Origin of the sequence: Streptomyces sp. NPDC046859 (assembly GCF_040645135.1) — a bacterium.
Taxonomy (GTDB): domain Bacteria; phylum Actinomycetota; class Actinomycetes; order Streptomycetales; family Streptomycetaceae; genus Streptomyces.
Genome location: NZ_JBEYXR010000009.1, coordinates 1 through 54,820, shown reverse-complemented (window position 1 = coordinate 54,820; position 54,820 = coordinate 1). Strand labels below are relative to the sequence as shown.

General features: G+C 72.8%; 57 protein-coding genes, 2 pseudogenes and 1 riboswitch (1 of these 60 cut by a window edge). Of the genes and pseudogenes, 36 read left to right on the top strand and 23 right to left on the bottom strand.

Translation table 11 applies throughout. The features are described from left to right. Nucleotides 1-265: the beginning of an ABC transporter ATP-binding protein gene (locus ABZ899_RS15885; protein WP_361345907.1), read on the bottom strand. The gene continues 1,523 nt to the left of window position 1, outside the view; the window shows 265 of its 1,788 coding nt (coding positions 1-265); the start codon lies at nt 263-265; its stop codon lies beyond the left edge, outside the window. Beyond that, the gene (locus ABZ899_RS15880) at nt 262-2,157 is read right to left on the bottom strand and encodes an ABC transporter ATP-binding protein (RefSeq protein WP_361345906.1); all 1,896 of its coding nucleotides are present in this window, start codon (nt 2,155-2,157) and stop codon (nt 262-264) included. The genes ABZ899_RS15885 and ABZ899_RS15880 overlap by 4 nt, the downstream gene beginning before the upstream one ends. Nucleotides 2,158-2,380: 223 nt before the next feature. Here ABZ899_RS15880 and ABZ899_RS15875 point away from each other — a divergent pair, with 223 nt between their 5' ends. After that, on the top strand, nt 2,381-3,118 hold the full coding sequence (locus ABZ899_RS15875; protein WP_361345904.1) for a hypothetical protein: 738 nt from the start codon (nt 2,381-2,383) through the stop codon (nt 3,116-3,118). Between the two features lie 297 nt (nt 3,119-3,415). Here ABZ899_RS15875 and ABZ899_RS15870 read toward each other — a convergent pair whose 3' ends face one another. Then, entirely contained in the window at nt 3,416-3,865 is a 450-nt protein-coding gene (locus ABZ899_RS15870) for a MarR family transcriptional regulator (protein ID WP_361345903.1), read from the bottom strand. Nucleotides 3,866-3,958: 93 nt separating this feature from the next. Here ABZ899_RS15870 and ABZ899_RS15865 point away from each other — a divergent pair, with 93 nt between their 5' ends. After that, nucleotides 3,959-5,761 carry an ABC transporter ATP-binding protein gene (locus ABZ899_RS15865; RefSeq protein WP_361345901.1) on the top strand — a complete coding sequence of 601 codons (1,803 nt, stop codon included), beginning with the start codon at nt 3,959-3,961 and terminating at the stop codon, nt 5,759-5,761. A 43-nt stretch (nt 5,762-5,804) separates the two neighbouring features. Continuing rightward, complete coding sequence (gene mltG / locus ABZ899_RS15860) at nt 5,805-6,656, top strand: endolytic transglycosylase MltG (protein ID WP_361345899.1); 852 nt, start codon at nt 5,805-5,807, stop codon at nt 6,654-6,656. A 15-nt stretch (nt 6,657-6,671) separates the two neighbouring features. Here mltG and ABZ899_RS15855 read toward each other — a convergent pair whose 3' ends face one another. Then, the gene (locus tag ABZ899_RS15855) at nt 6,672-7,757 is read right to left on the bottom strand and encodes an NAD(P)-binding domain-containing protein (RefSeq protein ID WP_361345898.1); all 1,086 of its coding nucleotides are present in this window, start codon (nt 7,755-7,757) and stop codon (nt 6,672-6,674) included. 89 nt (nt 7,758-7,846) lie between these two features. Here ABZ899_RS15855 and ABZ899_RS15850 point away from each other — a divergent pair, with 89 nt between their 5' ends. After that, nucleotides 7,847-8,269 (top strand): secondary thiamine-phosphate synthase enzyme YjbQ, encoded by a 423-nt coding sequence (locus ABZ899_RS15850; RefSeq protein ID WP_361345896.1) that lies wholly within the window; start codon nt 7,847-7,849, stop codon nt 8,267-8,269. 17 nt (nt 8,270-8,286) lie between these two features. Here the strand turns inward: ABZ899_RS15850 and ABZ899_RS15845 are convergent, their stop codons facing one another. Further along, nucleotides 8,287-8,829 (bottom strand): hypothetical protein, encoded by a 543-nt coding sequence (locus tag ABZ899_RS15845; protein WP_361345894.1) that lies wholly within the window; start codon nt 8,827-8,829, stop codon nt 8,287-8,289. Nucleotides 8,830-9,168: 339 nt separating this feature from the next. On the opposite strand from ABZ899_RS15845, the gene ABZ899_RS15840 reads away from it, so the two are divergent. The 8 genes from ABZ899_RS15840 to tgmB all read left to right on the top strand — a co-directional run bounded on the left by ABZ899_RS15840 (nt 9,169) and on the right by tgmB (nt 16,506). Then, nucleotides 9,169-9,507 (top strand): hypothetical protein, encoded by a 339-nt coding sequence (locus ABZ899_RS15840; RefSeq protein ID WP_361345892.1) that lies wholly within the window; start codon nt 9,169-9,171, stop codon nt 9,505-9,507. Between the two features lie 80 nt (nt 9,508-9,587). Further along, on the top strand, nt 9,588-10,187 hold the full coding sequence (locus tag ABZ899_RS15835; RefSeq protein WP_361345890.1) for a DUF998 domain-containing protein: 600 nt from the start codon (nt 9,588-9,590) through the stop codon (nt 10,185-10,187). A 99-nt stretch (nt 10,188-10,286) separates the two neighbouring features. Continuing rightward, nucleotides 10,287-10,964 carry a hypothetical protein gene (locus ABZ899_RS15830; protein ID WP_361345888.1) on the top strand — a complete coding sequence of 226 codons (678 nt, stop codon included), beginning with the start codon at nt 10,287-10,289 and terminating at the stop codon, nt 10,962-10,964. A gap of 259 nt (nt 10,965-11,223) precedes the next feature. Beyond that, a complete protein-coding gene (locus ABZ899_RS15825; RefSeq protein WP_361345886.1) occupies nt 11,224-11,856 on the top strand; it encodes a sigma-70 family RNA polymerase sigma factor in 633 nt (210 codons plus the stop codon). Between the two features lie 221 nt (nt 11,857-12,077). After that, nucleotides 12,078-13,475 carry an FAD-binding oxidoreductase gene (locus ABZ899_RS15820; protein WP_361345884.1) on the top strand — a complete coding sequence of 466 codons (1,398 nt, stop codon included), beginning with the start codon at nt 12,078-12,080 and terminating at the stop codon, nt 13,473-13,475. Nucleotides 13,476-13,709: 234 nt separating this feature from the next. Continuing rightward, the gene (locus tag ABZ899_RS15815) at nt 13,710-15,188 is read left to right on the top strand and encodes an MFS transporter (protein WP_361345882.1); all 1,479 of its coding nucleotides are present in this window, start codon (nt 13,710-13,712) and stop codon (nt 15,186-15,188) included. A 151-nt stretch (nt 15,189-15,339) separates the two neighbouring features. Next, on the top strand, nt 15,340-15,531 hold the full coding sequence (gene tgmA / locus ABZ899_RS15810) for a putative ATP-grasp-modified RiPP (protein WP_361345880.1): 192 nt from the start codon (nt 15,340-15,342) through the stop codon (nt 15,529-15,531). 15 nt (nt 15,532-15,546) lie between these two features. After that, entirely contained in the window at nt 15,547-16,506 is a 960-nt protein-coding gene (gene tgmB, locus ABZ899_RS15805) for an ATP-grasp ribosomal peptide maturase (RefSeq protein WP_361345878.1), read from the top strand. A 102-nt stretch (nt 16,507-16,608) separates the two neighbouring features. On the opposite strand, the gene ABZ899_RS15800 is transcribed toward tgmB, so the two are convergent. Continuing rightward, nucleotides 16,609-18,450: a C40 family peptidase gene (locus ABZ899_RS15800; RefSeq protein ID WP_361345876.1), complete on the bottom strand. Its 1,842-nt coding sequence runs from the start codon at nt 18,448-18,450 to the stop codon at nt 16,609-16,611. A gap of 8 nt (nt 18,451-18,458) precedes the next feature. Beyond that, nucleotides 18,459-18,629: riboswitch (cyclic di-AMP (ydaO/yuaA leader) on the bottom strand. Between the two features lie 267 nt (nt 18,630-18,896). Between ABZ899_RS15800 and paaA the strand changes: the two genes are divergently transcribed. From paaA to paaE, 5 genes are read left to right on the top strand one after another with little or no spacing between them, the layout of a single operon-like run. Further along, the gene (gene paaA, locus ABZ899_RS15795) at nt 18,897-19,874 is read left to right on the top strand and encodes a 1,2-phenylacetyl-CoA epoxidase subunit PaaA (protein WP_361345875.1); all 978 of its coding nucleotides are present in this window, start codon (nt 18,897-18,899) and stop codon (nt 19,872-19,874) included. Beyond that, nucleotides 19,871-20,164: a 1,2-phenylacetyl-CoA epoxidase subunit PaaB gene (gene paaB, locus ABZ899_RS15790; protein ID WP_361345873.1), complete on the top strand. Its 294-nt coding sequence runs from the start codon at nt 19,871-19,873 to the stop codon at nt 20,162-20,164. Before paaA ends, paaB begins: the two co-directional genes overlap by 4 nt. 10 nt (nt 20,165-20,174) lie before the next feature. Then, complete coding sequence (paaC, locus tag ABZ899_RS15785) at nt 20,175-21,002, top strand: 1,2-phenylacetyl-CoA epoxidase subunit PaaC (protein ID WP_361345871.1); 828 nt, start codon at nt 20,175-20,177, stop codon at nt 21,000-21,002. Beyond that, the gene (paaD, locus tag ABZ899_RS15780) at nt 20,996-21,505 is read left to right on the top strand and encodes a 1,2-phenylacetyl-CoA epoxidase subunit PaaD (RefSeq protein WP_361345869.1); all 510 of its coding nucleotides are present in this window, start codon (nt 20,996-20,998) and stop codon (nt 21,503-21,505) included. Before paaC ends, paaD begins: the two co-directional genes overlap by 7 nt. Next, nucleotides 21,505-22,620: a 1,2-phenylacetyl-CoA epoxidase subunit PaaE gene (gene paaE / locus ABZ899_RS15775; protein WP_361345867.1), complete on the top strand. Its 1,116-nt coding sequence runs from the start codon at nt 21,505-21,507 to the stop codon at nt 22,618-22,620. The genes paaD and paaE overlap by 1 nt, the downstream gene beginning before the upstream one ends. 62 nt (nt 22,621-22,682) lie before the next feature. Here paaE and ABZ899_RS15770 read toward each other — a convergent pair whose 3' ends face one another. Next, a complete protein-coding gene (locus ABZ899_RS15770; RefSeq protein WP_361345865.1) occupies nt 22,683-23,075 on the bottom strand; it encodes a DUF5997 family protein in 393 nt (130 codons plus the stop codon). 58 nt (nt 23,076-23,133) lie between these two features. Between ABZ899_RS15770 and ABZ899_RS15765 the strand changes: the two genes are divergently transcribed. Continuing rightward, entirely contained in the window at nt 23,134-23,922 is a 789-nt protein-coding gene (locus tag ABZ899_RS15765) for a LysR family substrate-binding domain-containing protein (RefSeq protein WP_361345864.1), read from the top strand. A gap of 1 nt (nt 23,923) precedes the next feature. Here ABZ899_RS15765 and ABZ899_RS15760 read toward each other — a convergent pair whose 3' ends face one another. Both ABZ899_RS15760 and ABZ899_RS15755 read right to left on the bottom strand, forming a co-directional pair. Continuing rightward, nucleotides 23,924-24,610 carry an HAD family phosphatase gene (locus tag ABZ899_RS15760; protein WP_361345862.1) on the bottom strand — a complete coding sequence of 229 codons (687 nt, stop codon included), beginning with the start codon at nt 24,608-24,610 and terminating at the stop codon, nt 23,924-23,926. 19 nt (nt 24,611-24,629) lie between these two features. Next, a complete protein-coding gene (locus ABZ899_RS15755; protein ID WP_361345860.1) occupies nt 24,630-25,109 on the bottom strand; it encodes an Lrp/AsnC family transcriptional regulator in 480 nt (159 codons plus the stop codon). A 214-nt stretch (nt 25,110-25,323) separates the two neighbouring features. Between ABZ899_RS15755 and ABZ899_RS15750 the strand changes: the two genes are divergently transcribed. Both ABZ899_RS15750 and ABZ899_RS15745 read left to right on the top strand, forming a co-directional pair. Continuing rightward, nucleotides 25,324-26,817 (top strand): FUSC family protein, encoded by a 1,494-nt coding sequence (locus ABZ899_RS15750; RefSeq protein WP_361345858.1) that lies wholly within the window; start codon nt 25,324-25,326, stop codon nt 26,815-26,817. A gap of 94 nt (nt 26,818-26,911) precedes the next feature. Continuing rightward, nucleotides 26,912-27,964, top strand: a complete 1,053-nt coding sequence (locus ABZ899_RS15745; RefSeq protein WP_361345857.1) for a lactonase family protein — start codon at nt 26,912-26,914, stop codon at nt 27,962-27,964. A gap of 68 nt (nt 27,965-28,032) precedes the next feature. Here the strand turns inward: ABZ899_RS15745 and ABZ899_RS15740 are convergent, their stop codons facing one another. From ABZ899_RS15740 to ABZ899_RS15725, 4 genes are all read right to left on the bottom strand, one after another. After that, complete coding sequence (locus ABZ899_RS15740) at nt 28,033-28,956, bottom strand: hypothetical protein (RefSeq protein ID WP_361345855.1); 924 nt, start codon at nt 28,954-28,956, stop codon at nt 28,033-28,035. A 120-nt stretch (nt 28,957-29,076) separates the two neighbouring features. After that, nucleotides 29,077-30,087, bottom strand: coding sequence for a BadF/BadG/BcrA/BcrD ATPase family protein (locus ABZ899_RS15735; protein WP_361345853.1), 1,011 nt, complete (start codon nt 30,085-30,087; stop codon nt 29,077-29,079). Continuing rightward, complete coding sequence (locus ABZ899_RS15730) at nt 30,084-30,761, bottom strand: uracil-DNA glycosylase (RefSeq protein ID WP_361345851.1); 678 nt, start codon at nt 30,759-30,761, stop codon at nt 30,084-30,086. The genes ABZ899_RS15735 and ABZ899_RS15730 overlap by 4 nt, the downstream gene beginning before the upstream one ends. A gap of 73 nt (nt 30,762-30,834) precedes the next feature. Further along, entirely contained in the window at nt 30,835-31,977 is a 1,143-nt protein-coding gene (locus ABZ899_RS15725; RefSeq protein WP_361345849.1) for an exo-alpha-sialidase, read from the bottom strand. Nucleotides 31,978-32,159: 182 nt separating this feature from the next. Between ABZ899_RS15725 and ABZ899_RS15720 the strand changes: the two genes are divergently transcribed. Continuing rightward, a complete protein-coding gene (locus ABZ899_RS15720; RefSeq protein WP_361345847.1) occupies nt 32,160-32,747 on the top strand; it encodes a hypothetical protein in 588 nt (195 codons plus the stop codon). A gap of 34 nt (nt 32,748-32,781) precedes the next feature. Here ABZ899_RS15720 and ABZ899_RS15715 read toward each other — a convergent pair whose 3' ends face one another. After that, entirely contained in the window at nt 32,782-34,476 is a 1,695-nt protein-coding gene (locus ABZ899_RS15715; protein ID WP_361345845.1) for a DNA alkylation response protein, read from the bottom strand. 74 nt (nt 34,477-34,550) lie between these two features. Here ABZ899_RS15715 and ABZ899_RS15710 point away from each other — a divergent pair, with 74 nt between their 5' ends. Together ABZ899_RS15710 and ABZ899_RS15705 are read left to right on the top strand one after the other, a co-directional pair. After that, the gene (locus ABZ899_RS15710) at nt 34,551-35,363 is read left to right on the top strand and encodes a PaaX family transcriptional regulator C-terminal domain-containing protein (RefSeq protein ID WP_361345844.1); all 813 of its coding nucleotides are present in this window, start codon (nt 34,551-34,553) and stop codon (nt 35,361-35,363) included. 91 nt (nt 35,364-35,454) lie between these two features. After that, nucleotides 35,455-35,586, top strand: a pseudogene (locus tag ABZ899_RS15705) (transcriptional regulator); the annotation flags it as partial. Here the strand turns inward: ABZ899_RS15705 and ABZ899_RS15700 are convergent. After that, nucleotides 35,583-36,926 (bottom strand): FAD-dependent oxidoreductase, encoded by a 1,344-nt coding sequence (locus ABZ899_RS15700; protein WP_361345842.1) that lies wholly within the window; start codon nt 36,924-36,926, stop codon nt 35,583-35,585. The pseudogene ABZ899_RS15705 and the gene ABZ899_RS15700 sit on opposite strands and share 4 nt — an antisense overlap. A 199-nt stretch (nt 36,927-37,125) precedes the next feature. On the opposite strand from ABZ899_RS15700, the gene ABZ899_RS15695 reads away from it, so the two are divergent. Further along, the gene (locus tag ABZ899_RS15695) at nt 37,126-37,581 is read left to right on the top strand and encodes a DUF6214 family protein (RefSeq protein ID WP_361345840.1); all 456 of its coding nucleotides are present in this window, start codon (nt 37,126-37,128) and stop codon (nt 37,579-37,581) included. A gap of 30 nt (nt 37,582-37,611) precedes the next feature. On the opposite strand, the gene ABZ899_RS15690 is transcribed toward ABZ899_RS15695, so the two are convergent. Further along, nucleotides 37,612-38,295: a DUF305 domain-containing protein gene (locus ABZ899_RS15690; RefSeq protein WP_361345838.1), complete on the bottom strand. Its 684-nt coding sequence runs from the start codon at nt 38,293-38,295 to the stop codon at nt 37,612-37,614. Nucleotides 38,296-38,358: 63 nt separating this feature from the next. On the opposite strand from ABZ899_RS15690, the gene ABZ899_RS15685 reads away from it, so the two are divergent. After that, nucleotides 38,359-39,855, top strand: coding sequence for a hypothetical protein (locus ABZ899_RS15685; RefSeq protein ID WP_361345837.1), 1,497 nt, complete (start codon nt 38,359-38,361; stop codon nt 39,853-39,855). On the opposite strand, the gene ABZ899_RS15680 is transcribed toward ABZ899_RS15685, so the two are convergent. The 3 genes from ABZ899_RS15680 to ABZ899_RS15670 form a co-directional block, all read right to left on the bottom strand. Continuing rightward, on the bottom strand, nt 39,843-40,529 hold the full coding sequence (locus tag ABZ899_RS15680) for a helix-turn-helix domain-containing protein (protein WP_361345835.1): 687 nt from the start codon (nt 40,527-40,529) through the stop codon (nt 39,843-39,845). The two genes, ABZ899_RS15685 and ABZ899_RS15680, sit on opposite strands and share 13 nt — an antisense overlap. Nucleotides 40,530-40,689: 160 nt before the next feature. Further along, a complete protein-coding gene (locus ABZ899_RS15675; protein WP_361345833.1) occupies nt 40,690-41,394 on the bottom strand; it encodes a phosphatase PAP2 family protein in 705 nt (234 codons plus the stop codon). A 166-nt stretch (nt 41,395-41,560) separates the two neighbouring features. Continuing rightward, on the bottom strand, nt 41,561-42,109 hold the full coding sequence (locus ABZ899_RS15670) for a DUF5134 domain-containing protein (RefSeq protein ID WP_361345831.1): 549 nt from the start codon (nt 42,107-42,109) through the stop codon (nt 41,561-41,563). A gap of 144 nt (nt 42,110-42,253) precedes the next feature. On the opposite strand from ABZ899_RS15670, the gene ABZ899_RS15665 reads away from it, so the two are divergent. Together ABZ899_RS15665 and ABZ899_RS15660 are read left to right on the top strand one after the other, a co-directional pair. Continuing rightward, complete coding sequence (locus ABZ899_RS15665) at nt 42,254-43,678, top strand: FUSC family protein (protein ID WP_361345829.1); 1,425 nt, start codon at nt 42,254-42,256, stop codon at nt 43,676-43,678. After that, the gene (locus ABZ899_RS15660) at nt 43,675-44,211 is read left to right on the top strand and encodes a MarR family transcriptional regulator (protein WP_361345827.1); all 537 of its coding nucleotides are present in this window, start codon (nt 43,675-43,677) and stop codon (nt 44,209-44,211) included. The genes ABZ899_RS15665 and ABZ899_RS15660 overlap by 4 nt, the downstream gene beginning before the upstream one ends. 9 nt (nt 44,212-44,220) lie before the next feature. Here the strand turns inward: ABZ899_RS15660 and ABZ899_RS15655 are convergent, their stop codons facing one another. Then, the gene (locus ABZ899_RS15655; RefSeq protein ID WP_361345825.1) at nt 44,221-44,613 is read right to left on the bottom strand and encodes a VOC family protein; all 393 of its coding nucleotides are present in this window, start codon (nt 44,611-44,613) and stop codon (nt 44,221-44,223) included. A gap of 71 nt (nt 44,614-44,684) precedes the next feature. Here ABZ899_RS15655 and ABZ899_RS15650 point away from each other — a divergent pair, with 71 nt between their 5' ends. Further along, complete coding sequence (locus ABZ899_RS15650) at nt 44,685-45,272, top strand: GNAT family N-acetyltransferase (protein ID WP_361345823.1); 588 nt, start codon at nt 44,685-44,687, stop codon at nt 45,270-45,272. Here the strand turns inward: ABZ899_RS15650 and ABZ899_RS15645 are convergent. Then, on the bottom strand, nt 45,262-45,945 hold the full coding sequence (locus ABZ899_RS15645) for a glycerophosphodiester phosphodiesterase family protein (protein WP_361345821.1): 684 nt from the start codon (nt 45,943-45,945) through the stop codon (nt 45,262-45,264). The genes ABZ899_RS15650 and ABZ899_RS15645 overlap by 11 nt on opposite strands. Nucleotides 45,946-46,334: 389 nt before the next feature. On the opposite strand from ABZ899_RS15645, the gene ABZ899_RS15640 reads away from it, so the two are divergent. The 4 genes and pseudogenes from ABZ899_RS15640 (at nt 46,335) to ABZ899_RS15625 (ending at nt 50,084) form a co-directional block, all read left to right on the top strand. Next, nucleotides 46,335-47,732 (top strand): DUF6421 family protein, encoded by a 1,398-nt coding sequence (locus ABZ899_RS15640; RefSeq protein WP_361345819.1) that lies wholly within the window; start codon nt 46,335-46,337, stop codon nt 47,730-47,732. A gap of 50 nt (nt 47,733-47,782) precedes the next feature. Continuing rightward, nucleotides 47,783-48,532 (top strand): SDR family oxidoreductase, encoded by a 750-nt coding sequence (locus ABZ899_RS15635; protein ID WP_361345818.1) that lies wholly within the window; start codon nt 47,783-47,785, stop codon nt 48,530-48,532. After that, nucleotides 48,529-49,599 carry a low specificity L-threonine aldolase gene (locus tag ABZ899_RS15630; protein WP_361345816.1) on the top strand — a complete coding sequence of 357 codons (1,071 nt, stop codon included), beginning with the start codon at nt 48,529-48,531 and terminating at the stop codon, nt 49,597-49,599. Before ABZ899_RS15635 ends, ABZ899_RS15630 begins: the two co-directional genes overlap by 4 nt. Nucleotides 49,600-49,682: 83 nt before the next feature. Continuing rightward, nucleotides 49,683-50,084, top strand: a pseudogene (locus ABZ899_RS15625) (hypothetical protein). A 14-nt stretch (nt 50,085-50,098) separates the two neighbouring features. On the opposite strand, the gene ABZ899_RS15620 reads toward ABZ899_RS15625, so the two are convergent. After that, nucleotides 50,099-50,833, bottom strand: coding sequence for a lysophospholipid acyltransferase family protein (locus ABZ899_RS15620; RefSeq protein WP_361345814.1), 735 nt, complete (start codon nt 50,831-50,833; stop codon nt 50,099-50,101). Nucleotides 50,834-51,019: 186 nt separating this feature from the next. Then, nucleotides 51,020-51,436: a DUF4395 domain-containing protein gene (locus ABZ899_RS15615; protein WP_361345813.1), complete on the bottom strand. Its 417-nt coding sequence runs from the start codon at nt 51,434-51,436 to the stop codon at nt 51,020-51,022. A gap of 76 nt (nt 51,437-51,512) precedes the next feature. Here ABZ899_RS15615 and ABZ899_RS15610 point away from each other — a divergent pair, with 76 nt between their 5' ends. From ABZ899_RS15610 to ABZ899_RS15595, 4 genes are all read left to right on the top strand, one after another. Then, on the top strand, nt 51,513-51,926 hold the full coding sequence (locus ABZ899_RS15610) for a thioredoxin family protein (protein ID WP_361345811.1): 414 nt from the start codon (nt 51,513-51,515) through the stop codon (nt 51,924-51,926). A 209-nt stretch (nt 51,927-52,135) separates the two neighbouring features. After that, nucleotides 52,136-52,645, top strand: a complete 510-nt coding sequence (locus tag ABZ899_RS15605) for a flavin reductase family protein (protein WP_361345809.1) — start codon at nt 52,136-52,138, stop codon at nt 52,643-52,645. A gap of 242 nt (nt 52,646-52,887) precedes the next feature. Continuing rightward, entirely contained in the window at nt 52,888-53,676 is a 789-nt protein-coding gene (locus tag ABZ899_RS15600; protein WP_361345808.1) for an electron transfer flavoprotein subunit beta/FixA family protein, read from the top strand. A 51-nt stretch (nt 53,677-53,727) separates the two neighbouring features. Then, nucleotides 53,728-54,690, top strand: a complete 963-nt coding sequence (locus ABZ899_RS15595; RefSeq protein WP_361345806.1) for an electron transfer flavoprotein subunit alpha/FixB family protein — start codon at nt 53,728-53,730, stop codon at nt 54,688-54,690. The last annotated feature ends 130 nt before the right edge of the window (nt 54,691-54,820 follow it).

Below are 54,820 nucleotides of genomic sequence, written 5' to 3'. Positions count from 1 at the left end.
ACAGCCCGACGGTGAGCTCCAGACGGAGATCGCGCGCGGCGACCCCGTCGGACACCCGCTCCACCAGTCCGCCCAGCAGCCAGGGCCCCGTCATGGAGGCGACCACCGCGACCGTGTTCACGAGGACGAGGAGCAGGAACGCGCGGCGGTGCCGGCGGAACAACTCGGCCACGTAGGCGCGCACGGTCGCCGGGGCGCCTACCGGCAGCGTGTTCGCGGTCGTCGGGGCCGCCGGGTCGTAGGCCGGGGGCGCAACGCCGATCATGCCGACTCCTCGATCTCTTCCAGTTCCTTCATGACGTCTTCCTTCATGACGCCGTCCAGAGCGGACCGGGCACGCGCGCCCGCCGGAATGCCGGGCACGCCCGGAACCGGCGACTGCCGGCCCTCGCTCGGGCCCTCCTCCCGGCTCTCGTCCCGGTCCTCGTCGGGTTCGCGGGTCACCACGGCTCGGTACCGGGGCTCGGTGTGCAGCAGTTCCCGGTGGACGCCGACGGCGACGACCTCGCCCTCGTGGAGGAGGACCACCCGGTCGGCGCGGTCCAGGAGGAGGGGCGAGGAGGTGAACACCACCGTGGTGCGCCCCGCCCGCAGCTCCCGCACACCCTGCGCGATCCGCGCCTCGGTGTGGGAGTCCACGGCCGAGGTCGGCTCGTCCAGGACGAGGACCTCCGGGTCCGTGACCAGCGACCGGGCGAGAGCGAGCCGCTGGCGCTGGCCGCCGGACAGGGACCGCCCCCGTTCGGTGATCCGGGCGTCCATCGGGTCCGCGGCGCCGACGGACCCCTGGACCAGCGCGGCCAGGACGTCCTGGCACTGGGCGGCGGCCAGCGCCGGTTCGGGACCGACGTCCCCCGACCGGGGCACGTCGAGGAGGTCGCGCAGCGTGCCGGAGAGCAGCACCGGGTCCTTGTCCTGCACCAGGACGGCCGTACGGGCGGTGCCGAGCGGCACCTCGTCCAGCGGCACACCGCCCAGCAGGACCGACTCGCCCTTCTCCGAGGGGTGTCCGCCGAGCCGTTCGGCCAGTCGTCCGGCGGCGTCCGGGTCGCCGCACACGACGGCCGTGAACCGGCCGGCCGGGGCGAGCAGTCCGGTCGCCGGGTCGTACAGGTCACCGGACGGCAGTTCGGTCCCGGCCCGTGTGCCACCGGTGTCGGTGGCCCGTTCCAGCGCCAGCACCTTCGCGGCCCGCCTGGCCGAGGGCCGGGAGAAGGAGTACGCCATCGCGATCTCCTCGAAGTGCCGCAGCGGGTAGGTGAGGATCATGACCGAGCTGTAGACGGCGACGAGTTCGCCGACGGAGACGCGGCCCTCACCGGCGAGACGGACGCCGTACCAGACCACGGTGATCAGCAGCAGGCCCGGCAGCAGGACCTGGATGGCGGAGATCAGGGACCACATGCGGGCGCTGCGCACCGCCGCGTGGCGCACCTCCTGGGAGGCCGCGCGGTAGCGGTCGAGGAAGAGCTCCTCGCCGCCGATGCCCCGCAGGACGCGCAGCCCGGCGACGGTGTCGGAGGCCAGTTCCGTGGCGCGGCCCGCCTTCTCGCGCTGGACGTCGGCCCGCCGGGTCGCGCGAGGGAGCAGCGGCAGGACGGCGAGCGCCAGCACGGGCAGGCCCACCGCGACGACCACGCCCAGCGCGGGCTGGTAGACGACGAGACCGACGCAGACCACGACGATGGTGACCGCCGCCGCCGTGAAGCGCGACAGGGCCTCGACGAACCAGCCGATCTTCTCGACGTCCCCGGTCGAGACGGCCACGACCTCGCCGGCAGCGACCCGCCGCGTCAGCGCCGAGCCCAGATGGGCGGCCTTGCGGGCCAGCACCTGCTGGACGCGGGCGGCCGCGGTGATCCAGTTGGTGACCGCGGTGCGGTGCAGGAAGGTGTCGCCGAGCGCGCTCCCCGCGCAGCACAGGGCCAGCAGCCCGCCGGCCAGCGCGAGCCGGCTTCCGGACCGGTCGACGACGGCCTGCACGGCCACGCCCACGCAGAACGGCAGCGCGGACACCGACAGGAAGTGGAGCAGTCCCCAGGCGAGGGCCTTGAACTGGCCGTCCAGCTGGTTCCTGAAGAGCCACCACAGGAAGCGGGGACCGGAGCGGGCGTCGGGCACTCCCGGGTCGGGATACGGAAGGTCTTGAATCTGCATGACGTCCCAGTGGCTCGTGACAGGGAAGGGGGAGGGGAGAGGAGGGGTGCCGGCGCGGGGAGGTCGACGCTCTGGGTTGTTTCCCTCTCGACCAGCGACCACGCACGGCGGCAGCAAACCGTGACAGGTTGACGTCGTGGCGTGGTCGCGCGCAAACGGTTTTCCGCGGCGCCGCACGGATCCGGTCCGGGCCGCATCCCGCCCGCGGTGCGACGATGGAGCGATGCGCACCAGCGGTACTCGACGGGCGGTGGCCGCGACGGCGGCCGCCGTGCTCCTCCTGATGGTCCTCACCGCGTGCGACGGCGCGCGGTCCAGCGCGGGCGCGGAAGCCGGCAGGGCGACCCGCACCCCCTCGGCCGGGGCGGCGGAGGCGACGCGCATCCCCGGAGTCGGCGACCGCTGGCACGCGCGTATTCCCGCGACGTCCGAACAGGTCGTGGCGGTCTACGGGGACGGCAGGGACTCACCCGACGCCACGGTCGTGTTCTACGGGAAGCGCGGCTCCACCTGGGAACGGGTGCACAGTTGGCCCGCGCACAACGGCAAGCGGGGCTGGACCACCGACCACCACGAGGGCGACAACCGCAGCCCGGTGGGTGTCTTCACGCTGAGCGACGCGGGCGGCGTACGGGCGGACCCGGGGGCCAAGCTGCCGTACACACGTTCGCCGGGGTTCGCGGCGCCGCGCTCGTGGGCCGAGTCGTACTGGCACGACTTCGACTACGTCATCGCCATCGACTACAACCGGGTCAAGGGCACGTCCCCCAACGACCCCACCCGTCCCGAGGGCAGGCGCAAGGGTGGGAGCATCTGGCTGCACATGGATCACGGCAGTGGTACGTCCGCCTGCGTCAGTCTGTCCGAATCGGCGATGCGGTTCCTGCTCCGTACGCTCGACCCGGCTCGGCATCCTGTGGTGGTGATGGGGGACAGGGCCGACCTGGGGCGCTCGCACTGACGCGGGAGGCCGCCTCGCGGCAGGGGACCAACTCGGCGTAGAGCCCGGCCATGACGAGACGGATGGTCATGGCGATGCTCACCGCAGCGACCCCGCCGGCGGGCACGCTCCGCGGCGCGAGCCCGGCTCCCGAGGCCCAAGTCGCCGAGCCGCCCGCCGAGTTCGGCGCGCCGGGCACGACCCGATCACCGCCGCGCCCCCGGTCGAGCGGCCGGCCGTTCCTGCACCGTCACGCTCGTGAAGGCGCGGTTCCGCGAGTTCACCCCCGCCCCACGCGACCCGCTCCTCGGGTCCTTCTCAGCACCCGTGGCCGGTGCCCCCGTCCACCAGGGTGTCCAGGAGGACGCCCAGGACCGACCGTTGCTCCTCCGTCAGCGGCGCGAGGATCTCCTCAGCCGCCGACCGGCGCGCCCGGTGCAGCTCGCGCAGGGCGCTGAGCCCGTCGTCGGTGAGCTCGATCCGGATGACCCGCCGGTTCGTCGGATCCGGGACCCGTCGTACCTTCCCGTTCGACTCCAGACCGTCGACCAGGGTCGTGACGGCGCGCGGCACCACCTCCAGCCGTTCGGCGAGGTCGGCCATCCGCGGGGGCGCGTCGTAGTGCGCGAGCGTGCGCAGCAGACGGGACTGCGCCGGAGTGATCCCGACGCCGCACTCCATCAGGTGCCGTTTCTGGATCCGGTGCACCCGGCGGGTGAGGCGCAGCAGCTGCTCGGCGAGCGGGCCGTCGGCATCGGGCATGGTCATACGGGAACAATATCAGGACGACATTCATTGTGAACATAGGTAACAATGAGCTAAGCTCCGTCAGTCTCCGCCCGCCCACCTCCGTAGGAGCCCATGCACCCCGACCGCGAACCCGCCTGGACGCCTCCCGCCGCCGCATCCGAGCAGCCGCGGCAGGTCCGCCGCATCCTGCGGCTCTTCCGCCCCTACCGAGGCCGCCTCGCGGTCGTCGGCGTGCTCGTCGGCGCCTCGTCCCTGGTCGGCGTCGCCACGCCGTTCCTGCTCAAGGAGATCCTCGACGTAGCGATCCCGCAGGGCCGCACCGGCCTGCTCAGCCTGCTGGCGCTCGGCATGATCCTCAGCGCCGTCCTCACCAGCGTCTTCGGCGTGCTGCAGACCCTGATCTCCACCACGGTCGGCCAGCGCGTCATGCACGACCTGCGCACCGCCGTCTACGGCCGGCTCCAGCGCATGTCGCTCGCCTTCTTCACCCGCACCCGCACCGGCGAGGTCCAGTCCCGCATCGCCAACGACATCGGCGGCATGCAGGCCACCGTCACCTCCACCGCGACCTCCCTGGTCTCCAACCTGACCAGCGTGGTCGCCACGATCGTCGCGATGATCGCGCTCGACTGGCGGCTCACCGTGGTGTCGCTGCTCCTGCTGCCCGTCTTCGTCTGGATCAGCCGCCGGGTCGGCAACGAACGCAAGAAGATCACCACCCAGCGGCAGAAGCAGATGGCCGCGATGGCGGCCACGGTCACCGAGTCGCTCTCCGTCAGCGGCATCCTGCTCGGCCGCACCATGGGCCGGTCCGACTCGCTGACCAAGGCGTTCTCCGACGAATCCGAGCAACTGGTCGACCTGGAGGTGCGCTCCAGCATGGCCGGCCGCTGGCGCATGGCGGTCATCACCATCGTCATGGCCGCCATGCCGGCCTTCATCTACTGGACCGCCGGCCTCGCGCTCCAGTTCGGCGGCCCGCAGGTCTCCATCGGCACGATCGTCGCCTTCGTCTCGCTCCAGCAGGGCCTGTTCCGGCCCGCCGTCAGCCTGCTGTCCACCGGTGTGCAGATCCAGACCTCGCTCGCGCTGTTCCAGCGCATCTTCGAGTACCTGGACCTCCCCATCGACATCACCGAACGCGAGGACGCCGTCCACCTGGACCGTGTCAAGGGAGAGGTCCGCTTCGAGGACGTCGAGTTCCGCTACGACGGCAAGGGCGGCCCGATCCTCGACGGCGTCGACATCACCGTCCCGGCCGGCAGCAGCCTCGCGGTCGTCGGCCCCACCGGAGCCGGCAAGTCGACCCTGGGCCACCTCGTGCCACGTCTGTACGACGTGACGGGCGGCCGCGTCACCCTCGACGGAGTCGACGTGCGCGACCTCGACTTCGACACCCTCGCCCGGGCCGTGGGCGTCGTCTCGCAGGAGACGTACCTCTTCCACGCCTCGGTCGCCGACAACCTGCGCTTCGCCAAGCCGGACGCCACCGACGAGGAACTGCACGCGGCGGCGAAGGCGGCCCAGATCCACGACCACATCGCGGCGCTGCCCGACGGCTACGACACCGTCGTCGGCGAACGCGGCCACCGTTTCTCCGGCGGCGAGAAGCAGCGCCTCGCCATCGCCCGCACCATCCTGCGGGACCCGCCGGTGCTGATCCTCGACGAGGCGACCAGCGCCCTGGACACCCGCACCGAGCACGCCGTCCAGCAGGCCATCGACGCCCTGTCCGCCAACCGCACCACCGTCACCATCGCCCACCGGCTGTCGACCATTCGGGGCGCCGACCAGATCGTGGTCCTCGACACGGGGCACGTCGCCGAACGCGGCACCCACGAGGAGCTGTTGGCGCGCGACGGCCGCTATGCCGCATTGGTCCGCAGGGACGCACAACTGGAGCCGACGGGGTGACGATATGCCGCTTTTGTGAGGTTGTGCGGGTTACCGTTCCCGCATGTACCTGAACACCCCGCCACGGAACACCATCCGACTCACGCGCCGGGGCCGTGTCGCCCTCATCGCCGCAGGCGCCGTCGTGGCCGGCACCGCCGTGGCGGTGCCCCTGCTGATCACGGGCGAGGAGGAACCGGCGCTGCCCACCTCCCTCGTGATCCCGGAGGGCTGGCGCGCCGGCCAGGTCTACGCGGCGGTCGACAAGGCCCTCGCCCTGCCTCCCGGCAGCACCAAGAAGTCCCTCGGCAAGGCGAACCTCAAACTGCCGAACGAGGCCGACGGCAACCCCGAGGGCTATCTCTTCCCGGCGACGTATCCGCTGGAGCGCGACGGCACCCGGGTCACCCCGGAGGCACTGCTGGCCGACATGGTCGCCAAGGCCGACCAGAAGTTCAGCGGCGCCCCGATCGCCGCCGGGGCCCAGCGCAACGCCATGAACGTCTACCAGGCGGTGACGATCGCGAGCCTCGTCCAGGCCGAGGCCGCCACCAAGGCGGACATGGCCAAGGTGGCCCGGGTCGTCTTCAACCGGCTGGCGCGCGGCATGCCGCTCCAGATGGACTCCACGGTCAACTACGCCCTGAACCGTTCCTCCGGCGCCCCGAGCGAGGCGGACACCCGGATCGAGAGCCCCTACAACTCGTACCAGCGCATGGGGCTGCCGCCCACGCCGATCGCCAGCCCAGGGGCCGACGCCATGCGCGCCGCCGTGTCCCCGGCCGCCGGCGACTGGCTGTACTTCGTCACCGTCAAGCCCGGCGACACGCGCTTCACGGCCGACTACGCCGAACACCAGCGCAATGTGGCCGAGGCCAACGCGCTGCGCAAGGCCCGCCCTTCAGCGGCCCGGTGACCGGCCGCGCGGCGGTCATGCCGCGACCCGCTCCTCGGACAACAGCCGCCTGATGTCCCGGACCGCCGCACGGCCCGCGCGGTTGGCGCCGATGGTGCTGGCGGACGGCCCGTAGCCGACGAGATGGACCCGGGGGTCGGCGACCGCGCGCGTCCCCTCCACCCGTATGCCGCCGCCGGGCTCACGCAGCCGCAGCGGCGCCAGATGGTCGATGGCGGCCCGGAAACCGGTCGCCCACAGGATGACGTCGGCGGCGACGTGCCGCCCGTCCTTCCACTCCACGCCGTCCGGGGTGATCCGGTCGAACATCGGCTGCCGGTCCAGGACACCGTCGGCGATCCCCTGCCGCACCTGCTCGTTCAGCGGCAGCCCCGTCACGGAGACCACGCTCCTGGGCGGCAGCCCCTGCCGGACCCGCTCCTCGACGAGCGCGACGGCCGCCCGGCCCAGATCCTCGGTGAAGGGCCCCTCACGGAACACCGGAGGACGCCGGGTCACCCAGGTCGTGGCCGCCGCGTACGGCGCGAGCTCCAGCAGGTGCTGGGTCCCCGACGCGCCGCCCCCGACCACTACGACCCGCAGCCCCGCGAAGGCTTCGGGCCCCGGGTACTGCGCGGTGTGCAACTGCCGTCCTCTGAAGGTCTCCTGACCGGGATAGCGCGGCCAGAACGGACGGTCCCAGGTGCCCGTCGCGTTGATCAGCGCCCGCGTGGCCCAGGTCCCGGCCGAGCTCTCCACGAGCAGCCGGCCGTCCGGGCCCTCACGCACGGCCCGCACCTCCAGCGGGCGCCGGACCCGCAGGTCGAACGTCCGCTCGTAGTCCGCGAAGTACTCCGTGATCACCTCGGACGACGGCCGCTCGGGGTCGGCGCCGGTCAGTTCCATGCCGGGCAGCGCATGCATCCCGTGCACCTTGCCGTACGTCAGCGAGGGCCAGCGGAACTGCCAGGCGCCGCCCGGGCCGGGGGAGTGGTCGAGCACCACGAAGTCACGCCCGGGCCCGAACCCCGTGCGCCGCAGGTGGTACGCGCTCGACAGGCCCGCTTGGCCCGCGCCGATGACCACCACGTCGACTGTCCCGACCGCCTTGATGCTGTTCACATCCCGACCAACGGCCCGGCGGGCCCGGATCTTCCCGCGCCCGCCGGGGCGCGGGCCCCGCCGCGGTGCGATGAGCGAGGATGGACGGCATGTCAGACGCCTTCACCACCCGAGTCCTGAACGTCGCCTCCGGCTCCTCGGAGCGGGTCGTGGACATCACCCGCGACTGCGAGTCCTTCCTGCGGGAGGCGGCCGGGAGCCGCGACGGCCTGCTGAACGTCTTCGTGCCGCACGCGACGGCCGGCATCGCGATCATCGAGACCGGCTCCGGCAGCGACGAAGACCTCCTCACCACCCTCCACACCCTCCTGCCCGCCGACGACCGCTGGCAGCACCGGCACGGCAGTCCCGGCCACGGCCGCGACCACGTCCTCCCGGCGATCGTGCCGCCCCATGCGACGCTGCCGGTCGTGGGCGGACGCCTCGAACTCGGCACCTGGCAGTCGGTCTGCCTGGTGGACACCAACCGCGACAACCCCGACCGGCAGGTACGCCTGAGCTTCCTGGGCTGAGCCGTTCGCGGAACGGTTCAGCGGTACCCGTGTCCGACCGCGCAGGGGCCGGCCGGCCTTCCGGTGCCGGCCGGCCACTGTTCCCGCGCGGCCGGAGCGCCACGGCCCTGGAGCCGGGACAGCTCGCCCGCGCAGCGTTCCAGGGCCACCTCCATGACCTCCGGGATGTTCAGCGTGCCGGTGCCGTCCGGCGGGATCAGCCAGCGCAGGGCACCCCAGCGGCAGTGCGGGGCGGGAGCGGCGATCCACGTGCCCGCCCCGAGCAGGCGCACGCCGGTGCCGACCCACACGGTCCGCGGTTCCGGCGGCAGCAGGAAGCCCACCCGGCGGCGCCGGGTGTCCAGCAGACAGGGGCCGCGGTCGAGCAGCGGCAACTCGTCCAGCAGGTCCGCCACGCGCAGCCCGAGCTCATCCGGCACGATCAGCACGTCCCAGAAGCGCCCGGCCGCGAGGAGGGTGACGCCGGTGGTGCCGTTCTGCCACTCGTGCTTGCACGCGCCGGGGTCCTCCGACGCCGCGGCCAGCCACTCCATCGATCTCGTCCACTCCGTCAGTGCCATGAAAGAAGCCTCCCGATGTGACCGGTGAAGGCCTCAGTGGACCGGGTGTCGGGTGCCGCGGCCAGATGGCGGAGCGCAATTCCCCGTATGGGGTGAGCGCCCGCGCGCCAAACAGGCAGAGGGTGGGACGCGCGCCCCGGACCGGGCCGTGCGCGCCCGGCCCCGCACCTTCATGGCTCGATCCCTGTGCGCCATTCGGGCGACGGTCTCACCCGACCGGGTGGTGGCGGTGCCCTTGCGCGTACCACCGGCGCACACCGAGGCGTTTGCTCTGGCATGGACAACAGAGACACGGCGCGGCGTGTCCTGGGCAACGATTCCGCGCCTTTGTCATACGTCGTGCCGCCCACTGGCGCTCCCGGTGGCCGCCCCTCGATCTACGCCGCCCTGGTCGCGGAGTGGCGGGCCAATGGCCGCGCGGTCCCCCAGCGTCTGGACACGCGGCGGGATTCCGCCGCCACCGGCCTCGGGACCGCCGTCACCTCCTGGGCGGCCGGGAGGTGGCGCGGCCCGGCCGGCGCCCCCGAACCGGGCCGGGGGGCCGAACGGTCCTTCGCGACCGTCGAACCGATCCCCGCCGTGATCGTCCCACGAGGGCTTCCCGGCCCGGTGAATCTATGGGAGTGGGACGGTGCCGAGGGGCACGTCAGCGTGGTCCCTCCCGCCAAGGACGACTGAGCCGCCCCCGCGCACACCGGCGGTCGGCCCTCCGCGTGTACGTCGGGAATCAGATGAACAGGTCGCTTTACGGTTATTTAATGCGACTTGTGCCTAGGTGGGCTCTGCTGTCGTCGGGATCCGCGCCAGTCGTGCTGATCGGCGGCTGGCTGATCGCGGCGCACCTCGAAGGGTCCGCGTACGACCCGGTCACCCAGACCATCAGCGTCCTGGCGGCCTACGGTGCCCGCGGGTTCTGGGTGATGACCTCGGCGTTCGCCGCTCTCGGTGTCTGTCATCTCTGTACCGCCCTGGGACTGCGCCCCGCGGCCCTCCCCGGCCGGCTCGCCCTCGGCGCCGGCGGCATCACGGCGGTCGTGGTGGCGATGCTGCCACCGCCGAGCAGCGGTGGCTCCCTCCGTCATGGAACGGTCACCGGGGTGGCGTTCGCCCTCCTCGCGGTCTGGCCGGTGCTGGCCGCCGACCGGAGGACGGCGGCCCCCTGGGGACTGCGCCCCGCCCCTTCGTTCACGGCGACCGCCGTGATGCTGGGCAGCGCCGCCTGGTTCATGATCGAGATGGAGCTCGACGGGGCCGCCGGAGTGGCCGAACGCCTGGTGACGGCCATGCAGTCCGTGTGGCCGTTCGTGGTCGTCGCCTCGTGCCTCTCGCATCGGCGACGCCGTCCCGTCCCCCTGTGATGTGTCCCGTCTCACCCGTCGTGGCGTGAGTGCGGGGAGGGGGCGTCCCGCGTACCCATCCTTGACGAGTGGGCCCCGGATGCGAGGATGAGGGCCGTCATGACTGCTGGGTGGGGCGTACGCGCGATACGGGCCGCGGTGTTCGCGTCCGTCTGCGTGCTGCTCGCCGCCCTCGGGCACACCCTGATGTCCGGTGCCGCCGTGCCGTGGTGGACGCTCGTCGCCGGCGCGCTGGCGACCTGTCTCGCGGGCTGGTGTCTCGCCGGCCGGGAACGGGGACTGCCGCTCGTCGTGTCGGTCGTGGTCGTCGCCCAGGGCGGGTTGCACGCGGTGTTCGAGCTGGCGGGGCGTGACCGCGTGGGCGGGGACCACATGGTCGGGGATCACATGGTTGGGCACCACATGCCCCCGGACCACATGTCGCTGGACCACATGACCCGGGACGAGATGGGTGCAGCCCACACAGGTATGCACCCCATGTCCATGGCCCACGACATGGGCGGTAACGCGTCGCTCGGCATGTTCGCCGCCCACACCCTCGCCGCCGTACTGTGCGGCCTGTGGCTGGGGCACGGCGAGCGTGCCGCCTTCCGCATCCTGCGGGCCGTCGCCGGCCGGCTGGCCGCACCGCTGCGGCTGGTCCTCTTCCTGCCCGCCCCGCCGGTCCGTCCACGCCCCCGCCCGCGCCGGGCTCGCTCCGACCGGGCGCCGCGGCTGCTGCCGCTCGTCCACTCCATCACCTCTCGGGGACCTCCCGCGGGGCCCGCTGTCGTCTGAGACAGCCGGCTCCCCGAGGCGTCCCATGCGATCGCCATGGATCGCGGTCCGCGCCTCGGGCCCACGGCCGTACCTCCGTACGGCCGTGTCCCGCATCCCCGGACACCTCCGGTGCCGTGCCGTGCCGTGCGTCTGCCCTGCACCTGCCGTACCCGTATGTCTGACACGCGTCCCAGGACGTGGCGTACCCGTCCGCAGGCGAACACCGCCGACGCGTGCCTCGCCGTGCCGGAGTCCGGACAACCCGAGAAGGACTCAGGTGATCACTCCTGCCCTGCCCGCCGTCCGCGAGCCCCAGGACGAGCCGACGACCAGATGGGCGCTGGCGGCCCGTGGCGGTGACCCGGACGCAGCCGACCGTTTCTTCCGTTCCCTGCACCGGGACGTCGTGCGGTACGTGGCCCACCTCTCGGCCGACCCGCAGGCCGCCGACGACCTGGCACAGGACACGTTCCTGCGGGCGCTCGGCAGCCTGCACCGGTTCGAGGGCCGCTCGTCGGCGCGTACCTGGCTGCTGGCCATCGCACGGCGTGCGGTGATCGACAGCCACCGGTACGCGGCCGCCCGGCCGCGCCTGTGCGACACCGACGACTGGACGCGCGCCGCCGAACGCGCCCAGCCCGCCGGCCTGCCCGGCTTCGACGAAGGGGTCGCGCTGCTGGACCTGCTGGACACGCTCCCCGCGGAGCGGCGTGAGGCGTTCGTGCTGACCCAGCTGGCCGGACTGCCCTACGCGGAGGCCGCCGAATGGAGCGACTGCCCCGTGGGGACGGTCCGTTCCCGCGTCGCTCGCGCCCGCGCCACGCTCACCGCTCTACTCGCAGAAGCAGAAGCAGAAGCAGAAGCAGAAGCCACAGCAGAATCAGAGGCCATACCCGAAACGGCTGCCTGAAGACGGCCCCGCCCCACCGAGCCGGTCCGGTCCGGTCCTCGATCGACGTGCCGTCGTCCGGGGACCGGAGAACACTGGAAAACGGCAGGGCGGTGCGTCCTGCCGACAGCTGCACGAGGTGCGAACGGATCAGCGCACGGTGCGCCCCTGCTCATGCCCGGACGCCGGACGCCGGGTGCCGCCATCCGTCACTCACCGACTTCGAGCGAAGGGGTCCGGCCATGGGCGCCATCAGCGCAACGGCACTCGAGGAACTGCGCGAGGGAATGCGGGGACCCGTCGTCACCCCCGAGGACGCGGGGTACGACGGGACCCGCAGCATCTACAACGCCATGATCGACCGGCGGCCGGCCGCGTTCGCGCAGTGCGTGGATGTCGCCGACGTACGCACGACGATCGGCTTCGCGAGGGACACCGGGGTGGAACTCGCGGTGCGCGGCGGTGGGCACAGCGGACCCGGGCTGTGCCTGGTGGACGACGCGCTCGTCCTCGACCTGTCGACCATGCGCGGGATCCGTGTCGACCCCGGGTCGATGACCGCCCAGGTGTCCGGCGGAGCGCAGATAGGGGACCTCGACCACGCGGCCCACACGTTCGGCCTGGGCGTGCCCGCCGGCATCATCTCGATGACCGGCGTGGGCGGCCTCACGCTGGGCGGCGGGCACGGGCACCTGACCCGCAAGTACGGCCTGACGATCGACAGTCTGACGTCCGCCGACGTCGTGCTCGCCGACGGCACCTTCGTCACCGCGTCCGAGGAGGAGCACCCCGACCTGTTCTGGGCGCTGCGCGGCGGCGGCGGGAACTTCGGTGTGGTGACGTCGTTCACCTTCCGCCTTCACCCGGTGGGCACCGTCGGAGTCGGAGTGACGGTGTGGCCGGTCGACCGGACGCCCGAAGTGCTGCGCTGGTACCGGGACTTCCTGCCCGCCGCACCGCCGGACCTGACCGGGTTCTTCACCCTGTTCAGCATCCCGCCCGGCCCCCCGTTCCCCGAGACGATCCACGGTGAGAAGATGTGCGGCGTCGTCTGGTGCTACACCGGCGATCCGGAGGGCGACCGCCTGGAGCGGATGCTGGCCGCCGTGAACGACCCCGCTCCGCCCGCCTTCCACTTCAGCGCCCCCATGCCCTACCCGGCCCTCCAGGGCATGTTCGACGAGCTGATCCCGAAGGGCTACCAGTGGTACTGGCGTGGCGACTTCTTCGACACGATCAGCGACTCCGCCGTCGACGTGCACCACAAGTACGGGGAGAACCTCCCCACCCCGCTGTCTCTGATGCATCTGTATCCGGTGGATGCCGCCGCCCACCAACTCGGGCCCGACGACACGGCCTGGGCCTACCGGGACGCCGTGTGGTCCGCGGTGATCGCGGGCGTCGACCCCGACCCCGCCAACGCCGGGGCCATCCGCGAGTGGGCGGTCGCGTACCAGAGCGATCTGCACCCGTTCTCGATGGGCGGCTCGTACATCAACTTCATCGGCGAGGGTGAGGACACGGACCGCGTCCGGACGACCTACCGCGAGCACTACGACCGGCTCACCGACGTCAAGCGCGCCTACGACCCGGACAACTTCTTCCACGCCAACCAGAACATCCCCCCGGCGGCCGCCTGATCACGCCCCGATCGCCACCCGCGCCGAGCCGAACGGACTGATCCGCCCGGCCCGTGATCGACTGGAGGGCCGTACGGCACCGGCGTACGGTCGAGTGGTGGCGGGCAGCCTGTCCGATTCCGACCCGGCCCCCGAACCCCCGCCCCCGGCGATGCGATGAGCTATTCGGAGCCGACACCCCGAGCACGGACCACCCCGCAGGACACGCAGCGGAGCAAGGGCCGCGGCAACGCCATGGCACTGCTCGTGATCGCCTCCTGTCAGCTGATGGTGGTGCTCGACATCACCATCGTGAACATAGCCCTCCCGGACATCCAGCGGTCGCTCGACTTCTCGACGACGAGCCTGTCCTGGGTGGTCAACGCCTACACGCTCACCTTCGGCGGACTCCTCCTCCTCGGCGGCAGGATGGGCGACATCCTGGGCCGGCGGCGGGTGTTCGTCTTCGGTGTGCTGCTCTTCGTCCTGGCCTCGCTGCTCGGCGGGCTCTCCCAGAACGAGTGGCAACTCCTCGGCGCCCGCGCGCTCCAGGGCGTCGGCGGTGCCATCGCCTCCCCGACCTCGCTGGCGCTGATCAGCACGACCTTCCCCGAAGGGCCGCAACGCAACCGGGCATTCGGTGTCTTCGCGGCGGTCTCGGCGGGCGGCGGCGCGATCGGGCTGCTCGCCGGCGGCATGCTCGTGGAGTGGCTCAACTGGCGCTGGGTGCTGTTCGTCAACGTGCCCATCGGTCTGCTCATCGTGCTCGCCACGCCCCGCTGGATCCGGGAGTCCGAGCGGCACGCCGGGCACTTCGACATCCTGGGTGCGGCGACCTCCACCATCGGCATGGTGCTTCTCGTCTACGGCTTCATCCGCGCCGCACAGGACGGCTGGCGGGACGCGTTGACCCTCGGCGCGTTCGGGGCGGCCGTCGTCTTCCTGCTGCTGTTCGTCCTGGTCGAGCAGCGCTCCAGACAGCCGATCACCCCCCTGCACATGTTCGCCGACCGCAACCGCGCGGGCACCTACGGCATCATGCTGAGCCTCGCCGCCGCGATCTTCGGGATGTTCTTCTTCCTGACGCTGTTCGTGCAGAACGTGCTCGGCTTCAGCCCGCTCCAGGCCGGGTTGGCCTTCCTCCCGGTGAGCGCCGTCATCGCGGTCGGCGCCGGGATCGCCTCCCGGCTTCTGCCCAGGTACGGTCCCAAACCGTTCATGGTGACGGGGGCGATCCTCGCTGCCGCCGGGCTGGCCTGGCTGACCCTGACCGACGTCCATTCGACCTATCTGGGCAGCGTCCTCGGGCCCATGCTCGTCTTCAGCCTCGGTATGGGCATGGAGTTCGTCTCCCTCACGCTGATGGCGCTGTCCGACGTGACGCCCGAGGAGACCGGTGCCGCCTCCGGGCTTCTCAACGCCACCCAGCAGGTGGGCGGCTCGCTGGGCCTGTCCATCCTGGTCACCATGTACGGAACGGCCAGCAACAACGAGGCCGACAAACAGATCCCGGCTTTCCTGGCCCAGGCCACCCCGCTGGAACGGCTGCGCTTCGAACGCACCGGACAGCTCCCGGCACCGTTCGCCGGCGAGATCCTGACCGCGGGTGTCTCCGCCGCCTTCATCACGGCCGCGATCTTCACCGCGATCGCCGCGGTCATCGCCCTGCTCGTCATCCAGGTGCGCCCCTCGGACCTCGAACGCCTCCGGGGCGGTGGCGTGCCCGCGGCATAGACCGTCACGCGGAGTGCCCTCGACAGAGCCTGCGCACCACCCCGACCGGTGTGACGACGTTCACCCCCATGTGGCAGCACGTAGTGAATGCATTACACAACAGGCGCGTAAGGGACGGTAGTGCAGGCATCACGCGACCGCGGAGGTTTCGATGCGACCTTTCACCCTGAACTACGCCCTCCCCAGAGGCGCGGACCAAACGGTGACGCCGTATCACTTCGACCCGGCCCGGCAGTTGAACATGCTGCCCGACGGGCGACCGGCCGTCAGTGACCCGGATCTCCTGCTCGCCGCCGGCACGACGACGTCGACGGCCGGTTCCGCCACCCACTTCGACGACTGACGAACCGGCCGGCGCATGACGGTACTGATCCTCACGTCCGAGGAGGACGTGACCGCCGACATGGTGGTGAACGAACTGCACGCGACGGGGACGCCCGTGCTGCGGCTGGACCCCGCCGACCTGCCCGGCAAGGCCGTGCTGTCCGCGGACTACGCCCACGGTGACTTCGACGGGCATCTGTCGGTCAACGGGCACGTGCTGTCGATGGGAGGACTGCGCTCCATCTGGGTGCGCAGGCCCGGAGAACCGGCCGCCCACGCGCCGGACCCCTCGCCCTGGCTGACCGCCGAGACCCGGCAGGCGCTGTACGGCATGCTGCACTCGGCCGCCGCCCGATGGATGAACCATCCCCGCAACGCGGACCAGGCCCGCCTCAAGCCCTGGCAGCTGAGGCTCGGCCACCTCAGCGGATTCGCCGTGCCGCCCACGGTGTTCACGACGGCCCCGCGGCTGGCGCGCGCGTTCGTCGAGCAGCACAAGGAGGTCGTGGTGAAGTCCGCCTCCGGACCGCCGCCCGGTGAGCCGCCCCTGGCCCTGCCCACCACCTTGGTCGGCCCCGACGCGGACTTCTCCGCCGTCGCGGCCGGGCCGGCCCTGCTCCAGCGGTACGTCCCCAAGGAGGCGGACATCCGGCTGACCTGCGTCGGCACCAGACTGTTCGCCGCGCGCAAGACGGCCGAACCCGACCAGATCGACGGACGGTACGGCGACACCGGACACCCCTGGGAGCCGGTCCCGGTGCCGGACCGCATCGGCAAGGCGGTGCACGAGTACGTCACTCTTGCCGGACTGGCGTACGCCGCCTTCGACTTCGCGGAGGACAAAGACGGCATCTGGTGGTTCCTGGAGTGCAACCAGGGAGGCCAGTTCGGCTTCGTCGAGCTGGAGACCGGGCAGCCGATCGCGGCCGCGGTCGCCGACTGGCTCGCCCTGCAGCGCCGGCCCGACCGGCGCGGCCCGGAAGGCCGCCACTGACCCCCCGGACGACCGCCGAAGGCGTCCCGGACGGACCCGCCCCGCTCCGCCCCACCCGGCGGTGGCGGGGCGGTCGTCGTACGGCGCCGGGGTGACGTCGTCTCAGGCGGGCCGGATCGCGCTGTGGATCGCGGCCTCTCCGGCGTACTCGATGGACTCCTCGCGGATGACGGTGCCGGGGCCCGGGGCGTGGATCATCATGCCGTTCCCGGAGTAGATGCCGACATGGCCGGCGTGGTACAGGACCAGGTCGCCGGGCTCCAGCTGGGTCAGGGCGACGCCCTGCCCGGCGGTGGCCTGCTCCTGGGCGGTGCGGGGGAGCGCGATACCGGCGGCCTTCCAGGCGGCCTGGGTGAGCCCGGGCCCGTCGAAGGTGTTCGGTCCCGTCGTCCCCCAGACACAAGGCTTGCCGACCTGGGCCCGGGCGAACTCCAGCGCCCTCAGCGCCCGAGTGTCCTGCGGAACCGCCACGGGGGCGGGAGCCGGAGCGGCGGCCTGGAAGCTCCCGGTCAGCGGGGCCGCCGGGAAGCCGCCGGTCTGGGTGACGGCCGGGAAGCCGCCGGTCTGGTCGATCGCGGGGAAGTTCCCGGTCTGGTCGACGGCGGGGAAGCTCCCGGTCTGGGCCGCTGCCGGAAAGCCGCCGGTCTGGTCGATCGCGGGGAAGTTCCCGGTCTGGTCGACCGCGGGAAAACTGCCGGTCTGGGCCGCTGCCGGAAAGCCGCCGGTCTGGGTCGCCGCCGGGAAGCCGCCGGTCTGGGTGACGGCCGGGAAGCCGCCGGTCTGGTCGATCGCGGGGAAGTTCCCGGTTCGGTCGACCGCAGGGAAGCTCCCGGTCTGGGCCACGCCGGGAAAACTCCCGGTCTGGGTGACGGCGGGAAAGCCGCCGGTCTGGTCGACCGCGGGGTAGCTCCCGGTCTGGGCCACGGCGGGAAAACTCCCGGTCGGGTCGACCATGGGGAAGCTTCCGGTCCGGCCGGCCCCGGCGAACCCGGCGTCCGGGGCGGCGAACACCTGCGGGGCACTCGCCGTCCCCATGGCCGGCGTCGACTGGTGACCAGGGGCGGCAGGGAACAAGGTGTCCACCGGCGGCGCGGGCAGAGCCGTCGTCCCCGGAGGGACCGTCGTCAGATCGGCGGGGCTCTGCGCCTCCAGGGCGTCCCACCGGGTCTGCGCCGCGGGCGGGAACGATGCCGGGGCAGCCGGCGGGGCCTCCAGGGCCGGGGTGGTACGGCCTGCGCGCGCGGACAACAGTTCGCGCGCCTGTGCCAGCTTGCGCAGGCTGCGTTCCTTGCTCGCGCGCAGCACGGACCGCTGCGCCGCTTCCGGATCCGCGGTGGCCGGGGCGGGCAGCGCCGGGGCCGCCCCGGATTCGAGGGCCGGCGTGGTCGCCGCGGGCAGCGCCGCGACCGGACCCGCGGTGAGTTCTCCCATGACTGCCGAGCGGGCGGTTCCGGCCGTCAACTCGGCGACCGGTGCGGACGATCCGGCGGGCAGCTCCAAAGCGGTGCGGCCGGATATCTCCCGTGCGCCGTCGCCGGCCGACGGGCGTGCGGACCGGGCCGGGGCGGACCGCTCCGGCATCCGGTCCCTCGGCAGCACGGCCGGAACCGTCGGGCCCAGCTTGGACCGGGCGACGTCGAACCACTGCCGGGCCACCTCGTCGAGCGGGGCCGAGCCCCGGCCGCCGTCACCGTCACGCCCCGAGGTCGCCGGGCCGCCCGCGCGCTTGCGCGGTCCCGTCGACGAGGCGCGGGTGGCGTTGAAGGTCCCGGTGTCGGTCTCGGCCCGGTCGTAGAGCGAGCTGACCCGCCGGCTGACCTCCTCGCGGCTCGGTCCCTCGTCCGCCTGGGCGGCACCGGCCGACTGGCCGAGCAGGGCCACCGAGGTGAGGGCTGCTGCCGAGGCGAGCGCGGAGTTGCGCATACCGGTGCGTTCCGGCGCCATGGGCGACGTGCTCCTTCCGTACTCCGCCTACCGAGTTAGCTGACGGGTTCGGGCGTTCGCGTCGGAAGGTGTGCCCTACGACCCGGCCCGTCACGGCCTCGGGTCGATTCACCCCATGGTTCGGTTGGGTCCCCGGTTCCGCGGCCCCGCAGGGCACGCCGATTCGGCGGAGGCCGCTCGTCCCGACGGGGTCCGCCGGAGTTCAACGCGCGTCCTGAGCCGATAACTTAGCCAACTTGTGTGCCTGCAGTGAAGGTTGACGTGCGAAATGTCCGATACGTTTCTGTGACCTTCGACGCCGGTGGCTGCGATCGGGTCGGTTCGCGTCACGGCGCGCCCGCGTGGTCACGCAGGGTAGTGACGCCGTTGGTCTCAAGGGTCTTGCTCCACTCGGCGAAACACGTCACACTGGCACCGAACGAATGGTCGGTTGGGAAGCGGGAGCGATGACGACCTCACACTCCACCGAGGCGCCCCCACAAGGGCCGCTTGAGGAGCACTTCGACGCGACGATCGCGCGCGACCAGCGCGTCGAGCCGCGGGACTGGATGCCGGACGGCTACCGCAACACGCTGATCCGGCAGATCGCGCAGCACGCCCACTCGGAGATCATCGGCATGCAGCCGGAGGGTGAGTGGATCACCAAGGCGCCCTCGCTGCGCCGCAAGGCGATCCTCTTCGCGAAGGTGCAGGACGAGGCCGGTCACGGCCTGTACCTGTACTCGGCCGCCGAGACCCTGGGCGCCGACCGCGCCGACCTGACCGACCGGCTCATCGAGGGCCGCCAGAAGTACTCCTCGATCTTCAACTACCCCACGACGAGCTTCGCCGACGTCGGCGTCATCGGCTGGTTCGTGGACGGCGCCGCGATCTGCAACCAGGTGCCGCTGTGCCGCAGCTCCTACGGCCCGTACGCGCGCGCGATGGTGCGGATCTGCAAGGAGGAGTCGTTCCACCAGCGGCAGGGCTACGAGCTGCTGATGACGATGATGCGCGGCACCGAGGCCCAGCGGGAGATGGTCCAGGACGCTGTGAACCGCTGGTGGTGGCCCTCCCTGATGATGTTCGGGCCGCCCGACGACTCCTCGCCCAACTCCGCCCGCTCGATGGCCTGGAAGATCAAACGGCACAGCAACGACGAGCTGCGCCAGCGGTTCGTCGACATGACGGTCCCGCAGGCCGAGAAGCTCGGCGTCACCCTGCCCGACCCGGAGCTGCGCTGGAACGCCGAGCGCGGCCACCACGACTTCGGCACGCCCGACTGGGACGAGCTGATGCGGGTCATCAAGGGTGACGGCCCGTGCAACGCACTGCGGGTGGAACGACGCAGGAGCGCCCACGAAGAGGGCGCCTGGGTGCGGGAGGCGGCCACTGCCCACGCGGCCAAGCAGGCCGCCCGCGCGGAGAAGGGAGCGGTGGCATGAGCACCGGAAAGCAGGACTGGCCGCTGTACGAGGTGTTCGTCCGGGGCAAGCGCGGACTGAACCACGTCCACGTCGGCTCGCTGCACGCCGCCGACGACCGGATGGCGCTGACCCACGCCCGCGACCTGTACACCCGGCGGAACGAGGGCGTCAGCATCTGGGTCGTGCGCTCCGAGCACATCGCCGCCTCCACCCGCGACGAGAAGGACCCGTTCTTCGCGCCCAGCGCCGACAAGGTCTACCGCCACCCCACCTTCTACGACATCCCCGACGACGTCCCCCACATCTGAAGGAGAGGGCATGAGTGACGACCACGTCTACCTGACCCTCGCCGAGGGACACGAGGACGACACCCGCTGGGCCTACGGCACCGGCTTCGAGGACCCGCTGCACGGCGTGGACACCACCATCCCGGACGACGTCGACGCCGCCGCGCTCGCCGCGCTGTGCGTCGCGCTGGGCGACGACGCGCTCGTCTCGGCGCAGCGCCTGGGGGAGTGGGTCACCCGCGCCCCCGAGCTGGAGGAGGAGGTCGCGCTCGCCAACATCGGCCTCGACCTGCTCGGGCAGGCCCGGCTGCTCTACTCCCGCGCCGGCCAGACCGACGGCACCGGACGCGGCGAGGACGCGTACGCGTACTTCCGCGACGCCGCCGGCTTCCGCAACGTCCGCCTCGCCGAACTCCCCAACGGCGACTTCGCGTTCACGATCGTACGGCTGCTGGTGCTGTCCAGCTGGCGGCTCGCGCACTTCGAGCGGCTGGCGTCCCACCCCGACCCGGTGCTCGCGGCGATCGCCGCGAAGGGCGCCAAGGAGCTGCGCTACCACCGGCAGTACGCCGCCGAGTGGGCGGTCCGCCTGGGCGACGGCACCGACGAGTCCCACCGCCGTATGCGCCGTGCGCAGGAACAGGTGGCGCCCTACCTGGGCGAGCTGTTCACCGCGTTCGACGTACGGCAGGAGGTCGTCGCGGACCTGAAGCAGGTCACCGACGCGGCCGGACTGCCCATGCCCATGTACCGCCCCCTGCCCGGCTGCGGACGCGAGGGCGAGCACACCGAGCATCTCGCCCCGCTGCTCGCCGAGTTGCAGGGAGTCGCCCGCGCACATCCGGAGGCGACATGGTGACGACCCTGCTCGACGCCCGGCGCGCCCGGCACATCGCCGCCCAGGTACCGGACCCCGAGCTGCCCATGCTCACCCTCGCCGACCTGGGCGTCCTGCGGGACGTCGAGATGACCGAGGACGGCACGGTCGTGGCGAGCCTGACCCCCACCTACTCCGGCTGCCCGGCGATGGCCGAGATGCGGGCCGACGTCGCGGCGCGCCTGCGCGCGGCGGGATACCCGCGCGTGGAGATCCGCACCGTGCTTCATCCGCCGTGGAGCAGCGACTGGATCACCCCGGCCGGCCGCGCCAAGCTCGCCGAGCACGGCATCGCCCCACCCGGCCCCGCGCCGCGCGGCGGCCCCGTCGCGCTCGTGCTGTCACCGACCCAGCACGCCGTGGCCTGCCCCCGCTGCGGCTCGGCGGACACCGAGGAGACCTCCCGGTTCGCCGCCACGTCCTGCAAGGCACTGTGGCGCTGCCGCGCCTGCGCAGAGCCGTTCGAGTACGTCAAGGAGATCTGATGGAAGGCCTGAGGGAAGCACAGACGGCCGCCGCGCCCCGCCCGCGCGTCCGCCGCCGTCCGGCCTTCCACCGGCTGCGGGTCGCCGCCGTGCAGCCGCTGTGCTCGGACGCGGTCGCCGTCGGCTTCGACATCCCGGACGAGCTGGCCGAGGAGTTCGCGTTCGCCCCCGGGCAGTCGCTGACGCTACGGCGCGAGATCGAGGGGCGCGACGAGCGGCGGTCGTACTCGATCTGCTCGCCGGTCGGCGCGCGGCCGCGCATCGGCGTCCGGGTCGTGCCCGGCGGGCTGTTCTCGTCCTGGCTGGTCCACGACGTGCGACCCGGCGACGTCGTGGAGGTGATGGCCCCCACCGGCGCCTTCACCCCCGACCTCGGCACCCCCGGCCACCACGTGCTGATCGCGGCGGGCTCCGGCATCACCCCGATGGTGTCCATCGCCGAGTCCGTCCTCACCGCCGACGACCGCTCGACGGTCACCCTCTTCTACGGCAACCGCCGCACCGACACGGTGATGTTCGCCGACGAGCTCGCCGACCTGAAGGACCTGTACCCGGCACGCTTCCAGCTCGCCCATGTGCTCTCCCGCGAGCCCCGCGAGGCCGAGGTCCTGTCCGGCCGCATCGACGCCGAACGGCTCGCCACGCTCGTCGAGGCGCTGGTCGAGGCGAAGAGCGCCGACCACTGGTGGCTGTGCGGGCCGCACGGCATGGTGCGCGACGCGCAGCGCGTACTGGCCGGACTCGGCGTCCCGGACGAGCGGGTCCACCAGGAGCTCTTCTACGCCGACGACGAGCCGGTACGCGAGACGCGGCACGTGGAGAGCGGGCCGGAAGGGCCCGTCAGCCAGGTCACCATCACCCTCGACGGGCGCTCCACCACGGCGGCGCTGCCGCGGGACCGGACTCTGCTCGACGGCGCCCAGCTCACCCGCCCCGACCTGCCGTTCGCCTGCAAGGGCGGCGTCTGCGGCACCTGCCGGGCGCTGGTCACCGACGGCAAGGCGGACATGCGGCGCAACTTCGCGCTGGAGACGGCCGAGGTCGACGCCGGGTACGTGCTGACCTGCCAGTCGTACCCGGTCTCCGAGTCGCTGACCGTGGACTACGACAGCTGACATCCGCCGACGCGCTCCGGTGACCGCTCCCGCGCGGTCACCGGAGCGCGCTCACGCGGGGATCAGGCGTCCTTCGCCGCCCGCTCGGCGTCCCGCTGGCGCAGCCGGGCCGCCTCCTTGCGGACCTCGGCCTGGGTCGCCCGCTCCTTGACCAGCCACTCGGGCTGCTCCTGCTTCAGGGCCTCGATCTGCTCGGTGGTCAGGGCTTCGGTGACGCCCCCGCGGGCGAGCCCCGCGATGGACACGCCGAGCTTCTGCGCGACGACCGGGCGCGGATGCGGGCCGTCGCGCCGCAGGTCACGCAGCCACTGCGGCGGGTCGGCCTGGAGCGCGTTCAGCTCCGCGCGCGTGACCACGCCCTCCCGGAACTCGGCGGGGGTGGCTTCGAGGTACACACCCAGCTTCTTCGCCGCGGTCGCGGGCTTCATGGACTGAGTGGTGTGGTGCGACGTCATGGGGTCCAGGGTAGCCACCGGGTGAACCTCCCCCGACCACGGCCGGTAACCTGGCCAGGTGACAGGCTCGGCGGCACCCTCCTCGTTCCGGCTCGCGTACGTCCCGGGAGTGACACCCGCGAAATGGGTGCGGATCTGGAACGAACGCTTCCCCGACGTCCCCCTCACCCTGCACGCGGCGACCGCCGCCGAGGCGCCCGAGCTGCTGCGGGACGGCGGCGCCGACGCCGGTTTCGTACGGCTCCCGGTCGACCGGGAGTTCTTCAGCGCGATCCCGCTCTACACCGAGGCCACCGTGGTCGTCGTCCCCAAGGACCACGTCATCTCCGCCGTCGACGAGGTGACCATGGAGGACCTGGCCGACGAGGTGGTCTTCCACCCCCTGGACGACGTCCTCGGCTGGGAGCGGCCGCCCGGCCGGCCTGGCTTCGAACGGCCCGCGACCACCGCCGACGCCGTGGAACTGGTGGCGGCCAACGTCGGTCTCCTCGTCGTCCCCCAGTCGCTCGCCCGTCTGCACCACCGCAAGGACCTCACCTACCGCACCCTGGCCGACGCCCCGCAGTCGAGCGTCGCCCTGTCCTGGCCGCAGGAGGCGACCACCGACCTGGTCGAGGACTTCATCGGCGTGGTGCGCGGCCGCACGGTCAACAGCACCCGGGGGCGTACGACCTCGCAGGCCCCGGCGGCCGAGGAGCAGCCCCGGCGCAAGCGCCCCGAGTCCGGTGGCGGCGCCGCACGCGGCCGGTCCGGCAGCGGCGGCGGCCGTCGCGGCACCCAGGGCGGGGCCAAGGGCGCCAAGGGCGGCGGCGCCCACCGAGGCGGCAAGCCGCGGCGCCGGTCCTGAATCAGGCCGCCCCGCGCAGCCACGCGTAGGCCGAGCGGGCCGTGAACTCCTCCTGACCGCCGCGCACGAGCAGCGCCGCCGTCGCGAACTGCGGCGTGTCGGCCTCGGCGGCCACATAGGGCACGGCAATACACCGCATCCCGGCGGCATGGGCGGCCGCCACACCCGGTGCCGCGTCCTCCAGGACCACGCAGGCGGCCGGATCAGCGCCCAGGCGACGGGCCGCCTCCAGGAAGACGTCCGGGGCGGGTTTGCCCCGGGCCACCTCGTCGGCCGAGACGACGGTGCGCAGCCGGGCGTCCAGACCGGTGCCGGACAGGATCGCGGTGATGGCCTCGCGGGACGACCCCGAGGCGACCGCCATCGGGACGCCGTCGGCCGCCAGCAGTTCCACGAGCGCGCGCATCTCGGGGTAGACGCGGACGCCGGTGGCGGCCAGGTCCAGGTAGTGGCGGTTCTTGGCGGCGAGCAGGTCGCGGGCGCCGGCCCGCAGGCCGTAGGCGTCCTTCCAGAGCGTCACGGTCTCCAGGGTGCTGATGCCGACGTACTTCTCGTGATCCGCCCAGGTGAAGCCGGTCACGCCGTGCTCGGCGAGGAGCCGCCGGCCCGCCTCGAAGTAGAGGGGCTCGCTGTCCACGAGTGTTCCGTCGAGATCGAAGATGACCGAAGTGCCGCCGAGGTCGCTCATGGCCCCAGGATGTCAAAGGTCATCCGCGTGCCGACGCCCGCCCGACCGACTCCAGCAGCGGCAGCAGCCGGTGCGGGACGCGTTCGCGCAGCGCCACCTCCGTCCGGGTGCGGACCACACCGGGCAGACTGATCAGCTTCTGGATCACGTCCTCCAGATGCGCGTTGTCACGGGCCACGACCCGGGTCAGCAGATCGCCGCCGCCCGTGATCGAGAACGCCTCCACGATCTCCGGTACGGCGGCCAGCTCGGCGCCCACGTCGTCGAGGTGCCCCTGGGTGACCTCGACGTGCACGAACGCCAGCACCGGGTGACCCAGCGCGGCGGGCGACAGCGTCGGGCCCGTGCCGGTGATCACCCCGTCCCGCTCCAGCCGGTCGAGGCGGGCCTGGAGCGTGCCCCGCGCGACCCCGAGGATGCGGGCGTACTCCCGCACGCTGGTGCGCGGCTGCTCCAGCAGCAGCCGCAGGATGCGGGTGTCGAGCTCGTCCACGGGCATGGGCGCCGGCCTTTCTCGCCGTCTGGTCCATTGGTCCGCCGGCGGACGTGCCAGGACCGAAACATCTGTACCAATGGCCCAGCGTAAAGGAGCTCACTTGAGCCAGCCAGCCCGGTGATGCTGCAATGGGACGGTCGATGGCGCTGCGGGTTCCCGCGGCGCCTTTTGCATGCCAGGGCCACAGGGGCCACCACGGCCCACAAGGGGGTACACATTGCTGAAGAGGGTGTTCGTCGCGCCGGACCCGGGGCGGGTGCGGCTGCGCTTCGCCGCCCGGGGCGTCCTGGGCATCGGGCTCGCGGTCCTCGTCTGCGGGCTCGCCGGGCACACCCTCGTCGGCATGGCCACCGGCGGCATCGCCGCGCTGCTCGCCCTGTTCACGGTCGCCGACGCGACCGTGCGCGGGCAGGCCGTCACCACCGCGCTGCTGCCACTGGCCGGTCTGCCCGTCCTCGCGGCGGCGGCCGAGCTGCACGACCAGCCTCTCGCCCGCGACCTCACCTTCCTCGCGGTCGTCGGCGCCGGCGTCTACGCCCGCCGCTGGGGGCCGCGCGGCCACAGCCTGGGCGTGTTCGCCTTCATGACCTACTTCGTGGCGCAGTTCCTGCACGCGACCCCGGGACGGCTGCCCGAGCTGTACGCCGCCGTCCTGCTGTCCGTGCTGAGCGCGGCCGCCGTGCGCTTCGGGATGTGGTGCTACGAACGCCGGATGCCCCCGGCCGCCGTCCCGGCACCGCCGGGCGGCCGCGGACTCGCCCGGGTGACCACCCGCCAGGCCGTCCAGGCCACCGCCGGGGCCGGCTTCGCCCTGGTCGTGGGGCAGCTGGTGTCCGGAGAGCGCTGGTACTGGGCCGTCGGCGCCACCTGGTGGGTCTTCGTCAACACCACCTCGCGCGGCGAGACACTGGTCCGGGGCTTCCGCCGGGTCCTCGGCACCTTCCTCGGCATCGGCCTCGGGCTCGTCGTCGCCGTCCCGCTGGAGGGCGCGCACCTGCCCACGGCCGCCCTCCTCGCCGTCTGCGTCTTCGGCATCTTCTACTCGGCCGCCGTCTCCTACACGTGGATGATGCTCTGCGTCACCGTGCTCGCCGAACTCCTCTACGGCCTCCTCGGCGTCCTCGAGCCCGCCCTGCTGGCGGTGCGGCTCGCCGAGACGGCCGTCGGCGCCGTCGGCGCGGTCCTCGCGGTGCTCCTCGTCCTGCCCGTCACCACCCACGCCATCACGGACGCCTGGATCCAGCGGGCCCTGCGCTGTGTGCACACGGCCACCGCCGAGGCCGCGGCCCGCCTCGCCGGGGACGACAGCGCCGACCCGGCCCAGCGGGTCGCCGAGCTGGAACAGCTCCTCGCCCGCGTACGGCTCTCGGTCGCCCCGCTCGTGCACCCGCTGAACCCCCTGCCGGCCCGCAAGCGGCGCGCCCGCCACGTCCTGGACCTGCTGGACGACTGCGCCCGCGAGGTGCGCGGCCTGGCCGCGGTCGCCGCCGACCCCGAGGCCTCGCACGACGCACGCCTCGCCGCCGCCTGCTGGCGCGTCGAGGCCGCCGTGGAGGCCCTGACCGGCGGCACGGACGTCACCGCCCCGGCCGACCGGCCGGCGGCGGCCGACCCCGCCCTGGCGCACCTGCACGGCCTGGAGCGCGCCCTGGCGGAACTCGCGCACCCCCTGCGGACCGCCTCCGTGCGGCGGCTCGTGACGGCGGAGTAGCGGCTCCCCTCACCGCCGCACCCGCGCGTCGGCCGGTGCGGAGTGATCCACTGCTACCGTCGGCCGGACGGCACCCGACCGGAAGGGGACAGCGGTGGCAGACGCCGGCAAGCGGGGGAGACGGGCCTACATCGGGTCGTTCACGGCCGCCGGGGGCGCGGGTATCAGCATGGCGGCCGTGGCCGCCGACAGCGGTGCGCTGACCGTGCTGAACGGCGTACGGGACGTGCCCGACCCCTCGTACCTGGCGCTCGCACCCGGCGGGGACACCCTCTACGCGGTCAGCGAGACGGCCGAGGGCGCCGTGGCCGCCTACCGGGTGACCGGCGACGCTCCCGAACGGATCGGCACCCCGGTGGGCCTGGACGCCAGCGGCCCCACCTACCTGGCACTGCACGACGGGCACGTCCTGACCGCCAACTACGGCTCCGGCAGTGTCACCGCCGTCCCCGTCCGCTCCGACGGCTCCCTGGCGGAGGGCCCGCTCGCCGTGCTGCGGCACACCGGCTCCGGCCCCTACACGCCCCGCCAGCAGGGCCCGCACGCGCACCAGATCCAGCCGGACCCGAGCGGCCGCTGGATCGTCAGCGTCGACCTCGGCACCGACTCGGTGCGGGTGTGCACCCTCTCCGACGGCGATCTCGCCCTGCACCGCGAGATCGCCCTGCGGCCCGGCTCCGGCCCCCGCCACCTGGCCTTCCACCCGCTGCGTCCGTACGCGTACGTCGTCAACGAGCTGCGGCCGACCGTCACGGTCTGCCACTGGGACGGCGACGACGGCACCCTGAAGCCGCTGACGGAGCACCCGGTGCTGGTGGACGCCCCGTCCGGCGACGCGTATCCGTCGGGGATCGCCGTCTCGCCCGACGGCCGCTACGTCTGGGTCGCCACCCGGGGCGAGGACGTGCTGTCGGCCTTCGCCGTGGAAGGCGAGGAGCTGCGGCTGGTCGGCACCGTCCCGTGCGCCGGGCACTGGCCGCGTGCGCTCACCGAGGCCGACGGCGTCCTGTACGTCGCGAACGAGCGGTCCGGGGACGTGGCCTGGTTCTCCGTGGACCCGGACTCCGGGCTCCCGCGCCACGCGGGGTCCGTCGCGGTGCCCGCCGCCTCCTGCGTGGTCGTCGGCGAGGCTCCCGGCCGGGTGTGAGCGAACGCCGAAGGGCCCGCCCCCGATGCGGGGGCCGGGCCCTTCGGCGTCACGGCCTCGGTGGGCGGTCAGCGCACCGGGGTGCCCTGCGCCTGCTGCGGGGCGATGCCCAGCGCCGTCGTGTACTGCGACAGGGCCAGCTTGCCGATCGCCGGGTAGGGGCCGAGCGCCTCGGCGGCGGAGCAGCCCACTTCCCGCGCGGCCTCCTCGATCAGGGCCGCGTCGATCTCCGGGCCGATCAGGTACGGGGCCAGGGCCAGCTGCTGCGAACCGGAGGACCGCAGCTGCTCGGAGACCGCCGCGATCGAGCCCTCCTGGTCCAGGGCCGCCGCCATCACCGGCACGGCGAGGCGCGCGGCGAGCAGCATGCCGGTGATACCGGCCGCCTGCACGGCCTCCTCACCGCCGACCGAGGCCAGGATGATGCCGTCCGCGGCCGTGGCCACGGTGAACAGGCGCGCCCGGTCGGCACGGGCCAGACCGGCCTCCGACAGGCGCACGTGCAGGGCCTCCGCGAGCAGCGGGTGCGGGCCGAGCACATCGGTCAGGTCGGCCGCGACACGGCTGTCCATCACGGCCTGGCGGATCACCCGCAGCAGCGCGCTGTCCGGGCCGGCGAGCAGCGGCACGACCACGGCGACGGGGCCCTCGGGCGCCTTGGCCTCCACGCCCGCGGCGAGGGCCTGCTCGTAGCGGGCGGTGCGCTCCTCGGCGGCCTGGGTGAGCACGGACTGGAGCGTGGGGAACTCCCCGTCGTCACCGTCGACGTACCCGATGCGGGCGTCGAGGCCGGGAAGCTCGGAGCGGGCGATGCTCACGACCTCCTCGGCGAGGCCGCGGGTGGCGGCACTCGGTGTGCCGGGCACCGCGAGGACGAGCGCGGGCGCGCCTTCGGGAGCCGCCAGGGGCTCGGGTCGGCGGTGCCGCCCGGGCTGGCGGGGTCGCGGCATTCGTACTGGCAGGCCGGACGCGGGTCCAGTGGGGGAGCTCATGGCGCCGCATGTTACTGGTTTCCTGGGCTCCCCTGTTCGGGGAGGGTGCAGGTGAGCGGTATCCGTCCGCTTTTGTCGGATTGAGTGACGTGGAGAGGGGCACCGGGCGACGCCGGAAGATCACTCTTCGTCGCGCTCTGTCACGGCCGCCCCCTGGGTCACGGTGAGCATCGCCCCGTCACCGGGCAGCGTGAGCCGGCCTTCCACCAGGTCGGTCGCGAGACACACGGACCCGTGCAACGGGTCCCCGGCGGCCGGTACGCGCCGCGCGTGCGGCAGCCGCCGCGCCAACTCCTCGTCCAGCGGCGTGAGCAGCGGGGCTCCCAGGTTCAACAGGCCACCGGTGAGCGTGAGCCGGGGGGCGCCGGACGCCGGGCAGACGGCCGCCGCAGCGTCCGCGGCATGGCGGGCGGCGGCCTTCAGCACCTCCACGGCCGCCGGGTCGCCGTCGGCCGCGCAGGCCGCCACCAGGGGGGCGAAGGAGGCCAGGACGGCCGCCCGGTCCGGACGCGGATACAGGGCGCCCGGCAACTCCCGCACCGGTCCGAACTCCTCCTCGGCGGACGCCAGCAGCGCGGCGGAACCGCCGGAGCGCCCGTCGTGCGCACGCAGCGCCGCCTCCAGCCCGGCCCGCCCGATCCAGGCGCCGCTCCCGCAGTCGCCGAGCAGATGCCCCCAGCCGTCGGCGCGGTGCCAGGCCGTCAGATCGGTGCCGACGGCGATCAGACCCGTTCCGGCGGCGACGACGGCTCCGGGCCGGGAGCCGAGGGCGCCCACATAGGCGGTGACCGCGTCGGCGGCCAGGGCGACCCGCCGGATGCCGAACTCCCGCTCCAGCGCGGCGGGCAGATCGGCACGCAGGGCGTCCCCCAGGGATGCGAGCCCGGCCGCCCCGACGGCGGCGGCGCCGAGCCGGCCGACACCGGCCTCGGCGGTCGACGCCCGCACCATGGGCACCAGCTGACCCATGAGATGGTCCGGGTCGAGCCCGCGGTCCCCGGTCCGCAGGGGCTCGCGCGACTCCCGCCGGGCGAGCACACCGCGTCCGGCCTCGCCGACGACGACCCGCAGCCCGGAACCGCCGGAGTCGACCGCCAGGAACCCGGCCGGACCGCCCCCGGCGCCGGTCACGGCAGGCGCCAGTCCACCGGCTGGCCGCCCTGCCGGATCAGCAGGTCGTTGGCCCGGCTGAAGGGGCGCGAGCCGAAGAAGCCGCGGTCGGCCGACATCGGCGACGGGTGGGCCGACTCCACCGACGGCAAAGTCCCCAGCAACGGACGGCAGTTACGGGCGTCGCGGCCCCACAGGATGGACACCAGAGGCTTGCCGCGCGCGGCGAGCGCGCGGATCGCCTGCTCGGTGACCTCCTCCCAGCCCTTGCCGCGGTGGGCCCCCGGCTTGCGGGGGGCCGTGGTGAGCGCCCTGTTGAGCAGCAGCACGCCCTGTTCGGTCCACGGCGTCAGATCACCGTTGGCCGGCTGCGGCAGCCCCAGGTCGGAACTCAGCTCGCGGTAGATGTTGATGAGGCTGCCGGGCAGCGGGCGCACCTCGGGGGCCACGGAGAAGGACAGACCGACCGCGTGCCCCGGGGTCGGATAGGGGTCCTGTCCGACGATCAGGACGCGCACCTCGTCGAACGGCTGCTGGAAGGCCCGCAGGACGTTCGGCCCGGCCGGCAGATAGGTCCGTCCCGCCGCGATCTCCGCGCGCAGGAAGTCCCCCATCGCGGCGATCCGGTCGGCGACTGGTTCGAGGGCCTTCGCCCAGCCCGGTTCGACGATTTCATGCAAGGGTCGTGGAGCCACGGGCGTCACCCTACTGCCGTACGGGCGGCGCCGATCAACCGGTGGCCCGAGGTGACCGGTAGGCCTCGCGGGCTCATCCGATCACCGCCGCCCTGACACAGAGCACGTCCGGCAGGTGCGACGCCAGCTGGCGCCAGGTGTCGCCGTCGTCGGCCGAGGCGAACACCTCGCCGTTGCGGTTGCCGAAGTACACGCCCGCCGGGTCCGCGTCGTCGGTGCACAGCGCGTCCCGCAGCACCGTGCCGTAGTGGTCCTCCTGCGGCAGCCCGGCCGTCAGCGCCTCCCACGTGCCGCCGGAGTCCGCCGTACGGAAGACGCGGCAGCGGCGGTCCGCCGGGACCCGGTCGGAGTCGGCCTGGATCGGGTACACGTACGCCGTCCCGCCGCGCCGGGGGTGGGCCGCGGCCGCGAAGCCGAACGTGGAGGGCAGGCCCTCGCCGATGTCCGTCCAGTGCCCGCCCGCGTCGTCGCTGCGGTACAGGCCCCAGTGGTTCTGCAGGTACAGGCAGTCGGCGTCCTCGGCGTCCTGCGCGACCTTGTGGACGCACTGGCCGAACTCCGGGTTCGGGTCGGGCAGGAACACCGCGGAGACACCGGAGTTGGACGGGGTCCAGCTCGCGCCGCCGTCGGTGGTGCGGAAGACGCCCGCCGTGGAGACGGCGACCGTCACGGTCTTCGGGTCGCGCCGGTCCGTGACCACCGTGTGCAGGCCCTCGCCCCCGCCGCCGGGCACCCACTTCGAGCGGGTCGGGTGCTCCCACAGCGGCCGGACGAGGTCGAAGGTCTCGCCCCGGTCCTCCGAGCGGTACAGCGCGGCCGGCTCGGTGCCCGCGTACACCACGTCCGGCTCCGCCGCGGCCGGATGCAGCTGCCACACCCGCTCCAGCGAGGCCCCCGTGTCCTTGGGGAACTTCACCGCCGGCCGGGCCGGCTCGGTCCAGGTGCGGCCCAGGTCGTCCGAGTGGAACACGGACGGACCCCAGTGCGAGCTGTCACCGCCCACGAGCAGCCGGGTGCGCTCGCCCCGGGTGTCGACGGCGACCGAGTACACGGCCTGCGCGTTGAAGTACGGACTCTCGTCGAACTCCCAGGTCCCTCCTCTCCTCCGGCCGATGAACAGGCCCTTGCGTGTGCCCACTGCGAGCAGTACCTCGGTCATGCCGATCACCTCCGCGACGCCTTTGTCCCAGACACCCGCCAGTGTGCACCCCACCACTGACAGTCACTCCCGTGGAGGGCGACACCGCAGGTCGGGGCGGCGATGACGGGCATGCGTGACGCGTCCCACGCCGCGTCCGGCGCGGGGCGTGAGCATCCGCGCGCCGGGACCCGTATGGGTGTGAGCGGCCCGGCACGTCCGTGCCGCGCGTCCGTGCGCTCGTGAGGAGGAAGCCGCCGATGGCGTTCCGTGGTCGCAGGGTGTGGCTGTGGCGGTGGCGGCGCAATCCGCTCAAGCGCCGGGCCGACGCCGTCGAGTCCTGGGTCCTGCTCGCCGTGTGGGCGGGCATGGTCCTCGCGGGCGTCGTCACGGCACTGACGACCACGGGCGGTGTGGAACGGGGCCTGGCCCGTGAACAGGCCGAGTGGCGACCGGTCGTGGCCCTGCTCGGTGCGGACGCGCCGGGCAGGGCCCGTCCGCACTCCGGCACGGCCGGCGGGGAGCGGGTCTGGGCCGAGGTCCGCTGGAGCGCGCGGGACGGCTCCCCGCGGACCGGTCAGGTCCGCGTCCGCCCCGGCAGCCCGGCCGGCACCCCGGTCACCGTGTGGACGGACCCGGAGGGCCGTCTGGTCGGCCGCCCGGCCACCCCTGCCGAGGCCCATACGCGGGCCACGCTGGTGGGCGGCGTCGCCGGTCTGTGCGCCGCCGCCGTCCCGTTCGTCGCGGGCCGCGCCCTGCGCGCCCGCCTGGAGAGCCGCCGTATCGAGTGGTGGGGTCAGGAGTGGGCCCGCTGCGGCCCGTCCTGGGGCGGGCGCGCCACCTGGTGAGGGCGGGCCCACCACCTGGGGCGGAGCGCGGCCCTCAGACGCCGTCGGGCAGGGCCCGCGCCAGGATCGCGTCGACGTCCGCGCCGTCGGGAAGCGTCCCGAACGCGTGCCCCCAGTCGCCGCCGAGCCGGGTCGCGCAGAACGCGTCGGCGACCGCCGCCGGGGCGTGCCGGACCAGCAGGGCGGCCTGGAGGGTCAGGGCCATCCGCTCGACCAGGCGCCGCGCCCCGGCCTCGGACCCCTCGGCCAGCTGGGCCTTGAGACGGGTGACGGCGGCGTCCAGCCGGGCGTCCGCACCGCGCGCCAGGGCCAGTTCACCGAAGAGCGCGTCGACGGTCGCCGGCTCACGGCTCAACGCCCGCAGCACGTCGAGGGCGTTGACGTTCCCGGACCCCTCCCAGATCGACAGCAGCGGCGCCTCGCGGTAGTGGCGGGGCATGCCCGACTCCTCGACGTAACCGTTGCCGCCCAGGCACTCCAGGGCCTCCGCGGTGAACGCCGGTCCCCTTTTGGTCACCCAGTACTTGCCGGCGGCGGTGGCGATCCGGCGGAACGCCGACTCGGTGCCGTCGCGGTCGTCGCCGCGCACCGACCGGTCGGCGGCCCCCGCGAGCCGCAGGGTCAGCGTCGTCGCGGCCTCCGACTCCAGCGCGAGGTCGGCCAGGACGTTGCGCATCAACGGCTGGTCGATCAGCCGGGCCCCGAACGCGCTGCGGTGGCGCACGTGGTGGCCCGCCTCGACGAGCGTCCTGCGCATCAGCGTCGCCGAGGACATCACACAGTCCAGCCGGGTGCAGTTGACCATCTCGATGATGGTCTTGACGCCCCGCCCCTCGGGTCCGACGAGCCAGGCCACCGTCCCGTCGAACTCCGGCTCGGAGGAGGCGTTGGATCGGTTGCCGAGCTTGTCCTTCAGCCGCTGGATACGGAAGGTGTTGCGGGTGCCGTCCGGCAGGACCCGCGGCACCAGGAAGCAGGACAGACCGCCGGGGGCCTGCGCGAGCACCAGGAAGACGTCGCACATCGGGGCCGACGTGAACCACTTGTGGCCGCGCAGCGTGTACACGCCGGGCTCGGCGGACGGCCACGCCGTCGTCGTGTTGGTCCGGACGTCGGAGCCGCCCTGCTTCTCCGTCATCCCCATGCCGGCGAGCAGTCCCCGCTTCTCCGTCGGCACCCGCAGTCCGGGGTCGTACTCCCGGCTGGTCAGCAGCGGCTCGTAGACCTTGGCCAGCTCCGGCTGGCGGCGCAGCACGGGGACGGCCGCGTACGTCATCGACGTCGGGCAGCCGTGCCCGGCCTCGGTCTGCCCCCACACGAGACCGCCCGCGGTCCGGGCGACGTGCGCGCCGGGCCGGTCGTCCGCCCAGGGGGCCGCGGCCAGTCCCTCACCGACGGCGACCCGCATCAGGTGGTGCCAGCTCGGATGGAACTCCACCTCGTCGATCCGGTGGCCGTACCGGTCGTGGGTGCGCAGCTCGGGCTCATGGCGGTTGGCCAGCTCGCCCCACTCCTGGGCCTCGACGCTCCCGGCCCGCAGGCCGAGCCGCCGGACGTCCTCCTCGGCCCAGCCGGCGCCCTCGCGCCGCAGCCCCTCCAGCAGGGCGGTGTCCAGCGACGCGTCGTACGGGGCCAGGGGAGGGGGCTGGTTGGCGACGTCGTGGGTGGCGTACGGCCCGGACCGGTCCTGCGGATCCACGGGCTGCTCCTGCGCGGGTGTCGAGACCATGCCGCCAGTGTTGCAGCATTCCTACGACCGCAGCAATACTGTAATACGTCGCTCGGCACGTAAGGTACCTGGCCATGGGCAAGAACGCGGCGCGGCGGGGTGAGGACGTGGCACTGCGCCCGCTGTCCGCCCGGTCGGTCGTCCTGAGCCTCCTGCTGGGCCTGCACCCCCCGGAGCTGCCCGTGCGGGAACTGGTGCGCGCCGTGGAGCCGTTCGGGATCGCGGGCACCACGCTGCGGGCGGCGCTCAGCCGCATGGTGGCCGCGGGCGACCTGCGCCGGGCGGACGCCGTCTACGCCCTCAGCGACCGGCTCCTCGAACGGCAGCGCCGGCAGGACGACGCCGTCCACCCGGAGACCCGGACCTGGGCCGGCGACTGGGAGATGGTCGTGGTCACGGCCACCGGCCGCGACCCGGCCGACCGCGCGGAGCTGCGCGCCGAGCTGACCCGGCTCCGCCTCGCCGAACTGCGGGAGGGCGTCTGGCTGCGCCCGGCCAATCTGCGCCGGCCCCTGCCCGACGCCCTCGACGACGTCGCCCAGCGCTACCGGTCCCGGCCCGAGGCCGCCGCCCGCGACCTGGCCGCCCGCCTCTGGGACCTGGACGCCTGGGCCGCGACCGGCCACGCCCTGCTCGGCCACGTCGCCCGCGCCGGCGACCCGTCCGCGCGCTTCACCGCCTTCGCGGCGGTCGTACGGCATCTGCTGGCCGACCCGGTGCTGCCCCCCGGCCTCCTCCCGGACGGCTGGCCGGGGGCGGACCTGCGCGCCGCGTACGCGCGGTACCGCCGGGAACTGGCCGGCGAGGTACGCGCGCGTGGCGACGGGCACCTGCGCGAGGCGGCACGCGCGCGTACCGGGCAGGACGCGGACAGCGGCGCGGAGTAGGCCGGGCGCCGTGAAGCGGCCGACGGCCCGCCCCGCCCGGCGTGGGTCGGACCGACAGGTGGTACTGGTCGGGCACGCGCACCGTGCCGCCCACCGGGGTACGGCCAAGATGAACGGCCTGCGCGCGGACGACCTGGACGGCCTCTTCCCCGGTCTGCTCGGCGCCCTCCTGGACGTGGCAGGCCGCCAGGCCACGCGATTCGGGGAGGGCGACATCCCCTAGGGGGTGCCGCGCTGTGCCGCGTCCATGAGCGACTGCCAGTCGGGCAGCTTGACCGTGTCCCGGCCGAGCGACGCGCCCAGCTCCGCCTCCGCCCGCTCGATCGCGCGCCAGCCCTCCCATCGCACCGGGTCGATCCCGGCCGCCCGCAGGGCCGTGACCGGCTCGTCCGGCACCGGCCCGCCTTCCAGTGCGGCGGCGTCCGCCAGCAGCGAGGCGACCGTCTCCTTCGCGCACGGCCGGTTGGTGCCGATGACACCCGTCGGCCCGCGCTTGATCCACCCGGCCACGTACTCGCCCGGCACCACCGCCCCGTCGCGCAGCACCCGGCCGGCGCGATGCGGCACCGTGCCGGTCGCCGGGTCGAACGGCAGCCCCTCCAGTGGCACTCCGCGATAGCCCACCGACCGCAGCACCAACTGGGCCGCCACGTCCTCGAACCGGCCGGTGTCCCGCACACCGCCCTCGCCGTCGGGCGCCGTCCGCTCGAAGCGCACCGCGCCCACCCGGCCCTCACGGGCGAGGAGTTCGACCGGGCGCAGGAAGAAGCGCAGCCGGACGCGGTGGCGGGCGGCCCGTGCCGGGGCCCCGGCCCAGTCGCGCAGCACCTCCACATTGCGGCGCTGCGACGCGGGCAGGGCACCGGGGTCGGCGCACGCCGGGTCCATCGCCAGCTCCCGCGGGTCCACGGTGACCGCGGTGTCCGGCAGCGTGCCCAGTTCGCGCAGCTCCTTGGTGGTGAAGCGGGCCTGCGACGGGCCGCGCCGGCCCACCATGCTGATCTCGGACACGCGGCTCGCGGCGAGCGCGGTGAGCGCGGCGTGAGGGATGTCGGTAGGGCTCAGCTCGGCCGCGCCGCGCGCCAGCATGCGGGTCACGTCGACCGCGACATTGCCGACGCCGATGACCACCGCCGAGCGCGCCCCGGTCAGGAACCCGTCGACGGCGGCGTCGGGATGCGCGCTGTACCAGGACACGAACTCGGTCGCCGACCAGCTGCCCGGGAGATCCTCGCCCGCGATCCCGAGGCGGCGGTCGGTGGCGGCGCCCACGCAGTACACCACCGCGTGGTACAGCTCGCGCAGCCGTGCGACCGGCACACCGTCCGGGCCGACCGGGACCCCGCCGAGGAACCGCACCCGCTCGTGCTCCAGCACCGTACGCAGGGTGTTCTGCAGGGACTTGATCTTCTCGTGGTCCGGGGCCACCCCGTACCGCACCAGACCGTACGGGCACGGCAACCGGTCCAGGACGTCGACGAGCGCGCCGGGGTGCTGCTGGACGAGGCCCTGAGCGGTGTAGCACCCGCTGGGGCCGGAACCGACGACGGCGATCCTGAGCACGGCGGAACTCCTCGGTCATGGAAGGTCGGGAGTCGCTCTCGACTCCAGCATCGCACCGCCGCCACTCCGCTGACAGGGTGCTGTCCCGCGCACGGGAAGCGTGTTCGTTCGTTATGGAATGTGATCATGAGGTTACGTTGCGTGTGTGCTGGAAGCATCCTTTCTTAATCTTTCCGATCGTTGTGCGACAGACGGCACCGTGTCCGTGTGGCCCGCGTGGGAAGTGCGGGACGGCTCGGCAGCCACGTCGTGGCTGGGTGTCCGGTTGGAGTTCGGTGACGGCGCACACGTGGACGCGGTCGCCGTGGTCGGCGACGGCGGCGTCTACCTGGAGGACGTCCGGGCCGTACCGGCGCTCTCGCTGGACGACCTCGCGGCCCTCGCCGACTGGATCGAGGATCCGCTGTCCGAGGCGTGCGGCGTCACCGGCCGGGGCGCCGACGGCTCCGCGGCGAGCAGGGCGCGCCCGGCCTGGCCGCTCGGCGTCGAGGGGCAGTGGCTGGTCGCCCGGGAGTACCGCAGCGCCCGGGAACGGGGCGCCGACCCCGTTCTCGCGGTGATGGGTGCGACCGGGCACAGCCGGCGCCGGTCGCTGCGGCTCATCGGGCAGGCGCGCGACGCCGGGTTCCTGCCGCCGCGCCGGGCGCGCCGCTGACGTCCGTCGGCGGACCCGCGTCCGGCTGCGTCAGAGCAGGTCCCGCATCCGGGAGATCTCGGTCGTCTGCTGGGCGACGACGTCGTCCGCCATCTCCTCGACCTGGATGTTGTTGCCCTGCGCCTTCACGTCGGTGGCCATGGTGATCGCCCCGTCGTGATGGGTGATCATCAGCGTGAGGAACAGCTCGTCGAACGTCTTCCCGCGCGCGGCACGCAACGTGGCGAGCTGGGCCTCGGTCGCCATGCCGGGCATCGGCGTGTGCGCGTGCCCGTGGCCCTCGCCCCGCGTGCTCTTGCCGTGGGTCTTCAGCCAGCCCTTCATCGCGTCGATCTCGGGGCCCTGCGCGGCGGCGATCCGCGCGGCGAGCTTCTTCACCTTCGCCGACTCGCCGCGCTCGGGCACGAGTTCGGTCATCACCAGTGCCTGCTCATGGTGCTGGATCATCATGCGGGCGTAGTCGACGTCGGCGGAGTTGGGGGAGTCGTCCTCGGAGCGCTGCCGAGCGGCCTCCTCGGCGGACAGCACCTTGTTGGGTTCACCCGGCCCTCCAGGCACGATCACCGAAGGCCCGCTCCGCGCGGGCGACTTGGCGTCGGTGCCGGAGTCGCAGCCGCCGAGCGTGAGCACGAGGGCGGCCGCGGCCAGGGCGACGCCCGCCCGGCGCCGTGAACTCGGCGTCACATGTGCCTGGTCCCCTTTTGATATGGGCATGCCTGAGACGATACTCGGGCGTGCGTGAACCGTTCCAGTGCGAACGGCACAAGGGAGGAAACAGTGATCCTGTTCGGAAATCCCCGAACCCGCCGCAGACACCTGGGAGTCGTGGCCGTCGCCGCCGGACTCCTGGGCGCGCTGCTCACCGCGCAGCCGGCGACCGCGATCCCCGACCCCGGGGACGGCCCCGCCCAGGAGCAGAAGGTCTCGGAGAGCACCCGGGCCGAGGTGCGCGAGGCGCTGAAGGACGGCGCGATACCCGGCCAGAACGAGATCGTCCACTCCGCGAACATCCGGCACCTGGCGTCCGTCCCGAAGGAGACGCTCCAGGGCCTCAACTCCGATCTCGCCTTCCAGGGCAAGTACGCCTTCGCGGGCAACTACGACGGCTTCCGTATCTTCGACATCAGCGACCCGAGGGCCCCGAAGACCGTCGCGCAGGTCCTGTGCCCCGGCTCGCAGAACGACATCTCCGTCTCCGGCGACCTGCTCTTCCTGTCCACCGACTCCTCGCGCAGCGACAGCAGTTGCAACAGCACCACCCAGCCCGCCACCGAGAAGTCCTCGTGGGAGGGCATGAAGGTCTTCGACATCAGCGACAAGCGCAACCCGAAGTACGTCGCCGCCGTCGAGACCGCCTGCGGCTCGCACACCCACACCCTGGTGCCCGAGCGCAAGAACGTCTACATCTACGTCTCCTCGTACTCGCCCGACGCCTCCTACCCGGACTGCCGGCCGCCGCACGACGGCATCTCCGTGATCAAGGTGCCGCGCTACGCACCCCAGAAGGCGGCCGTCATCGACTTCCCGGTGCTCTTCCCCGGTGAGGGCCCGGACGGCGGCGGCAACCCCGGCACGCCCGGCCGCGTCAGCAAGACCACGGGCTGCCACGACCTCACGGTCCTGCCGTCCGAGGACCTGGCCGCGGGCGCCTGCATGGGCGACGGCATCCTGCTGTCGATCAAGGACCCGGAGCGCCCCAAGGTCATCGACCAGGTCCGGGACGACGTGAACTTCGCGTTCTGGCACTCGGCGACCTTCAACCAGAAGGCGAACAAGGTCGTCTTCACCGACGAGCTCGGCGGTGGCGGAGCGGCCACCTGCAACGCGGAGATCGGCCCGAACCGCGGGGCCGACGGCATCTACGACATCGTTGGCAAGGGTGACAAGCGCAAGCTGGTCTTCCGCAGCTACTTCAAGATCCCCCGGCACCAGGCCGGCACCGAGAACTGCGTGGCGCACAACGGGTCCCTGATCCCCGTGAAGGGCAAGGACCTCATGGTCCAGGCCTGGTACCAGGGCGGCGTCTCGGTCTGGGACTTCACCGACTCCAGGAGCCCGAAGGAGATCGCCTACTTCGACCGTGGCCCCCTGACCACGGACACCCTGCAGATCGCGGGCTCGTGGTCGGCGTACTACTACAACGGCTACATCTACTCCAACGAGATCGCGCGCGGCCTCGACGTCCTGAAGATCGACGACCGCCGCACGGACCCGGCCCGCCGGATCCACCTGCGTGAGCTCAACGTCCAGACCCAGCCCGACTACTTCGACTGACCCTCCGGACGGCCGGGCTCGCGCCCGGTCGCGAAGAACCGCGACAGATCCTGGTCGCACGTCCCGCCGGAAGCGGCTCCCGCGTCCGGCGGGACACCCATCTCCCAGTCCAGCCGGTAGCGCTTGAACAACTCCGCCCGCAGCACCGGCACCTGCATCGGGACCCCGGGCACCAGGGCCGCGAACACCGCGCCCATCAGCAGGGCGCGCAGCATCGGATAGTCCGCGTCGACGTCCCGCGAGCCGTACCGCTCACAGGTCTCCCGCAGCAGCTCGGCCAGCCGCCGCTGCTCCGGGCACTGCACGAAGCCCTCCGCCTGCAGGATGCCCGCCATGTGCTGGCGCATCAGCACCGGCCGGTCCCGGGCCAGGCCCAGGACGGCGTCGATGGCGCGGGCCAGCCGCTCCCGGCCGTCCTCGGTGCGGGGCTCGCGCTCCAGCGCCTCCTCCAGCGTCCGGTGCATCAGCCGGTGCACGGCCGACTGCACCAACTGGCGTTTGCCCGGGAAGTAGTACGACACCAGTCCGCGCGCCGATCCGGCCCGGTCCGCGATGTCGCCCAGGGTGGTCGCGTCGAACCCGTGCTCACCGACGAGCTCCACCGCCGCCTGCAGCAGCCGCTCCCGGGAACGCCGCCGCAACTCTTCATTGACCGAGGCGCTGCGCGGGGACATCCTGTAACTCCTGCGTTGACTGGCTGCCAGCCAACTATACTCGGCACTCCCGCCCGGCACCGCTGTGCCCGGCTGGGGCTTGTCGTCCGCCCTGGGCGACGCGGGGGATCGTCCAGGGCGGGCCCGGCAGGGCCGCGTACGGCGTCCACGTGCCCCTGGGTCAGGAAAGCGCCCCGTCGGCCGCGTCCGCCCGGTCTCGTGGCCGGCGCAGGTCCACCCCCACCGCCAGTGCCACCACCAGGGCGCCCAGCAGCCAGCCCCCCACCACGTCCGACGCCCAGTGGACGCCCAGCCATATCCGGGTCAGGCCGACGCCGGTCACGGACACGACCGCCCCGGCGACCGCCGTGCGCCACAGCGGGCCGTCGGTGCCGTGCCGGTGCAGCAGCCACAGCAGGAGACCGCACACGACCGTCGCGGTCATCGCGTGCCCGGACGGGTAGGCGGCGTAGTGGGCGGAGTCCACGGGGTCGGGCCAGGTGGGGCGGGGCCGGTCGACGGCGGCCTTGAGTGCCTGCTGGACCAGTGTGGCCAGCGCACAGGTGACCACCAGCCACATGGCCGTCCAACGGGCAGCCCGGCGCCACACCAGCCAGATCGCGGCCACGAAGGTCACGAACCGCATGGTCCACGGGTCCCACACCCAGTCCGTGAGGATGCGGAAGACATGCGTCAGTCCGGGCTCGTCGACCGCCCAGCGGTGCGTGGTGTCCGCGACGGACCCGTCGACTGCCATGAGCGGGTGCCAACGGAGCGCGACCAGGGCGAGCAGCAGCGCCGAGGCGAGGGCGAGCGAGCCCGCCCAGCCGGGCACCGCACGCTCGGCCCTCGGGCCGGGCGGTGATTCGACGGACGGGATGGGCATGCGGGAATCCTCGCCGACTCGCGGGGCGGACTCCAGCATCCGGGGTGGCGTCCACGGCACGCGCCGCGGGCGATCCCGGCCGCCCCCAGGATGAACACCGTGGTCCACCGCATACCCAGGCGGGCACGGCGTATCCCTGCGTCCCGGCCGGGCGTCGGGTGGGCGGTCAGAGGGTCAGCAGCATCGCCAGCATGGCGATCCCCATGGTCAGCCGGCAGGCCCGCGCGAGTTCGGGGCGGTCGCCCCAGCCGACGCCCGGCCCGCCCGCGGTGACCGGCACCAGCCGGACACCGGACAGCAGCACATAGCCCGTGAAGTAGGCGATCAGCACTCCCGTCAGCAGCGGGACGCCCGCGTCGCCGTGCCCGCCGTGCCCACCCGGCCCTCCCGGCGCGGCGGCCATCACCAGGGACATGTAGACCATGGCCACGGCACCCACCAGGTGGTGCAGATGGTGTCCGCCGGCCCGCGCCGACCACAGGGCGTGCAGGGCCGCGGCACCGAACACGGCCGCGTAGACGGGCCAGGCCCAGCCGGGCGGCGTGAAGACCGCGGCGGGCACCGCCATCGCGGCCATCCCGAACCCCATCAGCGCCTCGCCTCCCGCGGCCCGGCGCTGTTCCTCGACATGGCTGCGCATCCGCAGCAGGCAGTAGGCGCCGGTCGTCGCACACAGCGCGACCAGCAGCCAGCCGGGCGAAGCCGGTCCGTGCACGCGCACCTCCCCGCTCGACGGTCCGGACAGTGCGTCGATGCCCGGGCGGGACGGGGGCCACGCGGGCGCAGAGGTGTACACGGGGAGCGTTCGGCGGAGCACCCGTATTTGATTTACAGATAAAATACTCGCTAAAGTGACGAAGTGAGTAGTCGAATTCCGCTTTCGGTCGCCGGAGTGCTGCGCCTCGGCCGGCCCCCCGAGATCTGGTTCAAGCCCGCCCTGAGCGTGGTGGCCGCCGTCGCCCCGCCCAACCTCACCCTGGTGGCGCTGGACCGGCTCGACCTGGCGATGTACACGATGGCCGGATCCCTGTGCGCGCTCTACGCCCACAACCGCCCCTACGCCGCCCGGGCCCGTGCCCTGGCGTGGGTGCTGCTCGGCATGCTCGCCGGCCTCGCCGCCGCCCTGGTCGCGTCCTCGCTGACCGGCAGCGCCGTCATGCTCGTCACCGTCGGCGCGGCACTGGCCGCCGTCCAGAAGGTGCTGTGCGACGCGACCAGGATCGGCCCGCCCGGCCACGTCATCCTCACCTTCGTCAGCTCCGCCGCCCTGTTCGTACCGCAGACCCTCGGCGAGATCCCCGGGCACCTCGCCCTGGGGGCCGCGGCCGGCGCCTGGTCATGGCTGGTCGGCATGGCACCCGGACTCCTGCGCCCGCACGGTCCGGAACGCCGGGCCACCGCGGCGGCGCTCCGCGCGGCCGCCACGTACGCGGAGTCCCGTGACGACCACCACCGGGCGCATGCCGGCACCGCCCTGACCGACGCCCGGCGCGCCCTGGCCGGCGCGGGCCGCGCCACCGACGCCCGGCGCGCCCTGAGCCGGCTCGTGGACCGCGCCGGGATCGCCCTCGCGGCGCCCGGGGACGCCGACCCGGACCTGCTGCGCGACTGGGCCCGCCAGGTGCGCGGCACCCGGCCCGTGCCGCTGGTCGACGACCGGACGCTCCTCCGGAGCGAACCCGTCGTGCGGGACCGGTTGTGGGCCCGTGTCCGCCCGCTCGGCCGGATCGCCGCACGCACCGCCCTGGGCTGCGCGTTCGCCGGGTACGCCTCCCTCGCCCTGGGGGTCGGCCGCCCGTACTGGGCGCTGGTCACCGCCGCCTCGCTCTACCAGGCCAGCCTCACGCTCACCTGGGGCCGGGGGGTGCAGCGCGTCGTCGGCAACCTCCTCGGGGTCCTCCTCTTCGCCGCCCTCGTCCCCCTCGCGCACACCGGCGGCCTCGCCCTCGTCCTGTGCTGCGTCGCCCTCAACCTCGGCGCCGAGGCCCTCATCGGCCGCAACTACTGGCTCGGCAGCGTCTGCGTGACGCCGATGGCCCTGCTCATCACCGAGTTCGCCGGCCTCCAGGACCCGGCCCGCCTGATCGGCGAGCGGGTGCTCGACACCCTCGTCGGCGCGCTCGTCGGACTCCTCGCCGCCGTGGCCGTCCCGGACCGCGCCAGCGAGCGGGTCGTGCGGAACGCGCGCGGGACACCCCGTACGCTCGCCGGGGCGGGGCACCGCGAGGACGCGCACCACGACCAGCGCACACACAGCGACACGACGGAGGGCGAACGGCCATGACGGCGACGAACGGCGGGCCGACCGGGACGCGACAGGACACGGTGGCCGCCGTGGTCCGCCAGTGGCGGACCGTGCACCCCGGCCTCGACACCGCCCCCATGGAGATCATCGGCCGGATCAACCGCTGTTCCGCCCTGCTCCAGCAGGCGGAGGACGCGCCGCTGCGCCGGGCCGGCCTGAGCCGGGCCGAGTTCGACCTGCTGGGCGCGCTGCGGCGCACCGGCCACGAGCTCACCCCCAGCGAGCTCGCCCGCGAGACCTTCTCCTCCGGGGCCGCCGTCACCAAGCGCCTCAAGGCGCTCAGCGAACGCGGACTCGTCGAGCGGCGCGGCGACACCCGCGACCGCCGCGTCGCGCACGTCCGCCTCACCGACGCCGGCCGGGACCTCGTCGACGGCATCCTGCCCGAACAGCTCGCATACGAGACGGCCGTCCTGGCCGACCTCGACGCCGACGGCCAGGAGGAACTGGCCTCCCTGCTGGGCGACCTGCTCACCCGCCTGGAGGGCCGCCTCGGCAGCCTGCGGGCCTGACCGGAGGCCCTAGATGCCGGGGCGGTACCGCAGTGGATGCTCCGCCGGTACCTCGACCAGCACGATCGGCGTGCCGTCCGGGTCGGCGAGCCACATCTCGATCAGGCCCCAGGGCTCCTGCCGGGGCGGCCGGACGATCTCGACGCCCTTCGCCACCAGCTCCTCGTGCGCGGCCGCCACGTCGTCGACCTGCATCCACAACCGCACGGCCGGTGAAGGCGGTGCCTCGGAGCGGCCGGAGACCTCCAGGAAGCCCCCGCCCAGGAAGTAGACGGTGCCGCGCTCGGCGCCCGTCCCGAACTCGCGGTACACGGCGAGGCCCAACTGCTCGCCGTAGAAGACCCGGGACCGCTCGGGGTCGGTGGGACGGATGAGTGTCCGGCCGCTCAGTACATGCACCATGCAGCCGCACCCTAGCGGCGGGTTACGCTCTGCGGTGCCCTAGCCGCACCCGAGACGGGGAAGAACGCACCATGGACACCACCGCGCCCGACGCCCGTGCCGGGCTCGTCTTCCGTGACGCCACCGACGCCGACGTGGACACGCTGGTCGCGCTGATCGAGTCGGCCTACCGGGGGGACTCCAGCCGTGCCGGCTGGACGACCGAGGCCGACATCCTCGAAGGGCAGCGCACCGACCCCGAGGGCGTGCTGGAGGTCGTCAAGTCGCCCCACGCCCGGCTGCTCACCGTCGAGCGCGACGGCCGGATGGTGGCCTGCTGCCACCTGGAGCACCGCGGGGCGTACGCCTACTTCGGGATGTTCGCGGTGAGCCCGGAGCTCCAGGGCGCCGGTCTCGGCAAGGTGATCATCGCGGAGGCGGAGCGGCAGGCCCGGCTCACCTGGGGCGTGACCGAGATGCACATGACGGTGATCTCGGTGCGCAGCGAGCTGATCGCCTGGTACGAGCGGCGCGGCTACCGCCGTACGGGCCGGATGACGCCGTTCCCGTACGGCGACGAGCGCTTCGGCATCCCGCGGCGCGACGACCTCCGGTTCGAGCTGCTGGTCAAGGAGCTCGACCGGGCGGAGGGCACCGCGGCGGAACCGGCTACGCGGTGAAGCGGCCGGTGCGCTTGATCTCCGGGTAGTCGGTGGTCGCGCCGTCCAGCTCCAGGGCCCGGACGAGCCGCAGGTGGTCCTGGGTGTTGACCACCCAGCCGATGATCCGGAGGTCGGCCTTGCGGGCGTGCTCGACCACCTCGAGGGTGAGGCGGCGGATGTTCAGGCAGACCGTCGCCGCGCCCGCGGCCACGGCACGGTCCACGACGTCGGTGCCGTAGCGGCTGGCGATCAGCGCGGTGCGCACCCCGGGCACCAGGCGGGCGATCTCGGCGACGGCGTCGTCGTGGAACGAGGACACCTCGACGCGGGAGACGAGGTCCCGCTGGTTGATCACCTCGGCGAGCGCTCGGGCGGCGGCGACGTCCTTGATCTCGGCCTGGAGCGGCGTCCGTACCGCGTCCAGCACCTCTTCGAACACCGGTACGCGCTCCCCGCGGCCCGCGTCCAGGGTGCGCAGCTCGGCGAGGGTCTTGTCGGCGATGGCGCCGGTGCCGTCGGTCGTGCGGTCCACGTCGGTGTCGTGCATGACGACGAGGGCGCCGTCCTTGCTCAGGTGGAGGTCGAGTTCGATGACGTCGAGGCCGGCCTGCTGGGCGGCGACGAAGGAACGGAGGGTGTTCTCGGGTTCGAGACCCATGACTCCGCGGTGACCGATGGTAAGGAAGTTCAAGACTCAACTCGCTTCCGTCGACGGCGGCTCGGCACGCAGGCGAACCGGAGGGCACTGTTCGCGTGGCAGCCCGCAGCCTAATGGCCGGTGCGCGTGATGAGCCCCACATGTGCGCGGGGTTCGCGCTGCGCGACGTGGCACGGCTGGCACACACGGCTCCGGGCGGTCACCCTGGGGTGGGCGAGTCTCGTGGGGATTGACCGGGGCTCCCTGGGTAGGGGGTGCTTATGCCCACCCGGAGGCGTCTGAATCGCGTTCCGCGCGCCCGGCAGGAAAAAGTGCGGTGACCTTGGGAGTGCGCAGGATAATTTCCCGAGCCTCCTCTTGCTGGGAGGAACCTCGTATGTATACGGTCTCTTTACGCGAGGTTCTCCGGTGGAGGATGGGACATGACGGAAATTCTTGTGCAGGCGGCTTCGGAGGAGCAGGTTCCTCCCGTGACCAGGGTGGTGGAGCACCCGGCATGGCCCGTGCTCAAGGATGCCGTGGAGCGGATCCGGCCATGGCAGAGCAAGGACGGGTCGATCGACTTCTCGGCCGAGGGCGCGCCCGGGCGCGGTGACGCCGAGACCGCCGTACGGCGTGTCGTCGAGGCCGTCGAGGAGCTCTCCCCGCTCCTGCCGCACGACGCCGCCTACCACCAGGCCCTGGCGAAGGACCTGACCCGCTGGGCCGAGGGCGGCTTCGCGGTACCCGACTTCCTGGACTCGCTGCTGGCCTTCCAGCCCGCCGCGAACCGCGCGGACGGCCTCCAGCACCTGGTCGTCTTCCCGATGTACACACAGAACGGCAACCCCGACCGCAACCTCGAGGCGGTCGTCCTGCGCATGGTCTGGCCCGACTGGCTGGCCGAGCTGGAGCGCTCCCGCTACGACAACCCGCTGTTCTGCGGCATCACGTTCGAGGACTTCACCGCGGGCTACAACACCAACTCCGCGGTCCTCTTCCCGGAGACGATCGCCGTGCGCGAGGCGCCCGAGCGCTTCACGTGGGGCGGCATCTTCTGCGACCGCGAGGCCGCCCGCTTCCGCCGCGTCACCGACGCCGCCGTCGGCATCCTGGGCCTGGAGCTGCCCGAGGACATCGCCGCGATGGTCCACGACCAGAAGCGCTGCGAAGAGGCCTTCGTCCTGTGGGACATGGTCCACGACCGCACCCACAGCCACGGCGATCTGCCGTTCGACCCGTTCATGATCAAGCAGCGCCAGCCGTTCTGGATGTACGGCCTGGAGGAGCTGCGCTGCGACCTGACCGCCTTCAAGGAGGCCGTCAAGCTCCAGGCGGACGGCGTCCCGCAGGCCCGTGACGTGCAGTACGCCGTGCTGTTCGACCGCATGTTCCGCTTCCCGGTCACCGGTGAGCGCGTGCGCAACTACGACGGCCTCGGCGGCCAGCTGCTCTTCGCCTACCTGCACAAGCACGACGTGGTCCGCTGGACCGACAACAAGCTGTACATCGACTGGGACCGCGCCCCGCAGGTCACCAACCAGCTGTGCGCCGACATCGAGAAGCTGTACCGCGACGGCATCGACCGCCCGAAGCTCGTCCACTGGTTCGCCGGCTACGAGCTGGTCTCGACCTACCTGGCCCCGCACCCGGGATCCAAGTGGGCCAAGGGCCCCGACGCCCTCGATCTGAGCCAGCCGCCGCGGAAACTCGTCGATGACGTGCTTCCGGACGAGTTTCCGCTGAGCATGTTCTATGAGGCCCTGTCCAAGAAGCTCAAGAACGTGATCGCCTCGACCCGGGGTATCACCGCGGGCGACGCCCAGCGGATCGCCGCGTGAGCGACCGCGACACGGGCAACACGGCTCAGGCTGCTCAGGAGGCGAGGCGCATGGTGGGGAACGGTGCACTCAGCGGTGCGGTGATCGCGGTGGCCGGAGCGGGCGGACCCGCCGGCCGGGCGTCACTGCGACGGCTCGCCGAGGCGGGCGCCACCGTCGTCGGCGCGGACAACGACCCGGAGCGCCTCGCCGAGGCCGTGGACGCCGCGCGCTACGCCTGCGGCGGGGCGAGCGTGACGGGCGAGACGGTCGACCTGCTCGACCTGGAGTCCACCCGTGACTGGGCGCTGCGCACCGAGAAGGAGTTCGGGCACGTCGACGGCGTGGTCCACCTCGTCGGCGGCTGGCGCGGCAGCGAGACCTTCATCAAGACCAGTCTCGACGACTGGGACTTCCTGGAGCTGCTGCTGATCCGCACCGTGCAGCACACCTCGCTCGCCTTCTTCGAGGCTCTCCAGCGCAGCGACCGGGGGCGCTACGTGCTGATCAGCGCGGCCGGCGCCACCAAGCCGACCGCGGGCAACGCGTCGTACGCCGCCGCCAAGGCCGCCGCCGAGGCGTGGACGCTCGCGCTGGCCGACGCCTTCCGCAAGGCGGGGGGCGCCGACGGCCCGACGTCGGCGGCTGCCATCCTGGTGGTGAAGGCGCTGGTGCACGACGCGATGCGCGCCGACCGCCCCAACGCGAAGTTCGCGGGCTTCACGGACGTCCACGACCTGGCCGACGCGGTCGTGGGCGTCTGGGACCGGTCCGCCGCCGAAGTGAACGGAAAGCGCCTGTGGCTGACCGAGAAGCCGTGAACCCTCCGAAGACCGACGCCCGTCGTCACCACGACCCGGACGTCCGCGGCTTCGCCAGCGACAACTACGCCGGCGCCCACCCGGAGGTGCTCGCCGCCCTGGCCCTGGCCAACGGCGGGCACCAGGTCGCCTACGGCGAGGACGCCTACACGGAGAACCTGCAGCAGATCGTCCGCGGGCACTTCGGTGCCACGGCGGAGGCGTTCCCGGTGTTCAACGGCACCGGTGCCAACGTCGTCGCGCTGCAGGCGGTCACCGACCGCTGGGGCGCGGTGATCTGCGCGGAGAGCGCCCACATCAACGTCGACGAGTGCGGGGCGCCGGAGCGGGTCGGCGGACTGAAGCTGCTCACGGTGCCCACCCCGGACGGCAAGCTCACCCCCGAGCTGATCGACCGGCAGGCGTACGGCTGGGACGACGAGCACCGGGCGATGCCTCAGGTCGTCTCCATCACCCAGAGCACCGAGCTCGGCACCCTGTACACCCCGGCGGAGATCCGGGCGATCTGCGAGCACGCCCACGCGCACGGCATGACCGTGCACCTGGACGGCTCGCGGATAGCCAACGCCGCCGCCTCCCTGGACGTGCCCATGCGGACGTTCACCAACGCGGTCGGCGTCGACCTCCTCTCCCTCGGCGGCACCAAGAACGGTGCCGTCTTCGGCGAGGCCGTCGTCGTCATCAACCCCGACGCCGTCCGGCACATGAAGCATCTGCGCAAGCTGTCGATGCAGCTGGCCTCCAAGATGCGGTTCGTGTCGGTGCAGTTGGAGGCGCTGCTCGCCAAGGACCTGTGGCTGCGCAACGCCCGCCACTCCAATGAGATGGCCCAGCGGCTGGCCGAGGGCGTACGCGCCGTCCACGGGGTGGAGATCCTGCACCCGGTGCAGGCGAACGCCGTCTTCGCCCGGCTTCCGCACGAGGTGGCCGAGCGGCTGCAGAAGAAGTTCCGCTTCTACTTCTGGGACGAGGCGGCCGGCGTCGTGCGCTGGATGTGCTCCTTCGACACACGGGAGGACGACGTCGACGCCTTCGTGGCGGCGCTCAAGGAGGAGATGGCCCGCTAGGGCTCTACCGTCGAAGGACAGGCCGGCTACCCAGCCGGCCTGTTCGTGTTCCGTGGGCGGCTCCGGCGCACCCCGAGGCGGCGATGGCCCTCTCCCTGACCGTGTCCGACGCGGTCCGCGCCCTCGCGCCCGGCTCCACGCCCGTCGTGGTCGAGGCCCAGGGGCTGGTCAACGGCCCGAGCACGGAGCCCGGTTCGGCGCGGACCCGCACGGGCGACGGGGGAGGGGGACTTCGTGACCGTGGCCGGCGGCGAGGAGACGGTCGGGCACCCGGACGCGGACGAGGTCGTGTGGCGCGACGAGGCGGGCGTCACCTGCCCCCGCTGGAACCGGCGCCAGGGCCCGCGCGCGCGGCTCATCGAGGAGACGACCTCGGGCATGCTCCCGCTGGAGGGCATGGCGCCGAGGCCGGGCGGGCGGCGGCCGAACCGGCCGAGCCGCTGCGGAGGTCCAGACCCGGCAGCGGCGTCACCGTCCGCCCGTAGCGGCCTGCCGCGTTCTAGCCGGCGGCGCTCTCCGCCGCGCGGACCTGCTCCGGAGTCGGAGCGGTGCCGCCGAGGTGCGCCGGCATCCACCAGGTGTCGTTCGCGTCCTTCGGGCGCACCGGGTAGGCGCGCTGGGCGGCCTCCAGCAGCTCCTGTACGCGCTCGCGCAGCTGGCGGGTGATGGCCCCGGCGTACTTCTCGCGGGACGCCTCGATGGCCTCGCCGACCCGGATGGTGACCGGGATGTGGCTGCGCTTGAAGTTGCGCGGGTGGCCCTTGGTCCACAGCCGCTGGGTGCCCCAGACGGCCATCGGGATCAGGGGCACACCGGCCTCCTGGGCCAGCCGGGCGGCGCCCGACTTGAAGCTCTTCAGCGTGAAGGACGGCGAGATGGTGGCCTCCGGGAAGACCCCGACGACCTCGCCGGACCGCAGCGAGTCCAGCGCGTGCGCGAACGCCGCCTCACCCTGCTTGCGGTCCACGGGGATGTGCTTCATGCCCCGCATCAGCGGGCCGGAGATCCGGTGCCGGAACACCGACTCCTTGGCCATGAAGCGCACGAGCCGCTTCTGGGGGAGCGCCGCCAGGCCGTTGAAGACGAAGTCCAGGTAGCTGATGTGGTTGCTCACCAGCACGGCGCCGCCCGAGCGCGGAATGTTCTCCGATCCCTTGCAGTCGATCTTGAGGTCCCACACCTTGAACAGTGTCTGGGCGAAACCGACGACAGGACGGTAGACAAGCTCTGCCATGGACGAGATGGACCCTTCCTTCAGTGCCTGGGAAGGAAGCTCCCAGAGGAAAGTTACGCAGCCGTAGGTTTGCGGCTTGTCGCTGATCGTGCCCGAAGAACGGCCGACGGCCAAGCCCAAGCGCCCGGAAGCCGCGAGATCCTCGTCACGTCACCCCTTGATCCACCTCGTGCTTTTGATCGTCCTTTACCCGGCGCGCACCGTCAGCCGCCGTACGAGCAGGTACATCTCGCACCCCAGGCAGTACCCGAAGACGGCGTTCAGGAACGCGGCCGCCAGCGCGGCGCCGGTGGCCGCCAGGCCCAGCCACTGCGGTCCCAGCGCGTAGCCGACGAGTCCGAGGCCCGCGAAGGCGAGCCCGACCGCCTGGGCGAAGCGTGGCGGCTCCGGCGCCTCGAAGGCGGTCGGCGGCCCGAGCCGGGGCCGCACCACCCGGCGGAACAGCACCCCGTAGGGCGAACGCCCCACCCCGCCCGCGGCGCCGAGCGCGAACGCCAGCGTCTGCCAGGCCAGCAGCCAGGCGCTCCCGGTGATCAGGACGACCGCGAGCACCACGGTCGTCACGGCCGCCCCGAAGCGCGGCCCTCTCATGTCGATGTCCATGAATCAAGCATTCCGCATAGGAAAGGCTCTCGGGAGGCGGGAATCTTTGCAGTCATGTGAATGCTTGAGCAGGGTGATGACCGGACTCATGGTGTGCGTGGCGGTGCTCGCGGTGGCGAGTGCCTACGGGGTGCTGCATCGGCGGCGGAGCGGGAGGGTACGGGTGCGCGGGCGCGACGACGGGAAGCGGCTCGGCGCGAGCGAGCTGGGCGGCGAGCTCGGCGAGCGCGCGACGCTCGTGCAGTTCTCCAGCGCCTTCTGCGCCCCCTGCCGGGCCACCCGGCGAGTGCTGGGCGAGGTCGCCGGCATGGTGCCGGGCGTGCGCCACATCGAGATCGACGCCGAGGAGCACCTCGACCTCGTGCGGCGGCTCGACATCATCAAGACGCCGACCGTGCTGGTCCTCGACGCCGGCGGCGCCGTGGTGCGGCGGGCCACCGGGCAACCCCGCAAGGCCGACGTGATCGCGGCTCTGGGCGAGGCGGTCTGAGGGGCCGTGATACCGAGGGTGAGTCATCTCCCACATGCCGGAACGCACTTGACTGCGCGGACCACCTATCGTCAGCCTGACCGTATGTGTGAGGAACTCCTTCTCTTCGGACGGGCCCCCGCCGACCCGGCCCGCACGGTGGGCGCGCGCTGTCCGGGCTGTTGAAGCGCCACGGACCGCCCCGACTCCCCTCGCAGAAGGACAACTCCATGACGGCCTCTCCCGGCCTGGCATCCGCTCAGCTCGCCTCCCCCGATCTGCTCCGCTCCGTCTTCCGGCGCCACGCCGCCGGTGTGGCGGTGATCACCGCCCGCGGTGAGAGCGGACCCGTCGGCTTCACTGCGACCTCCCTCAGCTCCGTCTCCGCGGAACCGCCGATGCTCTCCTTCGGCGTGGGTGCCGGCGCCTCGAGCTGGCCGGCCATCGCCGCGACGGACCACGTCGGCGTCCACATACTCGGCGAGCACCAGCAGGACCTGGCCGCGACCTTCGCCCGCAGCGGCGCCGACCGCTTCGGGCCGCCCACCGTCTGGAGCGAGGGCCCCGAGGGGGTCCCGGTGCTCGACGGGGTGCTGGCGTGGATGGTGTGCCGGGTGGTGGCGCGCGTCCCGGCGGGAGACCACCGCATCGTGGTGGCCGAGGTCGTCCTCGGTGACCCCTCCGGGCAGGGCCGCCCCCTGCTGTACCACCAGGGCCGGTTCAACGGGCTGCGTGACTGAGGTCACCGCGGCGGTGTGACCGAAGAAGCGCTCGGCGCGTTCTGCGGAGCCGTCGGATTCCGATTACGCTGCGTTGCAAAGGTCACAGTTCAAAGCGCTTGCTTAGCGGGAACGAACTGGATGTACTGACGAGTAATATTTCGCTCGGAGCGCGGGTCGCCCCGATCGGGATCGGCCGCTTGGGGCGCCTATGCTGCCTGCAAGAGGCAGCAGAGAAATGTCGACGCAGTAGGAGAGCCGGCGTGAGCTTGAGGATCGTTGTCACTGTGAAGTACGTGCCCGACGCCACTGGCGACCGGCACTTCGCCGATGACCTGACCGTCGACCGGGACGACGTGGACGGTCTGCTCTCCGAGCTCGACGAGTACGCGGTCGAACAGGCGCTGCAGATCTCCGAGAACTCCGACGACGACGTCGAGGTCACCGTCCTGACCGTGGGTCCGGAGGACGCCAAGGACGCCCTGCGCAAGGCGCTGTCCATGGGTGCCGACAAGGCCATCCACGTCGAGGACGACGACCTGCACGGCACCGACGCCATCGGCACCTCCCTGGTGCTGGCCAAGGCGATCGAGAAGGCCGGCTTCGACCTGGTCGTCTCCGGCATGGCCTCCACCGACGGCACCATGGGCGTCGTTCCGGCCCTGCTGGCCGAGCGCCTGGGCGTCCCGCAGGTCACCCTGCTGTCCGAGGTCTCCGTCGAGGACGGCACCGTCAAGGGCCGCCGCGACGGCGACGCCGCCTCCGAGCAGCTGGAGGCCTCCCTGCCGGCCGTCGTGTCCGTCACGGACCAGTCGGGCGAGGCGCGCTACCCCTCCTTCAAGGGCATCATGGCCGCCAAGAAGAAGCCGGTGGAGTCCTGGGACCTGTCGGACCTCGACATCGAGGCCGAGGAGGTCGGTCTCGAGGGCGCCTACACCGTGGTCGACGGCGCGGCCCAGCGTCCGGCCCGCACCGCCGGCACGATCGTCAAGGACGAGGGCGAGGGCGGCAAGCAGCTCGCCGAGTACCTCGCGAGCCAGAAGTTCATCTAAGGCTCGACACGCCGACCGCCCCTCAACTTCGTTTCGCAGGAGAGCAATCCCATGGCTGAAGTTCTCGTCTACGTCGACCACGTGGACGGTGCCGTCCGCAAGCCCACCCTGGAGCTGCTGACCCTGGCCCGCCGTGTCGGCGAGCCGGTCGCCGTCGCGCTGGGCAACGGCGCCGGTGACACCGCCGCCACCCTCGCCGAGCACGGTGCCGTCAAGGTCCTCACCCACGAGGCCGCCGAGTACGCCGACTACCTCGTCGTGCCGAAGGTCGAGGCCCTGCAGGCCGCCGTCGAGGCCGTCTCGCCGGCCGCCGTGCTGATCCCGTCCTCCGCCGAGGGCAAGGAGATCGCCGCCCGTCTGGCGCTGCGCATCGGCTCCGGCATCATCACCGACGCCGTCGACCTCGAGGCCGGCGACGAGGGCCCGGTGGCCACCCAGTCGGTGTTCGCCGCCTCCTTCACCACCAAGTCCCGTGTCTCCAAGGGCGTCCCGGTCATCACGGTCAAGCCGAACTCGGCCGCCGTGGAGGCCGCCCCTGCCGCAGGCGCGGTCGAGGCCCTCTCGGTGACCTTCTCCGACAAGGCCACCGGCACCAAGGTCACCGCGCGCACGCCGCGTGAGTCGACCGGCCGCCCGGAGCTGACCGAGGCCGCGATCGTGGTCTCCGGCGGCCGTGGCGTCAACGGCGCCGAGAACTTCTCGATCATCGAGGCGCTCGCCGACTCCCTCGGCGCGGCCGTCGGTGCCTCGCGCGCCGCGGTGGACGCCGGCTGGTACCCGCACACCAACCAGGTCGGCCAGACCGGCAAGTCGGTCTCGCCGCAGCTGTACATCGCCTCCGGCATCTCCGGTGCGATCCAGCACCGCGCGGGCATGCAGACCTCGAAGACGATCGTGGCGATCAACAAGGACGCCGAGGCCCCGATCTTCGAGCTGGTGGACTACGGCGTCGTCGGCGACCTCTTCGACGTCGTCCCGGCCCTGACCGAGGAGGTCAAGGCCCGCAAGGGCTGATCCCCACCCGGCACACCGAGGCCCCCGTGACCGTTCACACACAGTGCGGTGAGGCTGGTCGACGGGGTGCGCAGGGAACCTCCCAGCCCGACGACGAGCGGGCGCGTCATCCTGTCAACTCCTTCAGAGC

Coding starts and splice junctions, on each gene's coding strand:
- ABZ899_RS15880 (WP_361345906.1), bottom strand. CDS start 2,157: ATGCAGATTCAAGACCTTCCGTATCCCGACCCGGGAGTGCCCGACGCC.
- ABZ899_RS15875 (WP_361345904.1), top strand. CDS start 2,381: ATGCGCACCAGCGGTACTCGACGGGCGGTGGCCGCGACGGCGGCCGCC.
- ABZ899_RS15870 (WP_361345903.1), bottom strand. CDS start 3,865: ATGACCATGCCCGATGCCGACGGCCCGCTCGCCGAGCAGCTGCTGCGC.
- ABZ899_RS15865 (WP_361345901.1), top strand. CDS start 3,959: ATGCACCCCGACCGCGAACCCGCCTGGACGCCTCCCGCCGCCGCATCC.
- mltG (WP_361345899.1), top strand. CDS start 5,805: ATGTACCTGAACACCCCGCCACGGAACACCATCCGACTCACGCGCCGG.
- ABZ899_RS15850 (WP_361345896.1), top strand. CDS start 7,847: ATGTCAGACGCCTTCACCACCCGAGTCCTGAACGTCGCCTCCGGCTCC.
- ABZ899_RS15845 (WP_361345894.1), bottom strand. CDS start 8,829: ATGGCACTGACGGAGTGGACGAGATCGATGGAGTGGCTGGCCGCGGCG.
- ABZ899_RS15835 (WP_361345890.1), top strand. CDS start 9,588: ATGCGACTTGTGCCTAGGTGGGCTCTGCTGTCGTCGGGATCCGCGCCA.
- ABZ899_RS15830 (WP_361345888.1), top strand. CDS start 10,287: ATGACTGCTGGGTGGGGCGTACGCGCGATACGGGCCGCGGTGTTCGCG.
- ABZ899_RS15820 (WP_361345884.1), top strand. CDS start 12,078: ATGGGCGCCATCAGCGCAACGGCACTCGAGGAACTGCGCGAGGGAATG.
- ABZ899_RS15815 (WP_361345882.1), top strand. CDS start 13,710: ATGGCACTGCTCGTGATCGCCTCCTGTCAGCTGATGGTGGTGCTCGAC.
- tgmA (WP_361345880.1), top strand. CDS start 15,340: ATGCGACCTTTCACCCTGAACTACGCCCTCCCCAGAGGCGCGGACCAA.
- tgmB (WP_361345878.1), top strand. CDS start 15,547: ATGACGGTACTGATCCTCACGTCCGAGGAGGACGTGACCGCCGACATG.
- ABZ899_RS15800 (WP_361345876.1), bottom strand. CDS start 18,450: ATGGCGCCGGAACGCACCGGTATGCGCAACTCCGCGCTCGCCTCGGCA.
- paaA (WP_361345875.1), top strand. CDS start 18,897: ATGACGACCTCACACTCCACCGAGGCGCCCCCACAAGGGCCGCTTGAG.
- paaB (WP_361345873.1), top strand. CDS start 19,871: ATGAGCACCGGAAAGCAGGACTGGCCGCTGTACGAGGTGTTCGTCCGG.
- paaC (WP_361345871.1), top strand. CDS start 20,175: ATGAGTGACGACCACGTCTACCTGACCCTCGCCGAGGGACACGAGGAC.
- paaD (WP_361345869.1), top strand. CDS start 20,996: ATGGTGACGACCCTGCTCGACGCCCGGCGCGCCCGGCACATCGCCGCC.
- paaE (WP_361345867.1), top strand. CDS start 21,505: ATGGAAGGCCTGAGGGAAGCACAGACGGCCGCCGCGCCCCGCCCGCGC.
- ABZ899_RS15770 (WP_361345865.1), bottom strand. CDS start 23,075: ATGACGTCGCACCACACCACTCAGTCCATGAAGCCCGCGACCGCGGCG.
- ABZ899_RS15760 (WP_361345862.1), bottom strand. CDS start 24,610: ATGAGCGACCTCGGCGGCACTTCGGTCATCTTCGATCTCGACGGAACA.
- ABZ899_RS15755 (WP_361345860.1), bottom strand. CDS start 25,109: ATGCCCGTGGACGAGCTCGACACCCGCATCCTGCGGCTGCTGCTGGAG.
- ABZ899_RS15740 (WP_361345855.1), bottom strand. CDS start 28,956: ATGAGCTCCCCCACTGGACCCGCGTCCGGCCTGCCAGTACGAATGCCG.
- ABZ899_RS15720 (WP_361345847.1), top strand. CDS start 32,160: ATGGCGTTCCGTGGTCGCAGGGTGTGGCTGTGGCGGTGGCGGCGCAAT.
- ABZ899_RS15715 (WP_361345845.1), bottom strand. CDS start 34,476: ATGGTCTCGACACCCGCGCAGGAGCAGCCCGTGGATCCGCAGGACCGG.
- ABZ899_RS15710 (WP_361345844.1), top strand. CDS start 34,551: ATGGGCAAGAACGCGGCGCGGCGGGGTGAGGACGTGGCACTGCGCCCG.
- ABZ899_RS15690 (WP_361345838.1), bottom strand. CDS start 38,295: ATGCCCATATCAAAAGGGGACCAGGCACATGTGACGCCGAGTTCACGG.
- ABZ899_RS15680 (WP_361345835.1), bottom strand. CDS start 40,529: ATGTCCCCGCGCAGCGCCTCGGTCAATGAAGAGTTGCGGCGGCGTTCC.
- ABZ899_RS15675 (WP_361345833.1), bottom strand. CDS start 41,394: ATGCCCATCCCGTCCGTCGAATCACCGCCCGGCCCGAGGGCCGAGCGT.
- ABZ899_RS15660 (WP_361345827.1), top strand. CDS start 43,675: ATGACGGCGACGAACGGCGGGCCGACCGGGACGCGACAGGACACGGTG.
- ABZ899_RS15655 (WP_361345825.1), bottom strand. CDS start 44,613: ATGGTGCATGTACTGAGCGGCCGGACACTCATCCGTCCCACCGACCCC.
- ABZ899_RS15650 (WP_361345823.1), top strand. CDS start 44,685: ATGGACACCACCGCGCCCGACGCCCGTGCCGGGCTCGTCTTCCGTGAC.
- ABZ899_RS15640 (WP_361345819.1), top strand. CDS start 46,335: ATGACGGAAATTCTTGTGCAGGCGGCTTCGGAGGAGCAGGTTCCTCCC.
- ABZ899_RS15635 (WP_361345818.1), top strand. CDS start 47,783: ATGGTGGGGAACGGTGCACTCAGCGGTGCGGTGATCGCGGTGGCCGGA.
- ABZ899_RS15620 (WP_361345814.1), bottom strand. CDS start 50,833: ATGGCAGAGCTTGTCTACCGTCCTGTCGTCGGTTTCGCCCAGACACTG.
- ABZ899_RS15615 (WP_361345813.1), bottom strand. CDS start 51,436: ATGGACATCGACATGAGAGGGCCGCGCTTCGGGGCGGCCGTGACGACC.
- ABZ899_RS15610 (WP_361345811.1), top strand. CDS start 51,513: ATGACCGGACTCATGGTGTGCGTGGCGGTGCTCGCGGTGGCGAGTGCC.
- ABZ899_RS15605 (WP_361345809.1), top strand. CDS start 52,136: ATGACGGCCTCTCCCGGCCTGGCATCCGCTCAGCTCGCCTCCCCCGAT.
- ABZ899_RS15595 (WP_361345806.1), top strand. CDS start 53,728: ATGGCTGAAGTTCTCGTCTACGTCGACCACGTGGACGGTGCCGTCCGC.